The organism is uncultured Ligilactobacillus sp. (assembly GCF_948826705.1).
In the GTDB taxonomy this organism is placed as follows: domain Bacteria; phylum Bacillota; class Bacilli; order Lactobacillales; family Lactobacillaceae; genus Ligilactobacillus.
Map to the genome: position 1 here is coordinate 1 of NZ_CAQLEL010000072.1, position 57,211 is coordinate 57,211.

Below are 57,211 nucleotides of genomic sequence, written 5' to 3' on the forward strand. Positions count from 1 at the left end.
CAATGCATTACTTGTTTTGACTGAATCAGCTGCCATTTTAGCATCACTCAAACTTCCTAAAAGGCGCATCTTTGTCCGTGACAACTCATTTTTGGTCGCTAAGACTTCGCCTACATCAATTCTCATCTTCTAACACCCCCAGTAACATCTCTAACAAAATAGAATGTTTTTTCTTGAGCAACATGTTCAGCTTCGTTCCTTTGGCATATTTCTTTTCAAATTCGTTTGTATATCCCTTAGCAATAACATTTTTGATCAAATAATTGCTGATAAATATCGGTTGGACCAACGGCTGCATCCCGATCGGCCAGATGGTCGCTAAATAATCTACATAGTTATCACTATTTTCAATAGCCACTTTGCGTGCAACGATCTGTAAATAAAAACCGACTCCATCTTCTTGACTTTCAAAGATCTCTCTGAGTTCTGGAGTCGTTTTTTCTCCATCAACTTCGATCACAGAACCTATCGGAAGTACCTCAGAAAAAACAAGATCGATCTTTGCCAATAACTCGAACCAAGTAATCATCTCTAATGATGTACTTTGCTCTAATCGCTCAAGTACCACTTGTTTTTTATCCCAGTGATAGCTCACTTTTAAGCCTGTTCCAAATAACGGCGTGTATTCAAAGAAACTATCTTTTTGTAAGATCCCATCAATGATCTTATTTAGTTGTTCCATATCAGTCGCGATATCCAAACAGATCTTGTTTAACAAACTATCCTCAGCTAACTCAAGATCAGCTAATTTCCATAACTCTAACTCTGTCAAACTCTACTCACCTCACATATTCAATAAAGACGTTGCACTCGAAAATAGTGCTGTAGCTTCATTATTCAAAGCTAAGGCCTTGGCATGTAAATTTTGACTTTGGTCTTGAAGTTCTCTTAATTTCTTAGTCATTACTTCTTTATTTTCTTTATGTGCATCGATCCAATGGTCAAGCTCAGTTAACATCTGATCGACATTATGATCTGCCTTATCTCTACAACTCCCATGAAATCCGCTTGTTCCTTTAGTCTTTAGTTTAAGCAACTCATTTTTCAAAATATTAGAATGATCTAGATCTTTCCTTAAAGATCTTAGAGCTTTTTCGAGTCGTTCTATCTTATGCTCAACTGCGACCTGTTTACCATTTAATTCTCTAGCTGTACTTTGCTTTTGTAATGCCTGAGTTCTCATATTTTGTCCGCGTGCATGAGCTGCGATCTTTTCTTTATCCAAATTCTAGTCCACCTCACTAGCTAACTTAACTTTTGTAACTTCACGGCCGATAAAGAGATTGCTCTCATCTTGACCAACAAATGGTTCACGATATGAACTCGTAACTTTTATCAAAATCAGCTGAAAAGATCAGATAGATCCCAACTAGATAGCCTTTTTGTAATAAAACTTGCAGATCATCGACTGAAAGCATGATCTTTTGACCCAATTGTTCAGCCTCTGGAATATATATATAAATAGGTTGATGTTCTCCAGTAACTGCCCGTTTCTCGATCTCACTACCCAATTTTTTGACCATCATCCCAATATCATCGACCCCGATCACATTATCAAATATATCGGTCTGCTCTGTATATTTGCCAGATAGGTCAAACACGATCGTCTTTACCTTTCCTTTCAGGTAGCCAAAGTTTTCCAAGACAGTATTCTCAAAATACTCGTCCTGCTCTGGAGTATCGCTTAAAGCCATAAAATACTTTGTCTGCTTTGGAATGTAACCCACAACTTCAGCTGATTCCTTATCAAAGCCGATCGGAAATGCTGATTTTTCACGCATTGCTTGAACTTTCTTATTTTTGAACAAGAACTTAGTACTGATAACTTTTGGCAACATCGGCACTTTGGCTGGTAGATCACCAGTCCAAGTATCCGACATTACTTCAGCTAGTTTTCGCAACTCCTTGGTACTTGCTAGGACATCAGCTTGTTTAGTCGGTAAGTAAGCTTGAAAATCTAAGATTTCTTCTAACTCAATCTGCCCCCGACCTGGGATCGGTGACTGGATCGGTGCTTGATAACCTTGCATACTCTTATATTCATCTTTATCGACCATATATAAACTCAAACGTTTATTGATATTTGCTAGCATCGTTGTCCGTAGGCTGTTGATCCGATCCGCTGTGATCACGATATTGACTCCTAAAGCCTGACCTTCTCTGATCAAACGGTTCAATACTTGATCGATCTGTTCTCTAGCCTCGTCTTCAGTTATATTATCGTAGGCATCGACTGCTACTAAAATAACTGGTAATTTTTCGCCAGTCTCCATTTGATACTGAACCAGATTAGAAGCTGCTACTTCTTGGAACTTGGCTTTTCTTTGATCAAGCAAACGTTCTAGGATACGCAACATCTTAAATAGTTTTTCTCGGTCATCTAAACCTGCAATATCAGCAGTATGAGGTAGCTCACGCAAAGGCAACAACCCATTTGTGCCAAAATCTAGTAAGTAAAATTGGACCTGTGCAGGGGAATTTTGCTTGGCTAAATTGACGACCAGTGTTTGAAGTAACGTTGATTTACCATAACCAGAACTCCCGACTAACACAGCTGGAGCAAATTTAGCTAAGTCAAACATCAGTGGCTCTTGTTTTTGTTTACTTGGAATATCCAACATCCCTAATGGCACTTTTAGATCACGCTCAGTTTGCCAGTTTGCACGCCAATCGATCTCAGGAGCTACCATAACTTGTGCTAACGGTGGGAGCCAAGGCTTACTTGGCAATGGAACATGAAGTTTTTTAGCTTCGTTTTTGATCAGCTCGACTACAGCATTTAGTTCGGTCTCTTCAGTTTCACTTTGCTGTTCTTCATCAGCTAACGATAGATCGGTCGTCAATAATTCGGCCTGTCCCAAATGATTGATCAACCAAATGCGATCATCTGCTTTGGCAGTACTTTGGTCTTTATCAGGAACATATTTAGCACCACTATAAGCGGTTTGGAACAACTCATAGATCTCATTATTACCAACTTGGAGATAACCTCGACCAGGTAAAGTGATCGCAGCTGCATCTGGTGTTTTGATCACTTCTTTTGAATCGGCAGGTTCGGCCACTTTTAAAGCGATCTTAAAGCGTGAGTTCGACCAGATCTGTTCGTTGACGACCCCACTTGGCTTTTGCGTGGCTAAGATCAAATGTACCCCTAAAGAACGCCCGATCCGTGCTGTTGAAACTAACTCATTCATAAATTCAGGTTCGTTAGCTTTTAACTCCGCAAATTCATCACTGATCAAGAACAAATGCGGTAACGGCTCAGTTGGATACACCCTATCAGTCGCACCTGTTTTCCCCTTTTTATACAACTTGGTGTAACCGTTGATGTGGTTGACCCCAAATTCTCTAAATAAACGTTGGCGGCGCTCTAATTCAGCATGGATACTCTTTAAAGCCCGAGCTGTACTGGCTCCATCAAGGTTAGTGATCGAACCCAATAAATGTGGGAGATCAGCAAATAAGTTCGCCATCCCGCCACCTTTATAATCGATCGGTAAAAAGCCCACATCTTCGGGGGCAAAATTGACCGCTAACGACAAAATAAAGCTCTGTAAAACTTCAGATTTACCCGAACCCGTCGTCCCAGCTAATAAGCCGTGGGGACCATGTGCTCTTTCGTGTAGGTTCAAGTTGACCACATCATTTTTGCCCCGTACGCCTAAAGGTACAGCCAATGTCTTAGAGGTATCAGCTATCTGCCAGCGCTTTTTCACATTTAGCTCAGCGACACGCTTAACTTGGTACAGTTGCAAAAATGAGATACTTTCAGGGATCGAATTTTTTTCGACCTCAACATGGCGTAAATTAGCCAAACGCTTGATCGCTACTTCCTGCGTGATCTTTTTAGGATATGGATCAGGGACAAACTCTAGGTTCAAGTATGTTTGTTCTTCATTGATCAACGTCCCTAACTTTGAACTGTGATAATCAACTAAAGTCGTGACCGTTTCAGGCAACATCGCTTGCGTCTCTTTTGCCCAGATCACAGTCACTCCATAACGACTCATATCTTCCATCAAAAATTCATTTAAGTTATGTCCTGTCAGCCATGATTCATCTTGGATCACTAAAACGATCTGTGGTTTAAAAAACATCGCTTCTCGAGAATTGCGCTGTTTTGTATACTCTTGGCGCTGCTTGACTAGCATCTGATAAAGCGAATTTAAGACCATATCACGAGTTTGAGCGTTATAGACAAGTCCACGTAAGTTCAAACTTTCTAATTGAAAATGTGGTAACCACCGCCATTCGTGCCAATACTTTTGATATTCAGCTTCATTTAGCACGGCGACAAATTGGACATCATGATATGAATGAAATGCTGCCAATTGGAACAATATCGTCTGTAGCGCTTGGCGTAAAGCAGCACTATTTCCCGCTAACCCCAAGGTCGTTTGGCGCAATCCGATCGTCACGGGGACATCTTCGACTTTTTCGTAGGGTTTGATGATCTTTTGTTCAATGAATTTTTCTAATTTGCTTTTGACCTTAGCATCATTTTTGTCGTACTCGAACTGATAACTGATCGGCAAGGTCCCCTGACCTAAACTCAAGGTCAAAAAGTCATCATTACTGAGCATTCGTTCATACAAGCGCGGATCATAGTGATACATCATCGCTGCGATCTCTTCGGAACCAGGATGATCATATCGCATCACGGCTCGTTGCTCTTGATTTAATTTAGCCAGCTGACCTGTGATACTTAACAGATACTGTTCATAAGCTGCACTAGCCTGTTTATTTTGGGTTTGGATCATTTTTTTGTTGGTGAAATAACTTGAGACTGAAAAACCAGCTGTCAAGACGCTAGCACTCCCCATCCCCAACATCATCAAGCCATTACCCCCACTCAATAAGCTGACTAACCCACTAGCTACGACCATTCCCAGTGGTGGGACGATCATTTGCATCAAAGCACCTTGGGGAGGTGTTTGTGGTGTTGGTACATTTTCCAAACGCAATTTTTGTTTGGGTTCTTTGCGATAGATCCGTGGACTCCGCCGAAAATCAGGAAAATCAACGGGATATTCATGTCGCTGTTTAGTCGGTAATAATTTGTCGATATTTAACATGATATCTTGCCGTAACGGTATTATTTTGAGCTGTGATTCCCGTAATTCAAGTAATAACCCATCAACGTATAATCTTGTTCCAAGCTCCCATTTAGCTTCGAGATGTTCACAAAGTTCATCTCGCCAATAAAGCTTAGCCCCATTTCCAAAAGCTTTCACAAAATAACCATGCTTTGTGACCGTGATCTTCACGAGGGCTGGCGTATCAAAAACGATATCCCCTGCTTCTTTAGCTAAAACAAGCGTACACGTTGGAAGATCTGTCGTTAGTACCCGCAAGTGTTCATGTGCGATAACGAGCTGATCTGTCGTCTTTTTAACTGGCTTATCAGTTGCTGTCCAGTGTTTGAAAGTTTTCGTCAATTCAAAAACTTCAAATACCAGATCAGCTTGTTGATCGATGCGATCATCGACTCGGTTAGTCGGATCAGCATACAATTGCTCAATCGGCTTCAAATTCATTCTTCTCACCTCCTAGTTTTTTCAAGTATTCATTGATCTGTTTGCGGTATTTGCTCAATTCAGCTTGCTTTTTAGCCCCGTCCATCGTGGTGTTGTTCTTAGTCGCAGTGTAAAGTTTCGTGTAGGCATGTAAGATATATTCATCATCGCCAATATTTTTAGCTAAACTCAATGCCTCCGTGTACTTGCCACGCCCTAGCTGGATCCAGTAACTCAACTGATTAGGGTTGGAATTTTGCGAGATATTTTTCAAGATCGCCTTTTTTTGCTGACTTGAAAGTGTATCAAGCTCGATATAACTGACCGCTAATACATACCGCGCACTCTGAGGCAACGAATCAGGTGAATAACGCGCCAGTTCTTTAGTCGTGTCAGTATAATTATCATTTAAAAAACGTGCTTGTGCCGTCACGATATGCTCGGCTTTAGGCACCGTATAAAAGCCCCAAAAAAGAGTCACTCCAAGTAAGATCACGCTTATCACACTACCGATACTGGCTACCCATTTGAGCATTTGAAATTTAGTTTTTTTGACCGTTACCAGCGTCTTTTGCGCAACTTGTTCTTGGGTCATGACTTGTTGATCAACTAATTTCTCAAGCTCTGCGATCGTGGTCGCTTTGACTAATTCTTGGGCAAATTTATATCGCAAAGCGCCTGCACCGTTGACTAACTTAGCATAATCTTGCTTAGGTTCAAGTAAATATAAGACCAACGCCCGAAATTGCTTGACTCTAAGTTCAGCTGTCTCTTTAAAGGGTGCCACCGAAGACTTGAAACCACGGTGTAAGACGACGATCCTTTGACCGATAACAAAAAGGTTCTCGGGTGCAATAAAGGGTTGTAACAACCCCGCTTGTTCTTCAACGATCCAATAAAGTTGCGGTAATAAGCGTAAGACTGCCGCTCGGTCAAAGCATTTAACATATTCTGTCAGTGCTAAAGCTTTTTTGGGAAGCTGATAGCTCAAAGTCAGTTGGTCTTCGTTTGCTTTGAGTACCTTACCAGGTAAATAATGTTCATCGCCGGATAAAAAGAGTTCGTATTCAGCTAATTTCGCCAATCGATATTTATCTGCGCTTAAAACCACTTGGATCTCGGACTTATCTTGCTTGAATTCAAGATCAAGCTTGCCATCACTTATCATCGTCATTTTCTTTCCTCACGATCACTTCAAATTGGTCGCCATTTCCCAAAGGATAGGCCTGTAATGGTACGTTCTCATCTAACGTCAATGCTTTATTTAGTAGGTGCAACTCAAATTTTGCTGGTAGATCCACATTAACAACGGCTAAAGCCGATCCAAGTTGTTCAGCCAATAGCTTTAACGTCATTTTCTTAGAGACTTGCAGATCATAGACTGTACCAGCATATTTCAGTCCGATCCTGATCAGTTGTTCGTCCATCGACTACTATTTTCCTTTCGTTTGACACGTCTTTTAGTGAAATATATCCCTAACGCACTCCCTAAACCTGCCATTATTCCAAATAACACTGTGGACCACAGATATTTAAGGCCTGCGATCTCAGTAGTCCCCACATTTTTATCGCCAGATATAGCTTTAAGCTTAGAGCGCTTGGTAAATAGATACTTTCGTAAGACCTGCTGATTTTTTTGCTGGATCTGTTTTGAACTATGTTCACGGTGCATAAAGATCTTTTTTTTGGCTTGAACTACCGGAGCATTAGCTTGCTTTTTTTGCTTTGTATTTTGACTTTCCATCTCGGGAGAAAACAGCGTCTTAACTCCATAATTTTGCATGGCATCATCTTTGTGTCCATCATCATAGATCGCTTGTTCATTTAGCTCTAGGCTGCCATCATCGGCTGTCACTGTCACAGCCAAACCATCTAAAAATACTAGACAAGCCCCCAGACACACACAGATGGTCTTAATTTTTATCATCATTTTTTACCACTGTTTCATTTATCATCGGGCGCAAAAATAAGCTAGCCCCAAAGACTGCAATAGTCGCTAAGATCAGGCCTAACAAGGTCGCGAGTCCGACTGTGCCCCCACTTACCAATGCCGTATATCCAGCTTCGATATTTTGCAACGGTGAAAAGCGATATAACACTTGAACAAATGTCCCTGCTTTGACTAAGATCCCTAAAAATGGTGTCAATAAGATATATAGACCTAAAACTAACCCAAAGATAAAGAGCGTTACTTCACGTTGCATCCGGGCCCCCGCTGTGATCAAACTCGTTAAAAGCATCATGATCGTGATCGCATAGATAAACCAAGCTGTTCTAGAGCCGCTCTCTGACACATTGTACGTACTCAAAGCAAAGATCACACCTAAGCCCAAGCTGATCGCAAATGTCAAAATGACACTAGGTAGATTCAGCCATGCACGCGTATGTTCGATCAAAGCTTCTTGTTCTGAGATCGTCCGCTTAGGTAAATATTTAGCGATCCCAAAGCCAATAAAGACTGCACTCAAGGCCCCGATCACTGTCATAAAATACGGTACTAACGAATGCTTTGGCATCGCCGTATATGAACCAGTAGCTTTGATCGGATCAGTCAAGAAATTATAGACCTTACTGTTGTCGGCTTCGCCATTACGTGCATTCTGCATAACTGTATTGAATGCTTTAGCATAATCTCGATCATTATTAGCTTGTTTTTGACTATTCTTTAGATTTTGACTCAAGCTAGTCTTGATACCTTCCGTCGTCTGTTGCAACTTAGTGGTATTGTTCGTGAGATCTTTTATGATCGGGCGTAACCCTTTAGTATCTACCTTATCAGTTGTCGTCAATTCCTTTGTTCCAGTAGTCAAAGAAGCTTTCAAAGTTTGATACTGTTGTGTCAACTGCTCAGGTCTCACCTCAGCCGTAGCACTTGCCATTGTCAGTGGCACGGTCTTAGCATCTGACTGGTCGCTTTTAGCTGCATTGACCGCTAACTGAGCGTTGTTATACCACTCAATGATCCCAGCTACCTGTTTAAGATAACTTTGTAAGCCAGCTTCATTCAAGCTTTGGCTGATCTCGTTTAACGTCTTGATCGGATCTGGGGTTTTCTCATCGAGTGTAAGTTGGCCCGTTGCTTTTCCTAGACGATCGACTTGTTGGCTTAATTTAGTGTATTGCCCCACTAATTTAGTGGCATATCGTTCTAGCTCAGGACTAAGTTTTGCACTCTTAGTGACCAATGCTGCCAATGAATCAGGACTTGCAACGATCTTATCTTGTCCTTGTGTAGCTAAAAAGTTGCTCAGGTCTTCTTCTCTGCTATAAACAGCCATGATTTCATGTGCCAAAGCCAAAGTTTGCACTACATTTTGGTTCAGTTCAGTGCTATTTTTTTGCGCGACCACTACGAAACGACCCGTGTTTTGGACTTGACCATTGACGCTCCACTCATAATCAGTCGTTTCTTTGATCTGGTAGTCAACGGTCATTTCTACTGCACAGTTAGCTGGAAGTGGTGTAACACTTGGTGTCTGCACGGTCGTCTCTTCTTGGGGCGTTGAACTATTTTCAGTCAAACTAGAGTCTTTAGCTGACTCACTGTTTTTTGAAGTCTTTGCAGCTTCTGATTCGGTCTTAGCTACAGCAGTCGTTGTTTGTGGTCGAGCAAAACTAACTGTAAAACGCCCTTGGCTAACAGGAGTCATCTTGACATCTTGATAGCCCGCTTGTTGCAAAGTCGAAATAATATCATTTTGTGCTAAAGTTACAGCTGTCCCATTCCCCTTTAGCCAGATCACATTAGGTTTATCTGCCGTTAGATCTAAGGTCACTTTAGCTTGGTAATTTTCTTCTTTAGCATTTTCTTTGAGATAAGTCACTTGCTTACCCTGATCGATCCCAAGATTTTTAGCATATTTACTCAAGATCTGCGTGGCAACTTGATAATCTTTTTGATCTTGCTTAGACCAAAGATCTTTTAATTCACCATCAGTTTGAGTCAATTCAGTTGCTACCCCCAACTTGGATAACTTTTTCTTTAACTGTGCTTCAAAGGAGGTCAAGATCTGCGTATTATTGCCATTATCACCATTTAATTTAGCCTTTAGCGTGGCTAGATTCTCTTCTGCTGTCGTCTGGGTCAGACCGTACTCTTTTTCTAGCTGTTGTTGCAACGAATGCAAAGTTTGATACTGTTCATTTAACTGTTGCAACTGCTTGGTCAAAGCCACCTGATCACTAGAAACGACACTGACTAAAGCAGTTGAAGTATCATAAAGTGGTAAAACTGGTGCTGTATCTGTAAAATAATTGCTAACATTCAATTGATAAGCTGAACTTTTCTCGGTCAATGCTTCATAGAGCTTGAGCTGTTCTTCTAACTTATCATGTAAAGCTGTGCGGGCAGCTTGCTCAGCCTCATTATTGCTCGTCAAGTCTTGATCTAATCCCTGTAATAACGCTTGAACACTATGACTAAAAGCTTCATCGGCTTGAACACTTGCTTGTCGATCTTCATCTAAAACACTGGCTGTCTTAAAGATCGTAGCAAATTGATCATTTAAGCCTTGAAATGGTGCTTGGACTTGACTGGAAAGATCGCTAACTTGATTTTTTTGTCGATCAGCTCCTCTTTGCATCGCAACTTGAGCACTCCGCAAGTTACCAACTAAACTCGAAAAATACATCCGCACGACACGGTTATTGAAATAATTGATCAAATTGTCAACGTTTCGCCCCACAACTTGATTGGTCATCTCATTTTGCCCTTTGCGGACTCGGTAACTGATCCCAGCTTGCTTAGGATCAGTGCTTTGCAGAGCTAAGATCCGCGACGAAAAATTTTCTGGGATCACAACTTCAACATCATAAGTTCCATCATTCATCCCTGCCTCTGCCATATCAAATGGTGCTGTTTGCCAATCGTGTTCTTTATCACGTGAGACGAGCTTTAAAAAGTCGCCCCCCAAGTTATACTCTTTACCGTTGAATTTTGCTCCGTTATCCTGATTAACTAAGACATAGCGAACTTTATTATTAGCCTGCGCGTTTTCATCATGTCGCATAACACTTGGGTTTTTAAGGCCTAACCAGACTAAACTAAACACCAAACATCCCCCTAATAAACTGATCAACGCTAAACTGAAATGTCGCTTAGTTATGTTTTTTTTCATGCGTATCGTTCACCTCTTCTTTTTTCTTACCAAAAAAGGGCCCCAACTTACAAAATTGGGGTCCCTTTAAAACTTAGTGCAAACCAAAAGCGTTGCGATCTTCGTTATCCCGTTGTTCAACGGTATTAGCGTATTTTTCAAGCTGTTGATCGATCTGCTCTAAAAGCTGTGTCATTTGATTGACATTCCCCTTCAATTGTTCAAATTGTTGGAGATAAGCCTGAAAAGCTTGCCCTCGCCATTCATTTGCCATCGTGTTATTCTCATTTTGTACCCGTTGCATCTGTTGAGTTATCTCTTGTGATGCATGGATGTAAACTTTTGCTGAAGCACGTAATTGCTCAGGAGTTACGGAAATTGCGCCCATATGTGGAAGCCACCTTTCACTTATTTTTAACACACCCGATACTATCATTATTCTAATTTTAAGACAAGGTAATTTTAACCTAAAACCACCTCTTTTTCTCATAATACAGTTAAAAATATCTTGACAATCCAATTAATTATTTTTATGCAGTTTATTCGAATTTAACAATTTGACCTTATTGTGACAGGCCTTGGGAATAACTATATAAATTACTAAAATTTAAGATATTTAATTTTTATAAATGAATAAATAATATTTAAATTATGTATTCTTCCGCCTAATTTTTTTATTACATTTTTGTTACAAAAAAAGCCTCGTTGTTTTCACAACGAGGCTTTTCGACTTTAATTATGCTTTTTTACCTGGTTCAGAGGCGATCAACATCATCTTTCCTGCTAATGTCCAAGATTTGACGGCATAAGGTAAGATAAAATGCATCCCCTTCTTAAGTTCATAGGTGCGACCATCTACTTCTAATTGTCCATTTCCATCTAAGACAGAGACCAATGTATATGGTGCTTGTTGGCGTTCAAAAATTGCACTGCCATCGATCTGCCATTTATAGACCGCAAAGAAATCCGTATCGACAAAACGGGTAACTTTTTTATCACCTGTTACAGTCGTTTGAATATCCAATTTAGGATCGAGATGAGGAACGTTGGTCACATCGATCGATCGTTTTAAATGCAACTCCCGTTTTTTACCGGTCGTTTTATCGATGCGATCAAAGTCATACAAGCGATAAGTCGTATCTGAACTTTGTTGGGTCTCAAGGACCATGATCCCTCTACCGATCGCATGGATCGTGCCTGCTGGAACATATAAGAAGTCACCAGCTTTGACTGGTATCTTGCGTAACAACTTATCCCACTGTTTATTTTCGATCATCTCAGCTAACTTCTCACGCGTCTTTGCATGATGACCGTAATACATCTGAGCTCCTTTATCGGCAGCTAACACATACCAACATTCAGTCTTGCCCAATTCGCCTTCATGCTCTTTAGCATAGACATCATCTGGGTGCACTTGAACCGAAAGATCGGCTTTAGCATCTAAGATCTTCGTCAATAGCGGGAAAACATCGCCTTTAGCGTTACCAAAAACTTCACGGTGCTTATCCCAGACCTCAGTCAAAGTCAGCCCTTTGTATGGTCCATTTTCAATAAGTGCTGGTCCATGTTGGTGGGCCGAGATCGCCCAACATTCCCCCGTATGATCACTTGGGATCTGATAACCGTATTCAGTATGTAAACGATCGCCACCCCAAATTTTTTCTTGAAAATATGGTTTTAAAAATAATGGTTCACTACTCATATTCATCATCGCCTCACATAAAAGTCTATACATTTATTCTATCACACCCAAATAAATTGTAAACCTTTTCCACTTAGTCCTTTTCCGCAAGATATGTAGCGATGATCTTATCACGCCATTCTAAAAATGCTTCATTATCTGCACTTGGATGTACGCGATTTGATAAAACGATCAAGGCATTTTTACCTTTTTGATCAAGTAGCATAAAAGTTCCGGTAAATCCAGTATGATAAAGACAAGGCGTAGCGCTACGATCATAACGCAGATCCCAGCCCAGCGAGCGTCCAAGATCATGAGTCGGGGTATGGTCAGCATAGAGCATCGCGACCGTTTCTGGTGTTAACACCCCTGGGATCGTTTGGGGAGCAAGCATCCATTTGGCAAATTTGATCAGGTCGGCTAAGTTAGAAAATAATCCCGCCGATCCACAATGCTCACCTAAAATAAAAGCTTTGGGATCATGAACTTCCCCCTGGATCAAGCCTCTAGTCGCCGTTAGTTCAGTTGGAACACATTGCTTTTTTTGGGGGGCAAAGGTCGAAGCTTTCATACCCAACGGCCGTAAAACCTCAGTTGTGATCACTTCTTGCACAGGTCGATGGTAAAAAGCTTCAATGACCTGTCCCAATAAGATCAGTCCGATATCGGCGTAAACTACCTTTTTACCCAGCCAAGCAGCTGGTTTCAAGGTATACAAAGCTGCCATCAATTCAACTGGTGGTAGTTGATCGCGATTTTTTATGTAACCACTAAGAGCAGACGTGTGGGTCAATAAGTGGCGCAGAGTCACCCTTTGATCGGTGAACCGCGGTAAATATTTAGCGACTCGATCGTCCAATCGTAGCTTTTTAGCCTCCAACAGCTGTAAGATCACCGTTGTCGTCCCAATGACTTTAGTCAACGAAGCCAGATCATATAATGCCCCATCTTCTAGTGGCTTTATCACTGGAACCAGTTGCTTATTGCCAAAGACTTCAGTTTGGATATCATCTTGGCAGATCATGGCATAAGAGATCCCTGGAACGATCTTTTGCTCTACTAGCTGGTGTAATAAGGCAACTGTTTTTTCGTTCATGCCCAACTTTCCTCTTGTTTCAATTGATTGATATAGATGATCTTAAATTTACCATCATCATAGTCTACCCGACTTGCTCGAGAGTTGTCGACTAAAAATAGCGGTACATCACCGTTTAACGACTCTAAAAAATTAGACAAGATCAAGCCATGCGTTACGATCAAAATGTTGCAATCCTTACCTTCATATTCACATGCGATCGTCTTTAAAGCTCGGGTGAATCGCTGTTCGAGGTGAACCGACGTCTCGATCTCTTCTTCACCATCCATCGTGCGAAAAAGCTCGGTCAACTCAGAGACATGCTCTTCATTGGCAAAGGCCCGCAAGATCTTGCGCAAACCCAGGGTCCGCAAAGCTGTAGGGACCATCGTAAAATTATTAGCTTCTTCAAATTTGCCAAAGCTCAATTCACGCAGATCGGGATCACTATAAATGGGCGGATAACCCCGTTTATTTTCCGCGAGAATATAGCGCGCTGTTTCTTTTGTCCGCTGGAGATCACTCGTGTAAACAGCTTCAAAACGAATATTTTCCAATTCTTTGCCTAGCCGCTTTGCCATGCGGATCCCTTTTTTGGTCAACGGAGAATTCGTTGTTCCCTGCAATCGGCGCGATCGATTCAAACGTGTCTGTCCATGGCGGACTAAATAAAAATGTATCACTAGTTTCACCAACTCTCTTTTTCTAAAAACACCTATCTCTATTATAGGTTTACCACGTCAACATGCAAAACATTTTACCTAAAACTTCTCGCAGCCATAATTCAAATTATTGTGCTAAAATGTTGATAGACAATGGGGGTAATATTTTTGGCAAGTAATTCTGATTCGATCTTCAACATTTTATCATATTTGAGACGCCATCCTGAAAAGATCTTTGCCTTGAGATCACGTTATGACAATGTGATCCAGATTTTTTTCAAAGATGCAGTCAAAGTCGCTGATGCAAATATTTATTTTCCCGACAACAAATTAATGGTCAATTGTTTGACTGATGACTTTTTAGCTCAAAACGGTGATCTTTTAGACAGTTTTTGGCAACTAGCAGGTCATGACTACATCGATCACCACGAAGTTTGGGCCACAACATCGCATTTGACCGAAAAAAACATGTACTTATTGGAGCTCTCGTTTGAATAGTAGCTTAGTTGCTATTATAAACAAGGACCTCACCACGATGTAAAAAACGCATCATGGTGAGGTCCTTGTTACTTATATGTGTTACCACACTCTTTGATTATTTTTCGCTTTCAAGCGGACGATGGACTTTCCAGATCAAAAGTAAATTCAACGCCATCAAGGCTGCTGTTACCAAAAAGACCGCTTGATAGTTGAATAACCCCGAGACAAGCGACCCCATCATCGAGCCAAGCATCGCTCCAGCCGCTTGAAATGATTGATTATAACTAAAGATCCGCCCAAAAGCTTCCCGCGGGACACTGACCGTCAAGACCGTTTGAACTGCGGGTAATAGCGCTGCATTGGCGATCCCCAACAAGAACCGCCAAAAACCTAAACTCCACGGTGAAGTTACAAAATACATCGGTAAAAAGACTACCATAGCAGCAACTAAGCCAAAGATCAATACTTTTAAAGGCCCGACCTTATCCATCTTGACACCTAACCGGGAAGCGACTAACAAAGTCCCAAAACCAGGCATTGCCGCGACGACCCCACTGACAAAGGATACATTTCCCATACCGTGCATCAATGATTTGACTAACAAACTGACGATCGGTGCGATCGACATCAAGGCCGATTGGATAAACAACGTCGTGATAAACATTGCAACGATCAACTGTTTATTTTCTAAGTGGTCAAAGATCTCTTTCATCGGTTTCATCTTTTTAGCTGGGATCGGTGTAAAATGTTCCTTCGTATTAAATAAGGTCAGCAAAAAGACGATCCCCATCATCGCTCCACAAACAAAAAATGTTACTCGATAGCCAGCAAAACCAGCTAATAGGCCACCAACCAGTGGTCCAAGCAAATTTCCCGTCACATTAGCTGTCATCATATTTGCCATAACAGCACCGGAACGAGCATGTGGGGTCTCCCCTGCCATAAAAGCAGTCGCATTATTGATATAACCAGAAAAGGCCCCTTGAACGAAGCGCAGTAACACGATCGTCCAAGCATGGTGGACTAAGCCAACGGCAAAGATCGTAAAAGTCATCACTCCAGAGGCCCGTAAACACATGAGTTTTCGCCCTTTTTGATCGGCAAGATTGCCCCATAGTGGTGAAACGATCGCTTGGGCTAGATATGTAACGGCAAAGGCTAGGCCCGCATATAAGTTCAATTCGAATTTTCCATAGGGGTGCAATGTTTCAATATAGAGCGCCATAAATGGCATCGTCATCGAAAAATTCAACCCCGTCATAAAACACCCTAACCAGAGGGTCATAAAAGTTTTGCGCCATGAAGCAGGCAGCTCGGTGTCTGCTACCATATTCATCACTCCTGTCATTGTAATATTTACACTCTAGCAAAAATAACTTCAAATTACAAACCCAAGCAAAAAAGTGAACTACCTTGAGCAGTTCACCTTTCAATTACATTTCAAAGTCTTTTTCAGGATCCAAGCCATAGAGTTCACTGACTGGATCAGTCTTAGCAGTCGGTTTAACTACGAGGATCGCTGTAACTGCTTTAGCCGACTCATATCCAGCTAAAGATACCACATCTTCGATCAGATAAGTCAGACCGTCACTGTTATAAATATGCTCACCGATCACCGGTAACTTTTCAAAAGAAGTTTTGTTCATCCGGTAATAATCCCCGTTTTTTTCGTACATGACTAGAATCGCTTGCGTCACTTCGATCCCCCCTAAAAAATTTTTTGCTTTATCAAAGCTCTTTCATTATAGTATATATCAATATTTTTTTACATAGGTATTTACCAAAAAATATAAAAAGTTCTGCCAGTATCTCAGCAGAACTCTCTATATTTAGATATTGATAACTTTTTCCAAGAACGCTTTAGTCCGTTCATTTTGTGGATCTTCAAAGATCGCTTCAGGCCGTCCTTCTTCGACAACATAGCCATCAGCCATGAAGACGACACGATCAGCAACTTCTTTAGCAAAGCCCATTTCGTGGGTCACAACGACCATCGTCATCCCATCTTTAGCTAGATCTTTCATAACTTCCAAAACATCACCGACCATTTCTGGGTCAAGTGCTGAGGTCGGTTCGTCAAACAACATGATATCTGGATTCATCGCCAAAGCACGTGCGATCGCTACCCGTTGTTTTTGCCCGCCTGAAAGAGAAGCTGGCATGGCATCGAATTTATCAGCTAAACCGACCATTTCTAGTAATTTTTTGGCGGTCGTCATCGCTTCATCTTTATTGGCTTTGCCCAACTCAACTGGTGCTAGCATGATATTTTCACCAACACTCAAATTGTTGAACAAGTTAAAATGCTGGAATACCATCCCGATATTTTCACGAGCCTTATCGATATTTGTCTTAGGATCACTGATATCATGCCCATCGATCACGATCGACCCAGAAGTTGGTTCTTCAAGCTTATTCAAGCAACGCAATAAAGTACTCTTCCCTGAACCAGAAGGCCCGATCAAAACGACTACTTCATTATTTGCAACCTTAAAATCAATGCCCTTTAACACTTGATTTGAGCCGTAGTTTTTCTTTAAATTCGTAACATCTACTTTTAAATCTGTCATTAATTATTGATCCTCCGTTCGATCCACTTCGAAAGAAGCGTTAAAACTGTGATGATGACCAGATAGATCACCGCAACGATCGCCCACACTCTAAAGCCTTCTAGGTTTCGTGCGATAATGATCTTACCAGTCTGAGTAAGTTCAAGCAACCCGATAACAGATAAGATCGAGGTATCCTTTAAGGTAATGATGAACTGATTGATAAATGATGGGACCATGATCTTGATCCCTTGGGGTAAGATGACCCGACGCATTGCTTTACCAAACGGCATCCCTAAACTACGTGCTGCTTCCATCTGCCCTTTATCGACCGATTCGATCCCACCTTTAACAAAGGCAGCAGTATAGGCACCTTCATTTAACATCAAAGTGATCACACCAGCTAAGAAGGCTGGCACCTTGCTACCGATCAAACTTGGGACCCCATTATAGATGAACAGCGCTAACACGATCAATGGCAACCCACGGAAGATATAGATGATCGTTGTTGAAAGGCCACGGCAGAATTTGTTTGGTACGACACCTAACAAGCCGACAAAGATCCCAAAGATCGTGGCACAAAAGATACCCACAACGGTCAATTTCAGCGTCTCAATGATCCCTGAGATAAAGGCATCTTTATTTTCTTTTAAGATACCTAAAACTGTTCGATCTTCAGCAGTTGCTGTTTGTGACTTGACTTTAGTTTCAGAAGTTGCTTTACCTTCTGTATATTTTTTGATGATCTTATCATACTCACCGTTAGCTTTCAACTTAGCTAGACCTTCGTTGAACATCTTTAATAGCTCTTGGTTTTGCCCTTTTTTAACAGCAAAACCAGTTTCTGTCGTATTAGCTGGCTTAGTTACAACTTTTAGATCTAAGCCATTTTTGATTGCATAATACATTACAGCACTATCTTCAAAACAGGCGGCAGAGTTACCATTGATGACATCATTATACACACCATCAGAATCATCGAACGTTACGATCTCAAAACCGTATTTATCTTTGAGCGAATTAGCATAATCAGCCCCTGCTGTCCCGGTCTTAACAGCAACTTTCTTACCCTTTAACTCAGATAGATCTTTGATCCCACTACCATCTTTGACCGCCATTACGATCCCAGCAGAATAGTATGGATCCGAGAAATCAAATTTTTGCTTCCGTTCTTCTGTGATCGACATCCCAGCGATCATCCCATCGGCTTGACCAGCACTTACGGATTGAACAGCAGCGTTGAAGCCAACGGGGCGGATCTTAACTTTAAAACCCTCTTCTTTAGCAATTGCACGTAAAAGATCTAAATCGATCCCCACATACTTATTCTCTGTGTTGGCATACACAAACGGTGGGAAAGTCACATCCGTGTCGATCGTATATGTCTTTTCTGATGCAGCTTGGATCTGTGGCTGGGAGAAAACACCCAACATAAATAATCCAAACACTGCACTTAGCATTGCAATAAACTTCTTCATGGGAACTCCCCTTTACTAGAATTTAATATAAAATTATTATAGCACAACTTTTGTCAGAAGATAGTACATGAAAACTCAAACCATAATACAAAACTTAGATTTCATATCACAACACTATTAAAAAAGCCTGTAAAAACGGGTTTTTATCTTAATTCGAAAAAACAAAATTAAGTTTTAATTAACTTTTACAGCATGTGATTAATCAAAAAAACAAAAACTTCTGTAAAACCCTAAAATAATAGCATTCATAATTAAATTTCCCCTAGTCAAACCATAACCTGGCAATGTAATATAATATGACATATCATTTGCGCAACATTTCAAATTCACTTGCTTTTCCCTGTAAAATTTTTTCGATCGCTTGGACCAGTATTTTCCGCTTGACCGGTCGATACTTCTTTAGCCCAGGCAAAAATGTAATTACGTGTAAGATCTTTCCCAAATAATACGTACTCTTTTTAGTGCGATCATAGATCAAGCCGGGATACACAACATATGCGCGTTTTCCTAAAACTTGTCGCGCGTATTTTTCAACGGTCCGTTTAGCTTTTATATAAGCTGAAAAGCCTGCATTAGCGGAGATGAACAAAAATTTAGTTTTACTCTCTTTGATGGTCGTAATGATCTTTTTAGCTGGTTTAATACTGGCATTTTGATAATTCAACTGCTTTTTACGATCAGGCCATAAGATCCCTACACAATCAATGACCCAATCCGCCTCCTTGAGCAACACTTGCCAAGCTCCTGCTTGCTTTAGATCAACTCGTTGATAAGTAACACCAGCTATACTGTGCAAGCGCTTGCCACTACGCGATAAACTATATAGTTCAAGTGTCTTATCCTTAACCAGGACCTGCAAGATACCTTGCCCAACAAAACCAGTCCCACCAACAATGACAACTTTCATCAACTCACCCCCAGAACTTGATTTTTCCTGATTATAGCACTAAAAAAGTACGAATACGCAAACTTTTGCCTACGCATTCGTACTTTGACAACTATTTATTAAGTTTTCCTTTAGCTACTGCTTGATGATAAAAGATCCAAGCGATCACTCCAAAAAAGACTGGTCCAATGATCGTCCAAAAGGCGGTATCATACTCGTGTTGTAAAATAGGTTCAACACAAGTAAAAATTATCCCACCTGCAAGGACTAGCAAAACAATGATCGTTACGATCCATGTCCATTTACGACTCTTGAAAAATTCAAATGGCCGCTTAATATCCGTTCTTTGTTTAAAAAACGGAAACGCACCAACTAAAAAGAGATACGGACAACTCGTTGAGACATTAGCCATATCCGTCAAGATCGTATAGAACTTTTGGGCAGCCGAGCCCCCAAAAGCTACTAAAAAGATGAAGATACAAACGATCGTTGCTTGAAGCCACATTGAAAAGGCTGGCATGCCTGCTTTGTTTAAGCTTGTCATTTTTTTAGGCCAAAGCTTAGGATCAGAACCTAAAATAAATGACTTGATCGGTGAATAGACTAAGATAAAAAAGGCTCCGACATAACCGATAAACATCCCCAAACCAGCAAAGCGCGTCATCAAGACTCCAAGAAACTGGCTCGCTTGTGCTGATAAGCCTAACGCTTGTCCTAAAACAACACCTAGATTATTCATCAAAACATATGTAATATTTCCCAGGTTAGCTTCATTATTTCCAATGACTTCTTGCCAATTAGTACTGATCCCCCACATAAAGATCATCAATGAATAACTAAGAGCGATCAATAAAGTCGAGATCAAAACCGCCCGTGGAAAAGTCTTTTCTGGTTTTTCAATATCATCCATGACGCCCCCTAGCGATTCCATTCCAGCATATGCAAAGATCGCATAGACCACAAAGGATAACAAAGCGACCAGCGTACTGAAATCTGGATTAGGTGAAGTCGTAAAACTGCTCCAGCCTGTGATCGGTTGTTTTAAAGTACCATGATCAGCGATCCAGATCACAACACTAGCCACACAAAAGATCACATTCAAAGCGATCGTGAAGATCCCACCGATCGAACCGACCTTAACAACAAAATCTATCCCACGAGTACTAAAGAATGTGACTCCCAAGATCCAAATGATCGCTAATACCCCGATCGTCTGTGTTGCGCCTAAGCCTAAAAAATTCCAACTCTGTGTAGTATCTTTGCCAAAAATCAAAGCTGATAATGGGATCCAGACCTTATTTGACGTCGAGACTAACCAAATGACCCACGAGGCTAACCAGATAAACGTCCCGATAAAAGCGATCCTTTCTCCGACTGAACCTGCTAGCCAAGAATAGATCCCACCCTTTGCTTCTTTAAAAGCAGCACCATACTCGGCTAACATCAAAGCACTGGGAAGAAAGAAAAAGATCGCCGCTAAGATATACCACATGATACTACCATATCCCATCTGTTCATAAGCGACGGTCGAATTCGCAAATCCAAAGATCGTTGAAAAGATCATCATTATCAAACCAAAAAGTTTGATTTTCTTTTTATTCACATTAAACCCTTCTTCTTATACATAATTATTAATATTTATTCATTATACACTTTTTAGTAACGATATAAAAGTGTATATCAAAATATTTTTAACGATTATCTATGCAAAAAGAGTTATGATCTGGTATATTAGTGCAACAAAATAATTCTATTTATAAGTATTGACAAAGCTACGCGACAGGCATAAACTGTAATAGTTGAGTTTTTATTGGGCATTCGCCAAATCGGTAAGGCAGTGGACTCTGAATCCATAATTTACAGGTTCGAACCCTGTATGCCCAACTACTAAAAAAGATCACTCGAATTTTGCTAAATTTGAGTGATCTTTTTGTATACTCTAAACAATACCCACCTGAACTTTCTTTAGCTTGCCTTTTTTCCACAAAAAAAGCTTGGGATCTCACCCAAGCTCTCCGTCTTATATCCTCCTACCCACGCTTGACCGTATGCTTATTACGGTCTTTTTCCTTAACATAACGGTGGGCATGCTTTTTCAAGTACTGTAATAATTTAGCCTCGTTGGCAAATTCACGTGGATGTTGTTGGCCGTGCAACCGTAAAGTGATCTTATTGATCTTGTCACGTCCTGTCCAGGTATAGCTATGTTCAACGATAAAACGATTTAAAAACTTACCGTCTTTTTTGCCAAACTTCAGTACATATACTCTCTCAGGCACCATCAACGGATTAACGTGCTCTTTTTCATACTCGACACCGTGTGCACGTAGAAAATTTTTCGTTTTTCTAAGCATGTTTCTCCTCCTAACTTGATAGTAATCCTTTTACTTACTCCACCTATTATAGCACCTTTGACCTTATTTTTTGATAACAATTTGTTAACATTAACAAATTTAAAAGAATTATTCAATAACTTTATAAAAAAAGCTGCTGGCTAAACCAACAGCTCTGATCTATCACCCGTACGGGGATCGAACCCGTAACTCCGCCTTGAGAGGGCGACGTCTTAACCAATTTGACCAACGGGCAATGACTACTCTTATTAGTATACTCTCTTTTTTAATAACGTCAACTATTTATTCAAATTTTTTAACGCAAAAAAGCAATAACCTAAAAAAAGCAGCCCCGTCCAAATAACACAGAGGACAAAAACTAGATCTAACCATGCAAAAGCCAGGTAAAATCTAGTAGCAAATACTAATAATGTGATAACACACCAAATAACTAGTTTACGTTTGAGATATGCATCCTCATTTGCCATTGAATGTCACTTGCAATTCTGGGATCGCATTTAACTCACGGTCATAGTATCGGACCTCGATCTGCTTCCCATTTTCATCAGCCGAAGTCTTAATTAATGCAAATGTTCCACCGATCGCAGTGTATTTTCCACGTGGATAGCTGATACTCCCTGGATTCAAAAGTAATTTACCATTAACTACTTCGACTCCTAATTGATGAGTATGCCCAAAGAAAGCCATATTGGCACCTAATTCATCCATTTTAGCTTGCAAGCCACCCAAACCAAAACCCACACCGAGTAAATGTCCGTGAACTAACAAGATCTTGTCTTGTCCGCGATCAAAAAATTGTTCATCTGGTAGATCTAGATCATAGTCACAGTTACCACGAACGACTTTAAAATGTTTGAAAACTTCATCTGTTGCTGGCAACTCTGAATCACCACAATGTAACATCAGATCAACTTTACCTGCATAAGCTGTAAGCAATTTTTGCAAGATCGCCTTATCACCATGACTATCACTAACAACTAGATATTTCATTTTATCGCACCTCATTTAGCCATGCATCAAAACGCTCCATCAAAGCTTTGACTGCTCGCCCACGATGACTGATACTATTTTTTTCTTCCATTGACAATTGAGCAAATGAGCGCTCAAATGGTGGATAATAGAACAGTGGATCATAACCAAACCCACCTTGTCCGCGTTGTTCTTCTAAGATCACACCGTTGACTTCACCTTCAACCGTCAACTGTTCACCTGCTGGACTAGCAACGACGATCGCACAATGAAAATGAGCTGTTCGTTTATCAGAAGCGACCCCAGCTAATTCAGTCAACAATTTTTGTTTATTGGCTTCGTCATCATGATCGCCGGCATAACGCGCCGAATATATCCCTGGAGCTCCATCTAAATGATCGACCATAAGACCCGAGTCATCCGCTAAAGCGATCACTTGATACTTTTTAGCCAAGGCTGTTGCTTTGATGGCCGCATTCTGCGCAAACGTTTCACCATCTTCAACGATCTTTATCGGATCATTTAGATCATTTAACGTCACAACTTCAAAGCCTTTTGGTTCAAATAGTTTACGATACTCTTTAGCCTTACCTTCATTTTTAGTTGCAATTAAAATCTTATCCATGAACATCACCTCACTACAATTATGCACTAAATCACATCTTGATTTCAAACTAACTACTATCCACCGAGTTTAAAAATCATTAATAACACGGTATAATTAGAGTAATAACTATTATTAAGGATGTGTCTTTTTTAATGCAAGATAATTTTTATGAACTGGCAAGTTCGCAAAATCAACTCGGCGCGACTTTGATCCGCGATGCCTTGATCCCTGATATTCTGGGTAAGGATAACGATATACTCTATTGGGCTGGCAGACGTTTAGCCCGTCTCTTTCCTTTAGCTAAAGATGAAGAGTTACCGATCTTCTTTGAACAGGCAAATTGGGGGCAATTAAAGCGCGTTAAGGCCAAAAAAGAACAACAATATTTTGAATTGACCGGTCAGATCATTGAGACTCGGCAAAAATTGAACTCAGCTTGTGAATTTTTGATCGAGGCGGGCTTTTTGGCAGAAACGATCCAAAATCAACTCGGTTTCGTCACCGAAGCGATCATTGATAAAAAGACACATGATACTGTAACGATCTTAGTCCAAGTCGACACTAAAGACCCCCTTGATCTTGACTTCATCGAAGAACAAAAACCCCTTAACATCTTGACTGAACCAAAAGTAAAATAAGCAGGCTGTGACATAGGTCTAATAAATAACGCGGGAGCTACCACGATGCAAAAACATCGTGGTAGCTCCCGCGTTATTTATTAAAGATATTGTTCTAATTTTGCTTTGAGTGCGCCTTTATCATGGTAACCGATCAAAGTATCAACTACTTGACCATCTTTTTGGATCAATAAAGTCGGGATACTCATCACGCCATATTTAGCAGCTGTAGCTTGGTTCTTATCAACATCGACTTTACCGATCTTCACTTGACCTGCCATCTCTTCAGCAAGTTTTTCAACCACAGGTGCTTGCATCCGACAAGGGCCACACCATGTTGCCCAAAAATCAGTTAAAGTTACACCATTTGCAGTTTCTTGTGCAAAATCTTCATCTGTCCATTCTTTTACCATAAGCAGTTTTTTCACCCTTCATTTCGTATTTATTCAGTAAGAATATATCATATCTAACCAAAAAAGCAACTTATTTGTTTTAACGGAAATAAACGACCGTAGCCCCATTACCACCATTATTCGGAGCTGCAAAATTAAAGCTTTTGACAGCACGATTAGATCGCAGATACTGCGTGATCCCCTGGCGTAAGGCACCGGTCCCTTTACCATGCACGATCGTCACTGATGGATATCCTGCTAAGATCGCTGCATCAATATAGCGATCCACCTCAGTCATTGCTTCTTCATAACGTTTACCCCGAAGATCAAGTTGGGGTGAAACATGGCTCGTTGAGGCTGAGCGCAAGACGGTCCCAGCACGTTTGACTTTCTTTGGTTCAACATTGACCTTTTCCAAATCAGCTTCATCGATCTTCATCTTCAAGATCCCTAACTGCACTTCCCAAACATGCTCTCCGACTTTTTGCACCAAGACCCCGCGTTGACCATAAGAGGTCACCATCACATCATCATTTGGCTTGAAAGCCTGTTTGCGTTTAGCACGTTTCAAGACTTTATTTTTCTTCAAAGCCCGTTTTTGCTCAAGCGCATTTAATTGAGCTTTGGCATCGATCAGTTCATTTTCCTTGATCTCAGCAGCTGCATTTTGTTTTAAGGCTCGTAATTCACTGATGATCTCATCAGCTTTTTGTTTGGCTTGTTCGACGATCTCATTTGCCTTTTGCTTAGCTTGATCTTGCATTTGCTCACGCTCATTGACAAAACGCTCATAGGCCATTGCCAAATCGTGGTGCAATTTTTGAGCTTCATCAAGGTTTGCCTGCAAACTGATCGCTTCTTCTTCTGCTTGCCGCCGTTTTGCGACCAGATCAGCGATCATATTATTGAGATCTTGGCTATCTTTAGCAACTAAATTCCGTGCAGCTGTAACGATCGTTTGGGATAGCCCCAAGCGCTCAGAAATATTGAAAGCATTACTTTGCCCCGGGATCCCGATAAGTAATCGATATGTCGGCCGTAATGTTTCTTCGTTGAACTCCATCGAAGCGTTGATCGTTTGAGTCCGTTCAAAGCCATATGTCTTGAGCTCTGGATAGTGTGTCGTTGCCAAAACATAAGCACCACTGGCACCGATAGCGTCTAAGATCGCGATCGCAAGCGCAGCCCCTTCTTGTGGGTCAGTTCCAGCCCCCAACTCATCGAATAAAACAAGGGAGTCTTGATCGACTTGGTCTAAAATATTGACGATATTTGTCATATGGGAGGAAAATGTACTCAAACTTTGCTCGATCGATTGTTCATCCCCAATATCCGCAAATATATCCTTAAAGACTCCGATCCGACTATTTTCAAAAGCCGGGATAAATAGTCCTGATTGTCCCATCATTTGAACTAACCCTAAAGTCTTTAACGTGATCGTCTTACCACCTGTATTAGGTCCGGTGATCACCATTGCTTGATAATCTTTTCCTAGGATAATATCATTTTTGACCGCTTTATCCATCTCTAAAAGCGGATGCCAAACTTGACGCAAGTAAATATCTTTTTGTTCTGACAATAAAGGTTGCGTCGCTTTTAGCTCTTTAGCGTATTTTGCTTTAGCATTGATAAAATCAAATTCACCTAAGATCTTAGCATCGCGTGCTAACTCAGCTGTATAAGGCATCGTTTCTTTAGATAATTCGCGTAAGATCCGCAAGATCTCTTCTTTTTCAGCGACCTGCTCTTGCTTTAAGCGATTATTTAGCTCCACGATCTCACGTGGTTCGATAAAGTAGGTCTGTCCCGAAGAACTTTGGTCGTGAACGATCCCACCAAATTTCCCCTTATGCTCGGCTCGCACAGGGATAACATAGCGATCATTTCTGATCGTCACATTGGCCCCACTCAGATATTTGGCATTATTACCACGGGTCAATGCCACTAAACGGTTCCTGATCGTGGCTTCAGTCGTTGAGATCTGACGACGTAATGAGCGCAAAAGACTGGAGGCGTCATCGGTCACATAGCCATCAGCTTCTAACGATACTTGCAGGCGCTTAGTTAATTGCGGTAAAGTTTCGAGTTGTTCTTCAAGTTCATACAGATAATTCAAATCAACTTTTTCATCTGCTAGAGCCATAAAAAAGCGATGCACTTCGTTAGCTGAGCGCAATACTTGACTGATCTCAGCTAATTCTTTACCATTTAACGTTGCTCCGATCTCCAAACGCTTGAGATGATCGGTGATCAACGTTAACTGTGGGACTGGTACCCCACCTTTTAAGCGCAAAATATCTGCGCCATCTTTTGTTTGTAAGAGCTTCACCTGAATCTCAGCAAGATCAGTACTAGGGCTTAAGCGCTTGACTTGACGCTTACCCATTTCAGTTGTCGCATGATAGAACAACTTTTGTTTGATCTTGTCGTATTCGAGGATCGCTAAACTTTTACGATTCATTTTCATCCCCCTGTGGTTCAAGTAACCAGTTATCTAATACTTGTTGTGAGATGACTGGTGTCTTTTTTAGCATAAACTGTGCTACGCTAGATTCGCTGATAAATGGTTTTGGTTGTACACCAGGCCAAGTATCCACTAGTAGCAACAAAAAGAAGATCACACCATACATCATTGCCAACGAAAAAAGCCCACCTAATAGACGGTCAGCTTGGGAAATGATCGGTATCTTCTTAGCTGTTTGGCGTACTGCATTTGTAATGAGCCGTAGTCCTAAGCCACCGATGATCGCGATCAGCCAAAAAGCCAGCATCTGGTAGAAGATCCGATTCACTTCTGTCGTTGCAAATATACTACTTAACTTTTGTCCCAAACTAGGTGCAAAGTAAAGCCCCAGACCTGCGACTACTACAAAGCCAACTAGCTTGATAAAGATCGCTACTAGACCTTTGCGTGTTCCATGTCGAAAAGCTGCTACTAGTACGATCAAAATACCTATTGTTAAAATCATTTTTTCTCTATTCTTTTGGTTCTGTTTGCTTTAATTTCAGCAATTCTTCTTGTTTATATAACTGATCTGAAACTGCATTGATCGCTAATAGGATCGCTGCTTTTTCATTACTTAATGACGGCATCAATTCTTTGATCTCCGCCAATTGTTCTTCTACGATCTTGACAACAGCTGCCATATGATCTGGTTCAGCCTTACCAATGATCGTATAAACTTCATTTGCAATCTTAACTTTAAAACGTCGCTTATTTTCAGGCATTCTCAAAAAAGCCCCCTAATCAAAAATTAACATACTATATTTTAGCATAATATCTAAGTGTGGAGAAATGCGGGTCACACCGTACGGATAGCCTAGGCTAGATAATGATGCGTTTCTTGCATCATTTTTTAGCCGTAGCTATACGTTAGATGTGGCATTTCGCAACACGTCAATATCTATGTGTGGAGAAATGCGAGTCACGCTACACATCACTTACAGAAAAAGGCCCTCAATATCCAAAAGATATCCAGGGCCTGTAAGCGAAAAGAATTATTGGAGATTTTTGTCATTCAAGAAAGTATCTAAGACACCTTCGACCATATCCCACTCTTCATCACTTTCGATATCGTAGAGTTCAGCATTCTTAGCTTGACCATCTTCGTCAGGGTCAAAGGAGAAGGCTAAAACATCAACTTGTTCTTCAGGTTCTGAACCGGCTGGGATCAACAAGATATAAGCCTTGCCGTAATCTTCTGATTCAAATGTGAATAAAATTTCGTATAAAGTTTCGTTGCCATCTGCGTCAACTAATGTGATCATCTTTTCTTCTTGTTCACTCATTATCAATACCTGCTCTTTCCTATAATTCTGAGAGTAACTTGCCTTTGCTATCAAGATAGTTTTGCAAGATCAAGCCCGCAGCTAGTTTATCGATCACTTGCTTGCGCTTCTTGCGTGAAGTATCAGCTTGTTCAACTAGCATACGTTCTGCTTCGACCGTTGTCAATCGTTCATCACAAAAATCAACGGGTAAAGCAAATCTTTCTTCTAAAAGTTTACCATAATTTTTAGAAGCTTCTGCTCGAGGTCCTAAAGTATTATTCATATTCTTAGGTAATCCGAGAACAAAACCCTTAACATCATATTTTAAGACTAATTCAGCGATCCGTTCGATCCCAAACTGTTCTTCATCTTCATTGATCCTAACGATCTCAACACCTTGAGCTGTCCAGCCCAATTCGTCACTAACTGCTACTCCGACGGTTCTTGAACCTACGTCTAGCCCCATCAATCGCGCCATTAATTTTCTTCCTCCTTGTTGAGATATGAACGAACCAACTCTTCGATTATCTCATCACGTTCATGTCTTCTGATCAGGTTGCGCGCATCGTTTAAACGCGGAATATAGGCTGGATCACCTGATAATAGATAGCCCACTATTTGGTTGATCGGGTTATAGCCTTTTTCTTCCAAAGCCGCATAAACAGTCTCTAGCGTCTCACGCACATCCTTTTTATCGCCGTCATCAAAGTTAAAATACATTGTTTTATCCAACGAACTCATCTCAAAACACCTCCGTGATCTTGTCTACTAGTTCTATTCTACTAAACAAATGCTTATGCTACAATGAATATCTCTCAATTTGTATATTACAAAAAGATTATATTTGTAAACTAAACGTCATGCTAACGAATAAAAGACCTTAGAAATCACCTTCTAAGATCTTTTAGTGCTAAATTATTTATCAGCTAACCAAGTCTTGGCTTTAGCTAAAGCTTCACCGATACCAGCTGGGTCCTTACCACCGGCTTGGGCTAAGTTAGGGCGACCCCCACCGCCACCACCAACAAGTGGAGCGATGTCTTTGATCAAGTCCCCTGCTTTGATACCTGCTTTGATACCTGCATCAGAAACACCCACGATCAAGTTGACCTTATCCTTAGCTGGTGCTGTCGCTAAGACTAACACTTCGGATAGATCTTTTTCTTTCCATTGATCGGCTAATTGGCGCAATTGATCCATCCCAGAGACATTGACTTTAGCCGCGATCAAAGTATGACCATTGACTTTAGCAACATCTTTAAAGATATCTTGTGCCTGTTGACTCGCAAACTTAGCCTCAAGTGCTTGTTTTTGTTGTTCTAATTCTTTGATCTGTGCTTGTAAAGCTTCGACCTTACGTGGCACTTCCTTTAATTGAACGACTTTCATTTCAGCAGCTGTTTCTTGCAATAAATTATTGCGTTGTTCTAAGAATTCAAAAGCTTCCTTAGAGGTTACAGCTTCGATCCGCCGAACCCCAGCACCGACACCAGATTCAGAAACGATCTTGAAAAGACCAAGTTCGTTAGTGTTATCAACGTGATTACCACCACAGAATTCCATGGAGTAGTCACCGGCTTTAACAACACGTACGGTATCACCATATTTATCACCAAACAATGCGATCGCACCCATCTTTTGAGCTGATTCAAGGTCAGTGACCACTGTTTTGACTGGTAAATTAGCCCAGATCTTAGCATTAACGATATCTTCAACTTGTTGCAATTGCTCAGCTGTGACTGCTCCAAGATTCGTAAAGTCAAAGCGCAAGTAAGTTGGTTCCACTAATGAACCAGCTTGATGTGTGTGTTCGCCTAAAACATCACGCAAAGCTTGGTCTAACAAGTGCGTTGCCGTATGGTTCTTTTTGACTTTATTATGGAATTCACGGTTTACTTCTAAGCGGTAAGTCATGCCCTTAGCCAATTTTTGGCGTAATTTCAAGGTATGCATGTTTTGGCCATTTGGTGCATGTTGCACGTCCACCACTTCAGCGACCACATTGCCATCTTCATCTTTGACTAGACCTTTATCGGCTACTTGGCCCCCCATTTCGGCATAAAATGGTGTCTTATCAAAGATAACTTGTACCGTCGTATCAGCTTGTGCTTCATTTACCAAAGCATCATCTAAAATGATATCTTCGACGGTCCCTAAAGCATTTAATTGACTATAACCGACATATTCACTTGGGGTCGTGATATCAGTCAATAAACCATTTTGAACACCCATGGATTTAGCCCCAGAACGAGCATTGCGCGCACGTTCACGTTGTTTTTCCATTTCAGTATCAAAACCTGCTTTGTCCACACCCAAACCATTATCACTTGCATATTCAAGCGTCAATTCATATGGAAAACCATAAGTATCGTAAAGTTTGAAGACGCCCGCTCCAGAAAGTTCAGTTTGACCAGCAGCTTTAGTTTGGTCGATCAAGTCATCCAATAAAGCGACCCCGTCTTTTAGGGTCTCATTGAAACGATCTTCTTCCATGCGAATGACTTTTTGAATGTAGTCAGCTTGTTCTAAGATCTCTGGATAGGCTGCTTCCATGATCTGACCTACGATCGGCACTAATTTATACAAGAATGCTTGGTCGATCCCAAGCTTTTGACCATGCATAACAGCCCGCCGGATCAGACGTCGGATAACATAACCACGCCCTTCATTTGAAGGTAAAGCACCGTCGCCGATCGCAAAAGTCACAGCCCGCGCATGATCTGCGATGACCTTAAATGAGATATCTTTTTCAGGGTCTTGACCATAATGATACTTACCACTTAACTTTTCAGTTTCCTTGATAAGTGGCATGAAAAGATCGGTCTCAAAGTTTGTCTTAGCGTTTTGGAAAACAGAAACGACACGTTCTAAGCCCATGCCCGTATCAATGTTTTTATGTGGTAGTTCTGCGTAAGTTCCGTCTGGCTTGTGGTTGAATTGGGAGAACACGATATTCCAGATCTCAAGGTAACGTTCATTTTCGCCCCCTGGATAGTTTTGTGGGTCATCTTCAGCCACATTGTTCATCGCTTGACCACGATCATAGAAGATCTCAGAGTCAGGACCAGATGGACCTTCCCCGATATCCCAGAAGTTATCTTCATCTTCATAGATATGATCTTCTTTGACACCAGCTTCAAGCCAGATCTTCTTAGCATCAGTATCTTTTGGATAAACCGTGATGTAAAGTTTTTCGGGATCTAAAGCGAACCAATCTTTACTCGTCAATAATTCCCAGGCCCAATTGATCGCTTCTTTTTTGAAGTAATCACCGATCGAGAAGTTACCTAACATTTCAAATAACGTATGGTGGCGCGCAGTCCGACCAACATTTTCGATATCGTTAGTTCTGATCGATTTTTGGGAACTCGTCATGCGATGGTTCTTAGGTACAACAGAACCATCAAAATATTTTTTCATCGTAGCGACCCCAGAGTTGATCCAAAGTAACGTTGGGTCATCTTGAGGAACTAAAGGTGCACTTTTCATGATGTCGTGACCTTTTTGTGCAAAGAAATCTAAATACATTTGCCGAATTTGGGCGCTTGATAATTCTTTCATCTTTGATCCTTTCTGGGCTGAAGGCAAAAAAACACCGCTGCTAGCAAGGACGCCTTAGCGCGGTACCACCTTGCTTGCAACGATGTTAGTCGTGACCTCTCAGCTGCTCAAATACGTGAGCACGTTATTTTCATGTAATAATATTAGTTTCAGGGAGCACCGATCAGTTTTTGCAAGTCCTTTCACCCACCGGACCCTCGCTTTAGCAAAATAGCTGACTGACATATCCTGAGTCAATGCAAAGTATAGGCAAAAATCACCCTTTTGTCAAGCTTATGAACGTTGATTTTTACGTTCTTGCCGACGCGCGATCTTGCGTTTTTGTTGTGCATCACGTTTTAACGCACGCTTGATCTTATTCTTATAGCCTGGTTTGCGCTTCTTCTTAGCCTTTTTGACCATCCCGATCATCTTAGGATCAAGACTTTCTTGTCTAGTCCGACGTTTTTGGCGCCGATTGCGGTCATAAGAGTCCACGATCTCACCATTTTTGAGCGCTTTAGGGACAAAAGTAACACCCATTTTTTCTAATTCTTCGATCTGAGCTTCCTCGCTTGGGACATACAATGTGATCGCTATGCCCTTAAGGTTGTTACGCCCAGTCCGACCGACGCGGTGTACGAAAAATTCAAGGTCTTCTGGTAGATCGTCATTGATCACATGCGAGACCCCCTCGATATCGATCCCACGGGCTGCCAGATCAGTCGCAACCACATATTGATATTCGAGATTTTGGATCTCACGCATCAAACGTTTGCGTTCCCGTGGCTGGATACCACCATGGATCTTAGCTACTTTTAGACCTTGATGACGCAAATAAGTCGTCAATTCGTCAGCCCGTTCTTTGGTGTTAGCAAAAACTAACGCCAAATATGGCTCACCCATCGTCAACAATTGATAGATCAATTGCTTTTTATCGCGTCCCTTAGTCGAAAGTAACCAATTATCGATCGTAGGACTGATAACTGTTTTATTTTCCACCACTTCAACCACGGGATCATTCATATATTTTTGTAAGAATGGTTTTAATTTTTGGGGGATCGTTGCTGAAAAGACCAACATTTGGAGATCTTTTGGCAAAGCTGACGCGATCGCATCGGTCTCTTTTAAGAAACCTAAGTCTAATGTCATATCAGCTTCATCAACAACTAAATAATGCGCATTATGCACATCTAAGGCATTTGAACGCATCAGATCCAAGATCCGCCCTGGAGTCCCGATCACGATCTGTGGTTGATGATGCTTTAATTTTTCGATCTGCCGTAATTTATCAGTCCCACCGACATAGTTTTGGACTAAGATCTCAGTTTCAGAATGCTTAGCTAATTGCTTAGCTGCACCATAGATCTGATAGGCCAATTCCCGACTTGGGGTCGTAATAACAGCTTGTACTTCATGGACAGCTGGATCGATCGCATTAAAGATCGGAAGCAAGAAAGTATGGGTCTTACCACTCCCTGTTTGCGATTGTCCGACAACACTTTTGCCCTTTTTGATCACAGGGATCAAGCGCTGTTGCACTTCAGTCGGTGTTTGAAAACCGATCTCAGTTAACGCTTCATTTAAGAAGGGTTTTAAGTTAAAATCTTTAAATGTCTTATTCATAATATCCTCAATTTCTATTTTTCTGCAGTTGCAGCGATCTTATCTAACTTAGCAAGATAAGTTGGGAGCTCATCTAAGCTTTTTAAGATCGCGCCGCTAGCTAGGGGATGTCCGCCACCTTCATATTCCTTAGCCAGTTCATTGATCACAGGCCCCTTAGAGCGGATCCGTAAACGATAGGTCTCGTCTTTTTGCTGCACGATCACGGTCCAACAAACGACAGAAGAGATCTTACCCACCAATGGTACGATTGGAGCTGTTCCAGCATCCTCTAATGTGAATTGTGCCAGCGTCTCATTATCTAAGACCACATAAGCTGCATTATGCTCTGTGTACTTGATATTTTCTAAAACATAAGCTGATAAACGTGCAACTTCTGGCGTCACTTCGTCTAAAGTCCGATTTACTTGACTAGCATCAAAATCATATTCCATCAACTTAGCCGCTGCCCTCATAGTAGCTGGTGTCGTTGCATTATACATGAAACGTCCCGTATCGCCAACGATCCCGGCATACAATAAGCGCGCCGCTTTTGCATTTAGCTTTAATTTACCATCTAATTCTTCCACCAAATGCGTGATGATCTCAGAACAGCTGGAAGCTGAACTATCGACCCAACAAATATCACCATAAGGATCATCGTTTGGATGGTGGTCGATCTTGATCAAAAACTTACCTTTAGTATAGCGGTCATCATCGACACGCGGTTGATTAGCCGTATCAGTGACGATCACTAAGGCATCTTGATAGCATTCATCGCTGATCTCTTGGGGCGTATCGAGCCAACTTAGACCTTTGACATTTTTACCGACTTGATAGACAGTCTTGGTCGGAAATGTCTCGCGAATAATTTCAGCCAACCCGCATTGTGAGCCATAGGCATCTGGATCGGGACGCTGGTGACGATGGATAATGATCGTATCATACTGTTTGATCTGTGCTAAGATTTCTTCTTCAACCTTCATTTTTCGTTTCCTTATCTTTTTTGTAGTTAAATACCTATAACAATGTAGTATACCACGTTATTTCCCTATTGTTCAAACAATGGTAGACTCAAGTTTTCAAATTCCAGTGGAGCTAATCCCGTCATCGTCAGGCCTAACAGGCGCAATTCTAACTCAACCGGGGCTACTTCTTCAAATAACTGCATGGCATAATAGACGATGGTCGCCACGTCATTTAAGAAATAGTCTTGCTTAGTCAAGCGCTTCGTGACCGTTTCAAATGAAGCCGTCCGCAATTTCAAAACCAAGGTCTTACCATGCTTTTGCTTTTTATTTAATTCCTTCACCAAGCGTGTAGCTAGTTGCATAAATTCATCGTTGACTTGAGACTCACTCACTAACGGGCGAATAAACGTCCGCTCCGTTCCGATCGATTTGCGTTCCCGAACTTCGACAAGACGTTCATCGATCCCCCGCACACGTTGGTATAGGATCGTGCCGATCTTACCAAAATGTTCATTTAGATACCGCTCTGATTTGGCATAGAGATCTTCACCAGTCTTGATCCCTAAAGCATGCATCTTAGGTGCCGTCTTTTTACCCACTCCCCGAAATTTTTCGATCGGTAGTGGGAATAAGAAGGCTTTAACTTCCTCTGGTCTGACCACGGTCGTTCCCACCGGTTTGCAAAAATCTGAAGCTAATTTAGCTAAAAATTTATTGTATGAAACACCGATCGAACACGTCAGCTGCGTTTCATCATAGATCCTTTGCTGTAAACGATGCGCCGTTAAGACCGCTGAGCTAAGCCCTTGTTTATCAGCCGTAATATCTAAGTAAGCCTCATCAAAAGCGACTGGTTCAACTAGATCGGAAAACTCAGCAAAGATCGCATGGATCTGTTGCGATACTTTACGATATTTTTCAAAATCAGGGGGCACAAAAACCGCTTTAGGGCAAAGTTTTACAGCCTGTTGTGCATTCATCGCTGAATGGATCCCAAAAGCACGTGCTTGATAATTGGCCGTTGCCACGACTCCATGCCCCCCTGTTTTACGCGGGTCACGGGCGATCACAACTGGCTTATCACGTAACTTGGGCTCATCGCGCATTTCGATCGAAGCATAAAAACAATCCATATCCACATGGATGATATCACGTTGTTTCATCAGTTTCCTCACATCACAAATAGGACCCTAGCCAAAACATCCTAGGGCCCCAAATATTTAATCATTCAACTTGCTTAAAAGATCCAATGGTGACCTGCTTTAGCCAATAATTCATCTGATGCTTGTGGTCCCATCGTCCCGCATGCATAATTTGGGAAATAGTCGACTGGCAGGTCTTCTTGATCCCAAGCATTTCTGATCGCATCAACGAATCTCCAAGAATATTCCAATTCATCCCAATGCGTAAAGTTCACTGAATTACCTTGTAACGCATTTAAGATCAAGCGTTCATAAGCTTCAGGAACTTTAGCAACTTGTTCTTTGGTCAAGCGATAGCCGATATTAGTTTGACGTGTTGCAAATTCTTGGCCGATCTTTTTGGTGTTCAAAGTAAAGTCGATCCCAGTATCAGGTTCAACATTGATCGTCAAAGTATTGTCCGCCAAATCTTGTCCGCCAAATAAGGAATCATCGTCTTTTTTGAAGACGACATCGATCCGAGTAGCTTTCGTAGCTAATCTCTTACCTGTCCGGATATAGATCGGCACACCTGCCATATCACAGTTATCCACTTCAAGTTTCCCCGCTACAAAAGTCTCAGTCATCGAATCTGGGGCGATCATACTTTCTTCACGATAAGCCACCATATCTTTGCCCTCGCCATATTGACCACGAACAAAATTTTGTGCGACTTCTTCAGGCGAATAGATCTTCAAAGATTCAAAAGTTTCAACTTTTCGCTTCCGAACATCTTTAGAACAGTAAGAATCTGGCTGATCCATTACGAGTAACGCAACGATCTGTAAAATATGATTTTGGACCATATCCCGCAAAGCGCCGGCTGTATCATAATAGCCCCCACGTTCTTCGATACCCAATGATTCACTGAGCGTAACTTGGATATTACTGATCATCTTGTTATTCCAAATCGCATTTAAAATGCTGTTGCCAAAGCGAAGTGCCATAATATTTTGGATCATTTCCTTACCTAGATAGTGGTCGATCCTAAAGGTCGCTTCTTCTGGGAAATATTTACTGATCTCATCGTTTAATTCTTTAGCACTAGCATAGTCATGTCCAAATGGTTTTTCGATGATCACACGATTATAACCTACTGTTTTAGTTAAACCTTGTGATTTTAAATGTTCACAGATCGTTCCAAAGAAACTAGGTGACATCGCTAAATAATACAAGCGGTTGCCTTCTAAGCCGTAGTCTTGGTCTAACTTATCAGCCAAAACACGTAAAGTCTCGTAATGATCAACATCATTGACATTATGTGATTGATAGTAGAAATGGCTAGCAAATTCATCGATCTGGGTTTGGGAGTTGACCATCCCATCGATCGATGATCTAACTACATCACGGTAATAGCCGTTTGACCAAGGACGTCTTGCTGTACCGATAACTGCAAAGTGTTTTTTTAAATAACCACGCTTATACAGATCAAACAAGGCAGGATACAATTTACGTTGCGCAAGATCGCCAGTCCCACCAAAAATAACAAACAATGCTTTTTGTTCCTTCTTAGCCAAGTTAAGCACCACTTTCATGATTAATTATAGTTATGTTTATTTTACTAATTTAGCTAACATTTAACAAGTGATTCAGTGCGGAATGTTGCGAAAAGATAGTAGTATCTTACTGATCTTTTGCACAAAAAAACGCCCCGAATCACTCGTGAGCGTATTACTGTGTTTTCATTAGATCAAGTGGACACCTTTGTCTACATAAATGACATCGCCAACTACACCAGTCGCCAAGTCACTCATCAAAAAGGCACAGGTCCCACCGACTTCTCTGATCGTCACAGCTTCTTGATCGACCGTCCGTTGCTTAGAGATCTCTAAGAGATCAGAGTGCCCCTTGATCCCTGTCACAGCTAACGTTTTGATCGCACCAGCTGAGATCGCGTTTACGCGGATCCCAAATTTACCCAGATCACGTGCTAAATAACGCACGCTGGATTCTAAGGCTGCTTTGGCGATCCCCATCGTATTATAGCTCGGGATCGCCCGAGTCGAACCCATATAGGTCAAAGTTACCAAACTAGCTGGATCATTTAAAAGCTCTAACTCCATCGCCACCTTACTAACAGCGATCAAAGAATAAGCAGAAACATCAAGTGCAGTTTGAAACCCTGCACGGGTCGCATTCGTAACTTCCCCTTCGAGTTCTTCTTTTGGAGCATAAGCGATCGCATGAACGATCCCATCGATCTTACCATACCGTGCTTTGATCTCACTAAAAGCTTGGACGATACTGTTGTCATCTGCAACGTCGCACTCAAGTAAGGAAGCTTCATCGCCCGTCAACTTGAGTAAACCTTTTTTTAAGCACTCATTTTGATAAGTATAGATCAAATCAGCGCCTTGCTCTTGCATTATTTGGGCACAACCCCAAGCAATCGAGCGTCGATTAGCGACACCCATTACCAAAATCGTTTTATTTGCTAATAAATCTCCCATGATAATAATTTCCTTACTTTAAAATTTCCGAAAACGCTCATACCGCTCGGCTAACAATTCGGTTGGATCTTTTTTGGTCAAAAGTTCCAGATCGCGTTTTAACACAGCCTTGATCGCTTCTAGCGTCGACAAATGGTCTTTTTCATCTTCTGCGATCACACCTTCGATCGCACCGTGCTCTAAAAGTGCATTTGGGGTCAGCTGCATCACTTTAGCTGCCTCATCTGCTCGCTGACTATCCTTCCACAAAATAGACGCGAACCCTTCAGGTGATAAAACAGAGTACATGCTGTCTTCTAACATATAAACTCGATCACCACAGGCCATGGCAAGGGCGCCTCCACTACCACCCTCACCAAAGATAAACGTGATCATCGGTACTTTTAATTGTCCCAGTTCCAACAAACAGCGCGCGATCGCTTCACCTTGACCCTGCTCTTCAGCACTCCGCCCAGGATAAGCACCGGCTGTATTGACAAATGTTACTAATGGTCTCCCAAATTTTTGGGCCTGTTTGGCTAACCGTAATAATTTTCGATAGCCCGCTGGTTCAGGTGAACCAAAATGCTTAGCTACCCGTTGTTTAGGTGTTTTCCCCTTATCAGTAGCTACCACCGTGATCGGTCGGCCACAAAAACGGGCTAAACCACCTACGATCGCAGGATCATCTGCTCCTTGACGATCACCATGTAATTCAAAAAAATCATCAAATAAATGCTCAATAAGTTCAAAAGTGGTGATCTTAGCTTGTGATCTAGCTGCAGCTACTATTTGAGCTGGCGTCTTAGTATTTGCCATTAGCTTCACCTTCCTTTTGATGGAATCTCAATAACTGTGCCAAAGTTTGTTTTTGATCTTGCCGCTTAACGATCGCATCGATAAAACCGTTTTTCAACGCTGTTTCTGCACTTTGCAGCTCGGCTGGGATCTTTTGATGCATCGTCTGTTCGATCACCCGCTTACCGGCAAAACCTACTAAAGCATGGGGCTCAGCCAAGATCAGATCGCCTTGCATCCCAAAACTAGCTGTAACTCCACCAGTTGTCGGATCGGTCAAGACTGAGATATACAATAGACCGGCCTCTGAGTGCTTAGCGACCGCATTTGAGACTTTAGCCATCTGCATCAATGCATGGATACCTTCTTGCATCCGCGCTCCCCCCGACGCCGTAAAGACGACAACTGGTAGTTTTTCTTTAGTGGCACGCTCAAATAAACGCGTCAATTTTTCGCCCGTGACCTTGCCTAATGATCCCATGATGAAATATGGATCCATGATTCCTAAGGCAAACTTTTGATCTTTTATCTGAGCTAGACCCGTCAAAACAGAATCATTTAGCTCTGTGCTCTTTTGCGCTTTAGCCAATTTTTCAGCATACTCAGGAAATTCCAACGGATCATCAGTCACTAAGTCTTCATCCCAGGAAATAAACTCATCGACCAACCACGATAGCCGCTTTTTAGCTTTTATTCTAAAACCATAAAAACATTGGGGGCATTCTTGCAACGGCCCTAGATCTTGATGAAAGATCTCATGACCACATTTAGGACAAGCGACCCACAAGCCAGCCGGAACTTTTTTTTCAGCGGCTTTATTGGCTTTTACTTGTTTATTTTGGACTGTATTGGCCTCATCAAACAGTTTCATCGGCATTTCCTCGTTTCCACTTTGGTAATAAAACACGTTCCAAGTAATCAGTGTTAAACGTTCCATCCAAGAAACCTTGGTCTTCTAAAATAGTTAAATAGAAATTCTGGTTAGTCTTGATACCAGAGATCACCATCTCACTTAATAAACGTTTTAGCTTTTCGATCGCTTCATGACGATTTTCACCCAAGACGATGACTTTAGCGATCATCGAATCATAATACGGTGAGATCTTGGCTCCAGCATATAAATCTGAATCGATCCGCATCCCTAAGTTTCCCACGGGAAAGTACAAGTAGTCGACCTTGCCAACAGAAGGTGTAAAATTTTTTGCGGGATCTTCAGCATTGATCCGACATTCGATCGCTGTTCCCAATAATTTGATATCAGCTTGTTCAAATGGTAGGTCTTGACCAAAAGCGACTTTGACTTGGGCCTTGACCAGATCAACACCTGTCACCATTTCTGTGACAGTATGTTCCACTTGGATCCGAGTATTCATTTCCATAAAATAAAATTTATGATCTTGATCCATCAAAAATTCGATCGTCCCAGTATTACGGTAATCGATCGCTTCAGCTGCTTTGACGGCCAATTCACCTAAGTATTTGCGCTCAGCTTCGGTGATCAAAGCACAGGGACTTTCTTCGATCATCTTTTGTTTATTTCTTTGCAATGAACAATCTCGTTCTGGGAAATAGACCGTATTTCCGGCATCATCTCGAAAGATCTGGACTTCGATATGCTTAACATTTTCCATGATCTTTTCCAAATACATCCGAGCATCACCAAATGCCATCTGCGCTTCACGTTTTGCTTCATTAAAGGAGTTAGCGAGTTCTTTTTCTGTATCAACACGCCGAATCCCTTTACCACCACCACCAGCTGCCGCCTTTAGTAAGATCGGATAACCGACCTCTTTAGCGACCCGCTTAGCCTCAGCAACATCTTCTAAAAAGCCAGTGCTGCCTGGGATCACCGGAATATCATGTTTTTGCATCTGGATCCTAGCATTAGCCTTATTTCCCATTAATTCGATCGTCTCAAAGCGTGGACCGATAAAAACTAAGCCACAAGCTTCACACAGTTCTACAAAGCGACTGTTTTCCGATAAGAAGCCAAACCCGGGATGGATCGCTTCAGCACCCGTCAAAACAGCAGCTGCCAAGATATTTTTCATATTCAAATATGAATCTTTTGGTTTAGCAGATCCAACACAGACCGCTTGATCTGCCAGTTGGACGTGCAAACTTTCACGATCTTCAGTCGAGTAGATCGCAACTGATTTGATACCAAGCTCTTTTAAAGAGCGAATAATGCGGACCGCGATCTCACCACGGTTAGCCACCAATACTTTAGAAAACATGTAACTACCTCTTTTATCCGATCATAAAAGTCAATTCAGCTAGGCAAACTACTTGACCAGCCACTTTGGCGGTCGCTTTACCACTGCCGATACTGCTCTTGATCTTTTCAAGTTTTACCTCAAGTTCTAACACATCCCCTGGGTACACAGGACACATAAATTCTGCTGACTTGATCCCGCCAAAATAAGCAGTCTTACCAACAAACTCTGGCAACGTCAGCAACGCACAGGCCCCTGTTTGCGCTAAAGATTCAATGATCAAAGTTTCTGGCAAAACAGACGATCTCTGCCCTCCAAACAAAGCTTCATGTTCTGTCACACAGCGAAGCGCCCGCGCTGACTGTCCTGGTTCTAATGCTTCGATTCTATCGATCAACAACAATGGGTAACGATGGGGCAAGATCTTTTTGATCTCTGCACTACTTAACTTCATCATCTAACCTCGCACTACTTTGAACATTGGTTGATCAAATTCAACTAGATCTTCATTTTCGACCAAGACTTCAGTCACGATACCATCTTGATCACTTTTGATCTCAGTCATCATCTTCATCGCTTCAATGATGCAGACCACATCACCTTTATGAACACGTGAACCCACCGTTACATAGGGATCTTGGTCTGGTTTAGGTTGTAAATAAACACTACCGACCATCGGCGATTTGATGAATTCCCCTTTAGCCTTAGTATCTTTTGTTACCGGTGGCACATTTTCTTCAACGGCTGTGATCGCTGGTCGTTCATCTTTTTCACGCACTGGTAAAAATGGTGTCTCATTTTTACTCAAATGGATATGAAAGCCATCCGTCGTGATCTCTAACTCACGCATTTCTGACTTTTTAAAATCATCCATTAATTTTTCAATATCATTAAAGTCCAAGTCTCTCAACTCCATTTTCTAAAAGCTAAAACTGCATTATGGCCCCCAAAACCTAATGAATTGCTCAAGGCATATTCAAGTTTTTCAGGGTGGGCTTTAGCCTGTGTTACTACATTAACTTTACACTCTTTATCTTGTTCTGTCATACCTATATTAACAGGTAAGTGCCCCTTTTGTAAGCTAGCAACTACCGCAATGGCTTCGATCGCCCCAGCAGCGCCTAATAAATGGCCTGTCATCGCTTTGGTACTTCCGACTAAAACTCTACTATCTTCACCAAAAACTAAATTGATCGCTTTTGCTTCAGCTGCATCATTGGCTTTAGTTGCCGTCCCATGCGCGTTGATATAATCAACTTGAGCTGGCTTGATCTTTGCTTCATCAAGTGCTAGTTGCATTGCCGTCGCAGCCCCTTTTCCTGTTGGATCAGGCGCTGTCATATGGAAGGCATCACAGTTGCTACCATAACCAACGATCTCACCTAAGATCTTAGCACCCCGTGTTTTAGCATGCTCTAAACTTTCCAAAACTAAAGCACCACTGCCTTCGCCCATAACAAAGCCCGAGCGTTCTTTATCAAATGGGATAGAGGCTTTTTTGGGGTCAGTTTGCGTTGATAAAGCAGTCAAAGCTGCAAAACCAGCGATCCCGATCTCATTGACTGAAGCTTCTGCCCCACCAGCGACCATCACCTTGGCCCGCCCTTCTTTGATCTGACGATAAGCTTCACCGATCGCATTGGTCCCTGAAGCACATGCCGTTACGATCGAAGTACAGATATTTTTAGCTCCGATCCGTAAAGCGATATTACCGGCTGCCATATTAACGATCGAGGTCGGAACAAACATCGGTGAGACCCTTTTAGGACCTTTTTCATGCATCTTGATCACTTGTTCTTGGATCGTCGTCAAGCCCCCGATCCCCGAACTAAAAATAACGCCAAGATCTTTAGACGCGGTATTTTCAGAGGTGATTTGAGCTTGTTTCACTGCTTGAAGGGCACTATCGACGGCATATTGTGAAAAAAGATCCATGCGCTTTGCCGCTTTTTTACCGACCCGTAAATTTGCATCAAAGTCTTTGACTTCACCTGCATTGGTGACCCCAGTTTCAGTGGCATCAAATTTAGTGATCGGAGCGATCCCCAATTTGCCCTGAAATAAATTGTCACTATATTCAGTCACATCATTACCGATCGGGGTGATCGCCCCCATTCCTGTAATTACTACTCTTGTCATCTAAAACACCTCTCGTTTTATTCTGCTTTAAAAGGCTAATCCACCATCGACCGTGAGCACTTGGCCTGTCAAATAATCATTTTCAGCTAAAAAGATCGCTGCATGCGCCACTTCATCCGGTGTTCCAAAGCGTTTTAGCAAAATTTGATCTTTGACTTGGTCTTTGACTTTATCGCTTAAGATATCTGTCATGTCACTGGCGATCATTCCCGGTGCGATCGCATTACATCTAATGTTGCGCAAAGCACCTTCTTTAGCCGTCGTTTTGGTCAAGCCAATGATCCCCGCCTTACTGGCAGCATAATTGGCCTGCCCTACATTGCCATAAAGTCCGACCACAGAAGCGACATTGATGATCACCCCTTGACGTTTTTTACACATTTGCTTCAAAAAAGCTTGCGTCATGCGAAATGTTCCAGTCAAGTTAACATCGATCACGTTAGTAAAATCTGCTTCTTTCATACCGATCAATAACTTATCAGCGGTGATCCCCGCATTGTTGACTAAAATATCGATTTGACCAAATTTGGCTTTAGCTTCTTTGACCATTCGCTTAACATCAGTGACATGGGAAATATCACCCAAAATAACTTCAACTTGAACACCGGTCTGCTTTAATTCATCAAGTAATTCGCTTGGAACACTTTTGCGAGCGTTAAGGGCAACATTGGCTCCTTTTTTAGCAAATGAGATCGCCATGCTAGCTCCGATCCCGCGCGAAGAACCCGAGATAAAAACATTTTTTCCCGTTAATTCCATTTTTAATTCCTCAATTCTGCCAATGTGGCTTGATAATTCTTCCATGTATCCAAGCGATAACGTGGAATTTTTTTAGCGATCTGACGCGCAAATTTGCTTAATGTGTCCCCTGGCCCGATCTCAAGTAAGACATCTGGCTTTTCTTTAGCAACGATCTGAGATAGACAGGTCGCAAAGTGGGTCGAAGCAGCAACTTGTCTTGGTAAGATCTGGGCTAAGTTAGCCTTGGTAAATGGGGCTTTGATCGTATTGCTAAAGACCGTAAATTTAGGTTCTTGCCATTTTATTTGTGCGACAGCTCGCTTTAATTGCTGTTCAGATGTTGAAAAAAGTGGTGTATGAAATGCCCCAGCCACATTTAAAGCGATCACTTTTTTATTCTCGGCAACTAAAACTTGAGCTAACCTGTCAACTGCTGGCTTATGTCCCCCGACAACAACTTGTTTGGGCGCATTATAATTTGCGATCCAAACACCTTCTTTTGGGGTGCTACATTCGATACATAAGCGCTCTAGCTCATCAAGCTCAGGCTTTAAAACAGCTAACATCGCTCCTGGCTTTTGAGATACTTCTGCTTCCATGTATTGAGCTCGCTTTTTCACTAGCTCTAGACCAGCTTGTTCACTTAGCGCTCGACTAGCTATCAAAGCGGGATATTCACCCAATGACAAGCCCAAAGCACCGACGACTTCAAATTTTAGATCACGAACTAAGAGTCGATAGACATTGTATGCAAAAGCAGTCAAGGCTGGCTGTAATTCTAAAGTACTTGCTTGTTGGCTGTTTTGAAAGATCTTTAATAGTGGCAACCCCGTCAGCTGTGTAGCTTGGACGATCCCAGTTTGAAAATCAGGATCTGCTTGATAAAAATCAAGTCCCATCCCATCAAATTGGGCACCTTGACCGCTAAATAAGATGACCGCCTTTTTCATTTTGCTCACCTGAACTTAGTCATTAGCTTCGAGTTGTTTGGCAACATAGTCAACAACATCTTGGATCGTTTTGATACTTTCATCTGCTTCAAGTTGGATATCCAATTCATCTTCAAGCTCGTTCATGATCTCAAACACATCTAAACTATCAGCTTCAAGATCTTCTTTGATGTCGGCTGTCAAAACGATATCAGCTACATCAACATCTAATTGTTCACTTACGATCTCTTGTACTTTGTTTAAAATTTCTTCTTTTGTCATTTTTCATTCCTCCAAAAATCATTAATACTTGATGATAACTGTCCCCAAAGTCAAGCCTCCACCAAAACCACTAAATGCAATGATCTGTCCGCGCCAAAGCTTCCCCTGCTCACTTAGCTCAGCTAGTAAAAGCGGAATGCTTGCAGCTGATGTATTTCCATATTTAGCAATATTGGTCGGAAACTTTTCCGATGGTAACTTCATCTTCTTAGCTACACTTTGAATAATACGTGCATTTGCTTGATGTAATAAAAATAGATCGACTTGATCTGGTGTCAGACCCGCTTTTTCACAGGCTTGGACTAATGACTTAGGGACTTGTCGGGTCGCGAAGTTATAGACCTCGCGTCCATCCATACCAAAAGCTGTCGGTCTTCTTGCTCCAGCAGGCGGAAAGCTGTGCAATACTTGGTCACATCCAGCCGTCAATTTATCATGAGAAGCTCCAAAAGTTTTGATATCAGAGCTCAATAAATAACTCTGTTGTGTACTATCTCTAGTCAGTAAAATCCCCGCAGCTCCATCTCCGAATAAAACGGCTGTCTTTCGGTCAGTCCAATCAACTAACTTGGATAAGACCTCGCCTCCGATCAACAAAACATTTTTGATCTGTTCATCTTTTAAGAAATTAGCTGCCACTTTTATCCCATAGACAAAGCCTGAGCAAGCAGCCGATATATCGAAGGCAAATGCATTTTTAGCTTCAATTTCTCCCTGCACGATCGCAGCAGTTGCTGGTGTATTACTATCAGGTGACATGGTAGCCACAATGATCAGATCGACCTCTTCTGCCTTGATCTTACTTTTTTTTAATAACTCTTTAGCAACTTGAACGCACAGACCTGACGTATTTTCCTTCAAACTCACACGCCGCTCCCTTATACCCGTTCGCGTCTTGATCCATTCGTCTGAAGTGTCCATTATTTGTGCTAATTGGTCATTTGTGATGACTGTTGATGGTACATAACTCGCACTTGCAACAATTTTCAACTCGTCCATTACGCCACTTCCGTCTTTTGATTTAAGAATGCTCGGCTAAGAACAACTCCAAATTTCGGATCGCTTTTTCGACCACTTGTAACTCAGCCGGCGTCGTATCCTTGAGAAACCCTTCGACCATTTTATGGTGAAAAGCATCATGTGCGCGAAACATCACGCGTCCCTTTTTAGTCAAACCTAAGCGAATGACCCGACGATCATCACTACTTCTGATCCGCTCAACATAACCCTTTTTAACGAGGCGATCGACAGTTGCAGTTAACGAACCCGGTGTTAAATGGAGTTCTTTAGCAACTTCAGAAGCTGTTTTATGGTTATACATTGAAATAGCACTGATCGCATGCATCTCCTTGATCGTTAGATCATTGAAACGGCTCTTTTTAAGTTCTTTTTCCTCGATCCAAAGAATATCACTATAGATCTTGACCAAAGCATCATTGATGTACCTACTTCTTTTATCCATAACTATCCTACCCTTGAATATTTTGATTACCATATTGTTTGGTTATCAAAATAATACCAGAAAAAAGTACCTAATACCATCAAATTTTATCCTTAGACTGACCAACGATAAACATCAACTCAGCCGTACAGACCTTTTTTCCTTCAACGAGAGCTTTAGCTTTGACGATCCCCATATTTTCTTTTTGTTTGTCCATCGTTACTTCCAGTTGTAAGACATCCCCCGGACGAACTACTTGACGAAAACGTGCATTATGGATCGCGCCTAAATAGGCGGTCTTACCTAAAAAATTAGGATCTTTTAAGATCATGATCGAGGCAGCCTGCGCTAAGGTCTCAATGATCAAGACGCCTGGCATGACTGGATTTTTAGGAAAGTGCCCTTGGAAAAATGACTCATTGATCGTCACATTTTTCACAGCGGTGATCTTCTCACCTAAAACCAAATCTTCAACATAATCAATATAACAGATCGGATAGCGGTTAGGGATCAACTCCATTACTTCTTGAGCGTCCATTAACTTTTTCAAACACGCCACCTCTTTCAATTTATTTCGAATACCAAAATATTCGATAGTCGAATGTTATTATATTTAGCTTTGGGTGTCAAACTGCTAAAAAAAACCTTTTATATCGAACGATATTTAAAATAATTTATATTTATCTAAAAAATCGAAAAATAGTTAATAATTTCAAAATAACTGACTTGTGACCACATTTTTTGTCCAATTACTTACCATTTATTCACGTTTTAAACTTAACAAAAAAATTATTTATCTATAAATAATAAAAAATACTTTCTAGTAACTCATTCTCTTGACATTTATTTTGCTGTTCAAAATTCTAATTAAAATATAATAAAAAGAGATATCAGCCACTCTTTTTTGACAAATATCTCTTTATAAACTATTTTTTCCAAATAAAATTAATAATTGCCCGATCAACTTGACGATTTTCATGCAACTTGCTGTGTTGGCCACCTTCACCCTTGATCTCAAGCTCTTGATAACTGCGGTAGACATCTTGCAAAAGATACTTTTCTGATCGTGAAGAATTATTGCTTACTCGTCCATCAGAATCAGAACCATCATCTAGATCACCATAGATATTTAATACCGAGACCTGCTTTTTAGGATAACTGTCATCCAATTTCAATAGCTCTTGGTAGGTTTTATTCATCTGTTTGGGAGCACCATCTTCTTCTAACTGCATTTGACCAGCTTGATCATCCAGACCAATGATCCCATTATAATGCCCTGCAATGTTTACTTGCTTTTGCAATTGGGGCAATTTTTTATTCTGACCATTATCCAACATGTAGTAGGCTAAAGTTAGATTCCCCATCGAATGAGCAACAGCATTAAATTTCTTAAAGCCATACGTTTTTTGGAGCTTGACCAAAACATTTTTGAGCCAGATACCATTTTGACGATAATCAGCATTTTTGTTATCTTCAAACTCCACTTCGACCAGCGGATTATATGCACTTTGAGGCAGCGCTCCTTGTAATTTGACTGTCCCATCCTTAGAAACCCTAGCGCGGATCACATTTTGTGTAACTCCCGCTTTAACGATCGCTTGAGTCATATGCTCTTCTGCCCGATGACTACTACCATAACCGTGCAAAAATAAAGTTGGCACTTTAGTCTTTTCATACTGCTGACTTGCATTATCACGTAAACTTTGCGAAACGATCAGCCAGCCTCCAAAAATAAGGACTACCAAGAGTAATATTGGCCACCAAAACTTTCTTTTCATTCACGACCTTCCTTTCTTATGCCCGTTTATCGGATAAGATACCATATACTAAGGTTATTCTTCAAGCTAAAAAGGCAAACCCCACCATGTGAGTTTGCCTTTAAAAGAGGTATTATTAGTCTGTTACGGCTTTAAAGTGGTACATATCTGCCGTGAAATCATGGCGTTTAACAGGATCATAGAACCCTAATTCCATCAATTCTTCCCCACTAAAGATCGTCTTAGTCTTTTGATCTTGATAATTTTTGGCTGGATCTAACCCAGCTAACTTGGTCAAGGTCAATGTTGGTTGCGCAGAAGCTAAGCGGTCAAATACAAAGACTAAAGCTTCATTTTTATCTCTGGAAACAAACATCCAAGCACATTGGTTTCCCTTAGCTGGATCTTTCAAGCGAATAAAATCACCAAATTGAACTAATGGTCGGATCGCTTTATAGGTCTTGACCTGCTCTTTGACTGCTTTTTTTTCATCGGCTGTCAATTGAGTCAGATCAAGCTCATAGCCAAAGACTGCGCTCATCGCTACTGCACCACGAGTTTCAAATGGTGTGATCCGTCCTGTTTGATGGTTAGGCACTGCCGAAACATGCGCGGTGAAGACGGATGGTGGATAAACTAATGAGGTACCATATTGGATCGTTTGACGTGCGATCGCATCGGTATTATCACTTGTCCATGACTGTGGCATGTAATAAGCATAACCAGTGTCAAAACGACCACCGCCACCTGAGCAACCTTCCCATAAGATATCTGGATATTTAGTCGTCAATGTTTCTAAGATCTCGTAAAGTCCTAGCATATAACGGTGGTAGACTTCGCCTTGGCGTTGTTTTGGCAAGGACACTGAATAAACATCCGAGATATGACGGTTCATATCCCACTTGATGTAGTCGATGAAACCACCATCTAATAAAGCACTCAATTGAGCTACTACATTTTCACGTACCTCCTTTTGCGTTAGATCCAAGATAAATTGATTTCGCGAAGGACTTGGCTTTCTTCCCGGAACTTGCATCAAATATTCGGGATGATTTTGATAAAGTTTTGAATCGATAGAGATCATTTCTGGTTCGAACCAAAGACCAAACTTCAAGCCTTGTTCATGAACATAATCAGCAAAATGCTTGATACCTTGAGGGAATTTACGTTCATAAACCGTCCAATCACCTAACGAAGTATTATCATCATCCCGATGACCAAACCAACCATCATCTAAGACAAACATTTCGATCCCTAGTTCCTTAGCATCATCAACGATCGTCTTTAACTTATCTTCGTTGAATTCAAAATACGTTGCTTCCCAGTTGTTCACGAGGATCTCACGTTCTTGATGCTTGAATTTACCACGCACGATATGTTCTCTGATCAATTCATGATAATTTTGACTCATCTCATTCAAGCCGTTAGCTGAGAAAGCCAGTAAAACTTCTGGTGCTTGGAAGCTTTCCCCGGCTTCTAAGTGCCAGCTAAAATTATAATCGTTGATCCCAGCGACCACACGTGTTTGTTCAAATTGATCTTTTTCGATCTCAAAACTATGGTTACCTGAATACACTAGATCAAAGCCATAAACTTCACCTGAAAATTCGTCCGTGTTATGCTCTAATACCGCAATAAAACTGTTCATTTGGTGACTTGAAGCACCGCGACGGCTTTCAAAGACTTTTCTACCTTGTCCGATCGCCTCACGCTGGATATGGCGTTCATTGGCATGCGCACCAGGTAAAGAGATAACATCCATATCTTGTTTGATAAAATCAAGTTGCATAGAAGCGACTTTTTTTAGTTCTACTGGTTCAGAGCCAGCATTAGTTACCTTAGCTGAACGCGCTATGACCGCTAACTCTTTAAAGATCGTGTATAACAAGGTCACTTCAACACCACTGATCTCATCTTTAAGAAAGATCGCTAGGGTCTGAGCTTCATCAGCGTTAGCGTAGGCAGCTGGTAATCCCTCAAGTTTAGGTTTGCCCGCTGTGATCTCATAGCCTTGGTAGACTAAACGTGCTGCAAATGAACCATCCGCATTTTGTAGATCCAAAGCAGGCGTGCGATAATCACAATTACCAACGCCACTGTACTCTTGTAGTAACGAATCAAGTGAATATGTCCGATCTAGACTATCAGGTAAATTCCCTGAAAAGCCCCGATCTACCCTTGGATAACGCAACTGCCCATGATATCCATTCACTTTTTTCCCAAAGTATAAGTGACTTAAATAGCCACCTTCTTCTACTGATAAAATGTATGAGATCTTATCATTATGCAAATGAAAGACTTTATTTTTTTCATCAAATCCAATCAACTTATTCATCGATACACTCTCTACTTTCTAAATTAAATTACCCCTCTAAGCCTACAAATTCAGCAAATCTCACAAATGCTTCTTGACCTTTTTGATCGCGTTTAAAGACTCCTGCATCCTCTAAAACGCGCGCAAAGACTTTACCCACTTCGGCTTTGACCAGATCATCAACATTTTGTTCACTTACATCTGGATGATCAGCCTGGATCTTTTCAGCCCACTTGGCATGATAATCGGCCATTTGGTTTGGCTTTCCCAGTAAGTATTTTTCAACTTCAGTCAACTCTTCTTTTAAACGTGGCGGTAAGATCGCTAAGCCCATCACTTCGATCAGACCAATGTTTTCTTTTTTGATATGTTGTACATCTTGATGGGGATGGAAAATACCATCTGGATATTTAGCTGAAGTTTGATTATCTCGTAATACTAGATCTAGTTCAAATTTTGCTCCTGATTTACGTGCGATCGGAGTGATCGTGTGGTGTGATTCGCCATTAGAGCTAGCTAAAACATCCACACTTTCATCCGAATAAGTTCGCCACTTATCCAAGATCTTACTTGCTAGCTCGACTAAGCGAGCTTGATCTTTAGCCCGCAGTCTGATAACAGACATTGGCCATTTAACGACCCCAGCTTCAACATCGGAAAAATCAGCAAAATGTAAGGTTTTTTCGATCGGTGCTTTTTGCATCGCAAATTCATGGTTACCACCTTGGTAGTGTTCATGCGTCAAGATCGAACCACCAACGATCGGCAGATCAGCATTACTCCCAGCAAAATAGCCTGGGAATCGATCCACGATCGCTAATAATTGGCTAAATGTCTTGGCTGTGATCGCCATTGGTTCATGTTTGCCATCTAAAAAGATACAATGTTCATTAAAATATGCATAAGGTGAGTATTGAAAGCCCCATGTCTTGTTACCTAGATCAAATCGAATGATCCGGTGGTTAGCACGTGCTGGATAATCGAGTCGCCCTTGATAACCTTCATTTTCAATACATAATTGGCACTTAGGATAACCTGTTTGCTTCATCTTTTTAGCAGCTGCGATCGCCTTAGGATCTTTTTCGGGCTTAGATAAATTGATCGTGATCTCGATATCACCATATTGTGTTGGCACACTATAGGCAATATTTTTGGCGATCGCTTTAGTTTTAATATAATCATTTTGTTTACTTAAAGCGTAGAAATCTGAGATCGCCTTGTTTTTGTCCGTTTTATATGTTTGCCAGAAACGTTGGTTCAAAACACTTGGTGCTGGCATGATGAAATTCATCAACTCGGCACCTAAATTATCACGTTCATTTTGTGTTTCGCCCACTTTACCATTTTTGGCCGCGATCGTTAACAATTCATCTTTTAATGCGATCAAGTCAGTCGTTTCAACTTCTTGTTTTAGCTCATCTTCGCCGACTAGCGCCAAAACTCGATTATACAGGTACGGTTTATCCATTTGTGTATAGTCACTATTTGCAATGACGCCATCCACAAAGCGTGCCACAACATCTGCTTTCATCTCTTAGGCCCCCATTTTTTACAATTTCTTTGTTCCGTCAGCGATCTCAGCAATATAGAATGCTGGTGCATAGCCAATCTTTTCTTCGTAAACTTTACCAACATTTTCCTTAAAGGCTTCAACATCGGCTTTATTTACGATCGCGATCCCACAACCGCCAAAACCAGCCCCTGTCATCCGTGCACCTAAAACGCCAGGTTGTTGCCAAGCTGTATGAGCTAGAGTATCCAATTCCTTACCTGTTACTTCATAATCATGTTCCAATGAAACATGTGAAGCATTTACTAAACGCCCGAATTTTTCAAGATCTTCTGCTTGTAAAGCTTCACGTGCTTGTAAAGTTCTTTGATTTTCCCAAACTGCATGCCGTGCCCGTTTCAAACGAGCTTCATCAGCGATCAAATAACTATATTCATCGAACGTTTGCTCATCTAAAGCACCCAAACTCTTAGTAGCTAATTTAGTGTTCAACTCTTCTAAAGCAGTCTCACATTCACTTCGCCGTTCATTGTACTTGGAATCAGCTAATTCGCGCCGTTTATTTGTATTCATGATCACGATCACGTTGTCTTTTAGATCCAATGGTACAAGATCATACTTCAAAGTGTTGGTATCTAACAAGATCGCCTTGTTTTCTTGCCCCATCCCTACAGCAAATTGATCCATGATCCCTGAATTTACACCGATAAAGTCATTTTCAGTCTTCATCCCTATCTTTACTAGGTCAAGGCGTTCAAGGTCGAGGTCAAATAAATGTTGTGCAATGACACCCATCAATAATTCCAATGAAGCTGATGATGATAATCCAGAACCATTAGGAATATTTCCATTGACATAGACATCCATCCCCGTGTCGATCTTATGTCCAGCTTCTTTTAAGAAATGGATCATGCCCTTAGGATAATTCGTCCATTTATCAGCTTTGTCAAAATGTAGATCAGCTAATGAAACTTCAATGACCCCTTCATCAGCAAAGTTTTCTGAGTAAAAACGCAATGTTTGATCATCACGTTTAGCAGCAGCACCATAAGTCCCTAAAGTGATCGCACATGGAAAAACGTGGCCTCCATTGTAATCAGTATGTTCACCGATCAAATTGATCCGACCAGGCGAGAAGAATTCTGCCTCTGAGGGCCGACCAAAAATCGCTTCAAAGCGTTGTTTTAATTCTGTTTTTTCCATTTTTATTACCTCTCTTCATTTATGCAAACGTTTTATTTACAGTTATAATTATAGAGACAATTTCGAAATTTAGCAACTGTTTTTACTTAAATTTTAGTAAAATAAATGTGTTTCTTTTCCCATTATTAAAAAAGCCCATTCTGACCTTTACTAAAATATATACAACTTGTAGGCGTTTTTTTACTAAGCTTATGCTATACTAGATTACATATACTTATACGTAACGATCATGAATGGAGGAAAATATGGCTACGATCAAAGATATCGCAACAAAAGCAGGTGTTTCTGCTGCTACAGTCTCACGCGTTTTAAATTACGACGAAACAATGTCTGTCAGTCCTGATACTCGAAACAGGATATTTAAGATCGCTGAAGAACTAAATTACGTCAAGCACACTCAAAATAAAAAGCAGATAAAAGACCGACCTTTAGAGAAACGTTTAGCGATCATTCAATGGTACACCGAACAAGAAGAAGTCCACGATCTTTATTACTACGCGATCCGCTTAGGGATCGAAAAACAAGCACATAAGCTCGGCTATGAGATCACACGGATCTTCCATAATGACCCTTTGGAAAAAGCGACCCAAGCTAATGGTGTGATCGCGATCGGTAAATACAGTCACCAAGAAAGCCACGACATTGCTGCTTTAAACTCAAATTTGGTATTTGTCGATAGTAATACTTTGAATTTGGGCTATAATTGTGTCATTTCTGATTTTGATGGTGCCGTTAAAATGGCTTTAGACCACTTTTTGAACCAAGACCAAACCAAGATCGGACTTTTAGCTGGAGAAGAAAAGACCGCCGATCAAACCGATTCCTTGATCGACCCACGTTTCAGGTCATTTAAAAACTATTTGAGCGATTTAAAACTTTACGATCCGCGCTATGTTTACATCGGAAAATTTTCACCTGAATCAGGTTATCAGATGATGAATCAAGCGATCAAAGAGTTAGGCGAAGACTTACCACAAGCCTTCTTCATCGCTAACGATGCGATCGCCGTTGGTGCTTTGCGCGCACTACAAGAAAATGATATTCCAGTACCTGAACGTGTCAGTTTGATCTCATTTAATGACACGTCTTTAGCAAAATTTGCTTTTCCAGCTCTTAGCAGTATCAAAGTCTTCACTGAACAAATGGGACGTTCAGCGGTAACTCTACTCAGCACCTTAGCTGAACAAGACCAAGAAACACCCGAAATGGTGACCTTAGGAACTAAACTGATCCAGCGTGACAGTAGCTTAAATTGATTCACATCAAAAAGACCGTAAAAACGTCGCAACGTTTTTACGGTCTTTTTAACATTACTTTCTATTCATAGATCGGATGAGCTATTGTCAACTGAGCTACTTTATCTTTAACATCAGCTAAAACTTCAGCTTTACCCTTCGATTCAAGTACCACCAAGATCAATTCAGCAACTTGCTTAGCATCAGCTTCATCAAAGCCACGACTTGTGATCGCTGGAGTACCTAAACGAATACCGCTTGTTTTAAAGGGACTGAGCGTTTCAAACGGGATCGAGTTCTTGTTGACAGTCAAAGAAACACTGTCGAGCAATTGCTCAGCTTCTTTTCCGTTCAACCCAAAACCTAAAACATCAACTAATAATAAATGATTATCCGTCCCCCCAGAGATCAGCCGAGCTTTATCATTTTGTGCAAACACTTCTGCCATAGCTTGGGCATTCTTGATGACTTGAGTAGCGTAATCATTAAATCCTGGGCGCAACGCCTCACCAAAAGCAACTGCTTTACCAGCAATAACATGTTCTAATGGGCCACCTTGCAAACCAGGGAAAACAGCACTATTGATCTTCTTAGCTAATCGTTCATCATTAGTCAAGATCAAGCCTCCCCGTGGTCCTCGTAAAGTCTTGTGTGTCGTAGTCGTCACGATATCAGCATATGGTACTGGATTTTGGTGCTTGCCCGCTGCAACTAAACCTGCGATATGCGCCATATCGACCATCAAGTAAGCACCGACTTCTTTAGCGATCTGACCAAAACGTTCAAAATCGATCTCACGTGGATATGCACTGGCACCTGCTACGATCAACTTGGGCTTGACCTCTTTGGCTAAAGCTAAGATCGCATCATAGTCTAAACGTTCTGTTTTTCTATCAACACCGTAGCTGACAAAATTATATGTTTGACCACTAAAGTTGACCGGCGATCCATGCGTTAAATGACCACCACTAGCAAGATCCATTCCTAAGACCGTATCACCTGGTGCGATCAAGGAACGGTATGCAGCAGCATTAGCTTGGGAACCAGAGTGTGGCTGAACATTGGCATATTTAGCTCCAAACAGTTCTTTTGCACGCTCGATCGCCAGGTCTTCTACAACGTCGATGTATTCACAACCACCATAATAACGTTTTCCAGGATAACCTTCAGCATATTTGTTGGTCAAAACACTTCCTTGCGCTGCCAAGACCCCTTCAGAAACGATATTTTCCGAAGCGATCAACTCGATATTTCCTTGTTGGCGTTTTTTTTCCGCTGCAATGGCTGCCCATAATTGTGGATCTTGTTCTTGATAGTTCATCTAAGCGCCCTCTTTTCATTGGTATAATTTCCTGTATTGTAGCCGAAAATTAAATTTTTTTCAACTAAAATAATTTACCGCTCGACCGTAAAAACCTCGCTGGCAGTTACCAGCGAGGTTTTTTAGTAAAACTATTTTTCGATCTCGACTGCGACATCTGTATGACTTACTTCTGCCCCAGGCTTGACTTCAACTTCAAATTTTTCAAAGAGATCTGAGTTTGCAAACGTAAACATCACAGTGTCATCTAAACCAGCTTTCTTGATCGCTGGATCCCAGAATTCCATGATCTGTTCACCCTTTGTCACATGTTGACCTTCATTGACATATGTGACAAAACCAGTACCTTTCATCTTAACAGTACCGATACCAACATGGATCAAAGCTGGGATCCCATTGTCGGAAACTAAACCGATCGCATGGCGTGTGACAAAGACCGTCTTTACGACCCCATCAAACGGAGCATAAACTTTACCATCACTAGGGACGATCGCAACACCAGACCCCATCTTACCTGAAGCAAAGGTTGGATCAGAGACATCATTTAAAGCCACCACTTTACCTGCAACAGGTACCATGGCTGTCAATTCATCGTCTTTGATCAAGACACCGGCCTCACTACTTTCACTGCTAAATTGATCACCCCAAGTTTTTTCCAACTCAGCCACGATCTGTGCGTGACGTTCTTCAGTCAAAGTGATCTTCTTAGCAAAGATAAACATCCCGATCAACATCATGACTGCTGGGATCGCAAACATCATGATCTTGAAGGTGAATTGATCACTTGCTGTGATAGAAGAAGCTGTCGCTCCTGTAGTCATCCCAGCTAAAACAGCGATCTGACCCACGACCCCGTTGGAGATAGCACCACCGAATTTATCAACTAACGGACGAACGGATAATGCTAATGATTCATCACGATGACCTAATTTCCATTGACCATATTCGACCGAGTCAGTGATGATCATCAAAACGATCAAGAAAACAACTGGTTGTGGGATAAAGAACAATTCAGCTGCAAATAAAACTAAAGCTAAATTGCTTCCCGCAACAGAAAAGACAGCCAGACCGATCAGCATCATCGTCAAACATCCGATAAATAATGGCTTACGGTTGAACTTCTTAGCTAAGAATGGGAAGAAAGATACCGAGAATAGCCCAACGATCATATTGATAAATGAAAGGATCGAGAAACCTTTAGAAAAGCCCATGATATACGTGAAGTAATACAATTCAAGTGCATTTACCAAGTTGATCCCGATACCATAGAAAAGATAAGCGATCGCTACCCATAATAATTGGTCATTTTTGACCAACATCTTTAAAACAGCGCCGATACCAGCCGTATCCTCTTCGTTTTTCCGAAGATCATTTTCAACTTCGCGAGTCCCAAAACCAACGGCTAACGCACTAAGAAAGGCAGTAGCACAGACGATGAAGGCAAACCAAAACCAACCACGATCATC

54 protein-coding genes and 2 tRNA genes are annotated in these 57,211 nt (G+C 41.3%); 4 read left to right on the forward strand and 52 right to left on the reverse strand.

All coding sequences use genetic code 11. The features are described 5' to 3' along the window. Positions 1-115 precede the first annotated feature (115 nt). From Q9Q35_RS04330 to Q9Q35_RS04380, 11 genes are all read right to left on the reverse strand, one after another. The gene (locus tag Q9Q35_RS04330; RefSeq protein ID WP_304652293.1) at positions 116-772 is read right to left on the reverse strand and encodes a DUF4176 domain-containing protein; all 657 of its coding nucleotides are present in this window, start codon (positions 770-772) and stop codon (positions 116-118) included. A 12-nt stretch (positions 773-784) separates the two neighbouring features. Beyond that, positions 785-1,225 (reverse strand): hypothetical protein, encoded by a 441-nt coding sequence (locus tag Q9Q35_RS04335; RefSeq protein ID WP_304652294.1) that lies wholly within the window; start codon positions 1,223-1,225, stop codon positions 785-787. 85 nt (positions 1,226-1,310) lie between these two features. Further along, positions 1,311-5,537: a type VII secretion protein EssC gene (gene essC / locus Q9Q35_RS04340; protein ID WP_304652295.1), complete on the reverse strand. Its 4,227-nt coding sequence runs from the start codon at positions 5,535-5,537 to the stop codon at positions 1,311-1,313. Continuing rightward, positions 5,518-6,690, reverse strand: a complete 1,173-nt coding sequence (gene essB, locus Q9Q35_RS04345; protein ID WP_304652296.1) for a type VII secretion protein EssB — start codon at positions 6,688-6,690, stop codon at positions 5,518-5,520. The genes essC and essB overlap by 20 nt, the downstream gene beginning before the upstream one ends. After that, on the reverse strand, positions 6,674-6,943 hold the full coding sequence (locus tag Q9Q35_RS04350) for a type VII secretion protein, YukD family (RefSeq protein WP_304652297.1): 270 nt from the start codon (positions 6,941-6,943) through the stop codon (positions 6,674-6,676). The genes essB and Q9Q35_RS04350 overlap by 17 nt, the downstream gene beginning before the upstream one ends. Then, positions 6,928-7,446 (reverse strand): hypothetical protein, encoded by a 519-nt coding sequence (locus Q9Q35_RS04355; protein WP_304652298.1) that lies wholly within the window; start codon positions 7,444-7,446, stop codon positions 6,928-6,930. The genes Q9Q35_RS04350 and Q9Q35_RS04355 overlap by 16 nt, the downstream gene beginning before the upstream one ends. After that, positions 7,430-10,633, reverse strand: coding sequence for a type VII secretion protein EsaA (esaA, locus tag Q9Q35_RS04360; RefSeq protein ID WP_304652299.1), 3,204 nt, complete (start codon positions 10,631-10,633; stop codon positions 7,430-7,432). The genes Q9Q35_RS04355 and esaA overlap by 17 nt, the downstream gene beginning before the upstream one ends. 73 nt (positions 10,634-10,706) lie before the next feature. Continuing rightward, on the reverse strand, positions 10,707-11,000 hold the full coding sequence (locus tag Q9Q35_RS04365; RefSeq protein WP_304652300.1) for a WXG100 family type VII secretion target: 294 nt from the start codon (positions 10,998-11,000) through the stop codon (positions 10,707-10,709). 348 nt (positions 11,001-11,348) lie between these two features. Next, positions 11,349-12,314 carry a mannose-6-phosphate isomerase, class I gene (gene manA, locus Q9Q35_RS04370; protein ID WP_370648884.1) on the reverse strand — a complete coding sequence of 322 codons (966 nt, stop codon included), beginning with the start codon at positions 12,312-12,314 and terminating at the stop codon, positions 11,349-11,351. Positions 12,315-12,387: 73 nt separating this feature from the next. Then, the gene (locus Q9Q35_RS04375; RefSeq protein WP_304652302.1) at positions 12,388-13,389 is read right to left on the reverse strand and encodes a serine hydrolase; all 1,002 of its coding nucleotides are present in this window, start codon (positions 13,387-13,389) and stop codon (positions 12,388-12,390) included. Next, positions 13,386-14,060 carry a histidine phosphatase family protein gene (locus Q9Q35_RS04380; RefSeq protein ID WP_370648885.1) on the reverse strand — a complete coding sequence of 225 codons (675 nt, stop codon included), beginning with the start codon at positions 14,058-14,060 and terminating at the stop codon, positions 13,386-13,388. Before Q9Q35_RS04380 ends, Q9Q35_RS04375 begins: the two co-directional genes overlap by 4 nt. A 138-nt stretch (positions 14,061-14,198) precedes the next feature. Between Q9Q35_RS04380 and Q9Q35_RS04385 the strand changes: the two genes are divergently transcribed. Continuing rightward, positions 14,199-14,528, forward strand: a complete 330-nt coding sequence (locus tag Q9Q35_RS04385) for a hypothetical protein (RefSeq protein ID WP_304652304.1) — start codon at positions 14,199-14,201, stop codon at positions 14,526-14,528. A 97-nt stretch (positions 14,529-14,625) separates the two neighbouring features. Here the strand turns inward: Q9Q35_RS04385 and Q9Q35_RS04390 are convergent, their stop codons facing one another. From Q9Q35_RS04390 to yjeM, 6 genes are all read right to left on the reverse strand, one after another. After that, positions 14,626-15,840 (reverse strand): MFS transporter, encoded by a 1,215-nt coding sequence (locus Q9Q35_RS04390; protein ID WP_304652305.1) that lies wholly within the window; start codon positions 15,838-15,840, stop codon positions 14,626-14,628. Between the two features lie 103 nt (positions 15,841-15,943). Continuing rightward, complete coding sequence (locus Q9Q35_RS04395; protein WP_304652306.1) at positions 15,944-16,207, reverse strand: LysR family transcriptional regulator; 264 nt, start codon at positions 16,205-16,207, stop codon at positions 15,944-15,946. Between the two features lie 132 nt (positions 16,208-16,339). Then, positions 16,340-17,080, reverse strand: a complete 741-nt coding sequence (locus Q9Q35_RS04400) for an amino acid ABC transporter ATP-binding protein (RefSeq protein ID WP_304652307.1) — start codon at positions 17,078-17,080, stop codon at positions 16,340-16,342. Next, positions 17,080-18,537, reverse strand: coding sequence for an amino acid ABC transporter substrate-binding protein/permease (locus Q9Q35_RS04405; RefSeq protein ID WP_304652308.1), 1,458 nt, complete (start codon positions 18,535-18,537; stop codon positions 17,080-17,082). Before Q9Q35_RS04405 ends, Q9Q35_RS04400 begins: the two co-directional genes overlap by 1 nt. 304 nt (positions 18,538-18,841) lie before the next feature. Beyond that, positions 18,842-19,444, reverse strand: coding sequence for an NAD-dependent epimerase/dehydratase family protein (locus Q9Q35_RS04410; RefSeq protein ID WP_304652309.1), 603 nt, complete (start codon positions 19,442-19,444; stop codon positions 18,842-18,844). 91 nt (positions 19,445-19,535) lie between these two features. Next, on the reverse strand, positions 19,536-21,026 hold the full coding sequence (yjeM, locus tag Q9Q35_RS04415; protein WP_304652310.1) for a glutamate/gamma-aminobutyrate family transporter YjeM: 1,491 nt from the start codon (positions 21,024-21,026) through the stop codon (positions 19,536-19,538). Between the two features lie 208 nt (positions 21,027-21,234). On the opposite strand from yjeM, the gene Q9Q35_RS04420 reads away from it, so the two are divergent. Continuing rightward, a tRNA-Gln gene (locus tag Q9Q35_RS04420) sits at positions 21,235-21,307 on the forward strand. A 146-nt stretch (positions 21,308-21,453) separates the two neighbouring features. Here Q9Q35_RS04420 and Q9Q35_RS04425 read toward each other — a convergent pair. The 4 genes from Q9Q35_RS04425 to Q9Q35_RS04440 form a co-directional block, all read right to left on the reverse strand. Next, entirely contained in the window at positions 21,454-21,777 is a 324-nt protein-coding gene (locus tag Q9Q35_RS04425) for a hypothetical protein (RefSeq protein WP_076149310.1), read from the reverse strand. A gap of 162 nt (positions 21,778-21,939) precedes the next feature. After that, positions 21,940-22,012, reverse strand: a tRNA-Glu gene (locus Q9Q35_RS04430). Between the two features lie 221 nt (positions 22,013-22,233). Next, complete coding sequence (locus Q9Q35_RS04435; protein WP_304652311.1) at positions 22,234-22,767, reverse strand: metallophosphoesterase; 534 nt, start codon at positions 22,765-22,767, stop codon at positions 22,234-22,236. 1 nt (position 22,768) lies between these two features. Further along, positions 22,769-23,371 carry an XTP/dITP diphosphatase gene (locus Q9Q35_RS04440; RefSeq protein ID WP_304652312.1) on the reverse strand — a complete coding sequence of 201 codons (603 nt, stop codon included), beginning with the start codon at positions 23,369-23,371 and terminating at the stop codon, positions 22,769-22,771. A 134-nt stretch (positions 23,372-23,505) separates the two neighbouring features. Between Q9Q35_RS04440 and Q9Q35_RS04445 the strand changes: the two genes are divergently transcribed. After that, positions 23,506-23,991, forward strand: coding sequence for a YslB family protein (locus Q9Q35_RS04445; RefSeq protein ID WP_304652313.1), 486 nt, complete (start codon positions 23,506-23,508; stop codon positions 23,989-23,991). A gap of 80 nt (positions 23,992-24,071) precedes the next feature. Here the strand turns inward: Q9Q35_RS04445 and trxA are convergent, their stop codons facing one another. The 29 genes from trxA to Q9Q35_RS04590 form a co-directional block, all read right to left on the reverse strand. Then, complete coding sequence (trxA, locus tag Q9Q35_RS04450; protein ID WP_010688614.1) at positions 24,072-24,383, reverse strand: thioredoxin; 312 nt, start codon at positions 24,381-24,383, stop codon at positions 24,072-24,074. Positions 24,384-24,462: 79 nt separating this feature from the next. Next, on the reverse strand, positions 24,463-26,823 hold the full coding sequence (locus Q9Q35_RS04455) for an endonuclease MutS2 (protein WP_304652314.1): 2,361 nt from the start codon (positions 26,821-26,823) through the stop codon (positions 24,463-24,465). Then, positions 26,813-27,331, reverse strand: a complete 519-nt coding sequence (locus Q9Q35_RS04460) for a CvpA family protein (RefSeq protein ID WP_304652315.1) — start codon at positions 27,329-27,331, stop codon at positions 26,813-26,815. The genes Q9Q35_RS04455 and Q9Q35_RS04460 overlap by 11 nt, the downstream gene beginning before the upstream one ends. Positions 27,332-27,338: 7 nt before the next feature. Beyond that, positions 27,339-27,590 (reverse strand): cell division protein ZapA, encoded by a 252-nt coding sequence (gene zapA / locus Q9Q35_RS04465; RefSeq protein ID WP_304652316.1) that lies wholly within the window; start codon positions 27,588-27,590, stop codon positions 27,339-27,341. Between the two features lie 270 nt (positions 27,591-27,860). Further along, complete coding sequence (locus tag Q9Q35_RS04470; protein WP_304652317.1) at positions 27,861-28,151, reverse strand: DUF1292 domain-containing protein; 291 nt, start codon at positions 28,149-28,151, stop codon at positions 27,861-27,863. Positions 28,152-28,170: 19 nt separating this feature from the next. Further along, the gene (gene ruvX, locus Q9Q35_RS04475; RefSeq protein ID WP_304652318.1) at positions 28,171-28,611 is read right to left on the reverse strand and encodes a Holliday junction resolvase RuvX; all 441 of its coding nucleotides are present in this window, start codon (positions 28,609-28,611) and stop codon (positions 28,171-28,173) included. Then, positions 28,611-28,874 carry an IreB family regulatory phosphoprotein gene (locus Q9Q35_RS04480; protein WP_010688607.1) on the reverse strand — a complete coding sequence of 88 codons (264 nt, stop codon included), beginning with the start codon at positions 28,872-28,874 and terminating at the stop codon, positions 28,611-28,613. The genes ruvX and Q9Q35_RS04480 overlap by 1 nt, the downstream gene beginning before the upstream one ends. Before the next feature lie 174 nt (positions 28,875-29,048). After that, positions 29,049-31,694 carry an alanine--tRNA ligase gene (alaS, locus tag Q9Q35_RS04485; RefSeq protein WP_304652319.1) on the reverse strand — a complete coding sequence of 882 codons (2,646 nt, stop codon included), beginning with the start codon at positions 31,692-31,694 and terminating at the stop codon, positions 29,049-29,051. A gap of 273 nt (positions 31,695-31,967) precedes the next feature. Next, on the reverse strand, positions 31,968-33,299 hold the full coding sequence (locus tag Q9Q35_RS04490; protein ID WP_304652320.1) for a DEAD/DEAH box helicase: 1,332 nt from the start codon (positions 33,297-33,299) through the stop codon (positions 31,968-31,970). A 14-nt stretch (positions 33,300-33,313) separates the two neighbouring features. Continuing rightward, positions 33,314-34,264 (reverse strand): bifunctional oligoribonuclease/PAP phosphatase NrnA, encoded by a 951-nt coding sequence (locus Q9Q35_RS04495; RefSeq protein ID WP_304652321.1) that lies wholly within the window; start codon positions 34,262-34,264, stop codon positions 33,314-33,316. 65 nt (positions 34,265-34,329) lie between these two features. Next, positions 34,330-35,412, reverse strand: coding sequence for a DNA polymerase IV (dinB, locus tag Q9Q35_RS04500; RefSeq protein WP_304652322.1), 1,083 nt, complete (start codon positions 35,410-35,412; stop codon positions 34,330-34,332). Positions 35,413-35,486: 74 nt separating this feature from the next. Continuing rightward, on the reverse strand, positions 35,487-36,965 hold the full coding sequence (gene zwf, locus Q9Q35_RS04505; protein WP_304652323.1) for a glucose-6-phosphate dehydrogenase: 1,479 nt from the start codon (positions 36,963-36,965) through the stop codon (positions 35,487-35,489). A gap of 150 nt (positions 36,966-37,115) precedes the next feature. After that, positions 37,116-37,880: an enoyl-ACP reductase FabI gene (gene fabI / locus Q9Q35_RS04510; protein ID WP_304652324.1), complete on the reverse strand. Its 765-nt coding sequence runs from the start codon at positions 37,878-37,880 to the stop codon at positions 37,116-37,118. An 18-nt stretch (positions 37,881-37,898) separates the two neighbouring features. Next, positions 37,899-38,678, reverse strand: coding sequence for a carboxyltransferase subunit alpha (gene accA, locus Q9Q35_RS04515; RefSeq protein ID WP_304652325.1), 780 nt, complete (start codon positions 38,676-38,678; stop codon positions 37,899-37,901). Continuing rightward, a complete protein-coding gene (gene accD / locus Q9Q35_RS04520) occupies positions 38,665-39,528 on the reverse strand; it encodes an acetyl-CoA carboxylase, carboxyltransferase subunit beta (protein ID WP_304652326.1) in 864 nt (287 codons plus the stop codon). The genes accA and accD overlap by 14 nt, the downstream gene beginning before the upstream one ends. Next, complete coding sequence (gene accC / locus Q9Q35_RS04525; RefSeq protein WP_304652327.1) at positions 39,515-40,894, reverse strand: acetyl-CoA carboxylase biotin carboxylase subunit; 1,380 nt, start codon at positions 40,892-40,894, stop codon at positions 39,515-39,517. Before accC ends, accD begins: the two co-directional genes overlap by 14 nt. Before the next feature lie 13 nt (positions 40,895-40,907). Beyond that, complete coding sequence (gene fabZ / locus Q9Q35_RS04530) at positions 40,908-41,330, reverse strand: 3-hydroxyacyl-ACP dehydratase FabZ (RefSeq protein WP_304652328.1); 423 nt, start codon at positions 41,328-41,330, stop codon at positions 40,908-40,910. Beyond that, positions 41,331-41,774: an acetyl-CoA carboxylase biotin carboxyl carrier protein gene (accB, locus tag Q9Q35_RS04535; RefSeq protein WP_304652329.1), complete on the reverse strand. Its 444-nt coding sequence runs from the start codon at positions 41,772-41,774 to the stop codon at positions 41,331-41,333. A 5-nt stretch (positions 41,775-41,779) separates the two neighbouring features. Continuing rightward, positions 41,780-43,012, reverse strand: coding sequence for a beta-ketoacyl-ACP synthase II (gene fabF / locus Q9Q35_RS04540; protein ID WP_304652330.1), 1,233 nt, complete (start codon positions 43,010-43,012; stop codon positions 41,780-41,782). A 27-nt stretch (positions 43,013-43,039) separates the two neighbouring features. Continuing rightward, positions 43,040-43,771, reverse strand: a complete 732-nt coding sequence (gene fabG / locus Q9Q35_RS04545) for a 3-oxoacyl-[acyl-carrier-protein] reductase (RefSeq protein ID WP_304652331.1) — start codon at positions 43,769-43,771, stop codon at positions 43,040-43,042. 2 nt (positions 43,772-43,773) lie between these two features. Then, positions 43,774-44,703, reverse strand: coding sequence for an ACP S-malonyltransferase (locus Q9Q35_RS04550; RefSeq protein ID WP_304652332.1), 930 nt, complete (start codon positions 44,701-44,703; stop codon positions 43,774-43,776). A 15-nt stretch (positions 44,704-44,718) separates the two neighbouring features. Next, positions 44,719-44,964 carry an acyl carrier protein gene (locus Q9Q35_RS04555; protein ID WP_304652333.1) on the reverse strand — a complete coding sequence of 82 codons (246 nt, stop codon included), beginning with the start codon at positions 44,962-44,964 and terminating at the stop codon, positions 44,719-44,721. 21 nt (positions 44,965-44,985) lie between these two features. Then, complete coding sequence (locus tag Q9Q35_RS04560; protein WP_304652334.1) at positions 44,986-45,963, reverse strand: beta-ketoacyl-ACP synthase III; 978 nt, start codon at positions 45,961-45,963, stop codon at positions 44,986-44,988. A 22-nt stretch (positions 45,964-45,985) separates the two neighbouring features. Then, positions 45,986-46,426 carry a MarR family winged helix-turn-helix transcriptional regulator gene (locus Q9Q35_RS04565; protein ID WP_304652335.1) on the reverse strand — a complete coding sequence of 147 codons (441 nt, stop codon included), beginning with the start codon at positions 46,424-46,426 and terminating at the stop codon, positions 45,986-45,988. A 79-nt stretch (positions 46,427-46,505) separates the two neighbouring features. Further along, positions 46,506-46,943: a 3-hydroxyacyl-ACP dehydratase FabZ gene (gene fabZ / locus Q9Q35_RS04570; RefSeq protein ID WP_076149517.1), complete on the reverse strand. Its 438-nt coding sequence runs from the start codon at positions 46,941-46,943 to the stop codon at positions 46,506-46,508. 388 nt (positions 46,944-47,331) lie between these two features. Further along, positions 47,332-48,183: an alpha/beta hydrolase gene (locus tag Q9Q35_RS04575; RefSeq protein WP_304652336.1), complete on the reverse strand. Its 852-nt coding sequence runs from the start codon at positions 48,181-48,183 to the stop codon at positions 47,332-47,334. 115 nt (positions 48,184-48,298) lie between these two features. Then, the gene (locus Q9Q35_RS04580; RefSeq protein ID WP_304652337.1) at positions 48,299-50,497 is read right to left on the reverse strand and encodes an alpha-galactosidase; all 2,199 of its coding nucleotides are present in this window, start codon (positions 50,495-50,497) and stop codon (positions 48,299-48,301) included. 28 nt (positions 50,498-50,525) lie between these two features. After that, positions 50,526-52,007, reverse strand: a complete 1,482-nt coding sequence (gene galT, locus Q9Q35_RS04585) for a UDP-glucose--hexose-1-phosphate uridylyltransferase (protein ID WP_304652338.1) — start codon at positions 52,005-52,007, stop codon at positions 50,526-50,528. 18 nt (positions 52,008-52,025) lie between these two features. Then, positions 52,026-53,189: a galactokinase gene (locus tag Q9Q35_RS04590; protein ID WP_304652339.1), complete on the reverse strand. Its 1,164-nt coding sequence runs from the start codon at positions 53,187-53,189 to the stop codon at positions 52,026-52,028. Positions 53,190-53,434: 245 nt separating this feature from the next. Between Q9Q35_RS04590 and Q9Q35_RS04595 the strand changes: the two genes are divergently transcribed. Further along, positions 53,435-54,445 (forward strand): LacI family DNA-binding transcriptional regulator, encoded by a 1,011-nt coding sequence (locus tag Q9Q35_RS04595; protein WP_304652340.1) that lies wholly within the window; start codon positions 53,435-53,437, stop codon positions 54,443-54,445. Positions 54,446-54,506: 61 nt separating this feature from the next. Here Q9Q35_RS04595 and glyA read toward each other — a convergent pair whose 3' ends face one another. Further along, positions 54,507-55,745 carry a serine hydroxymethyltransferase gene (gene glyA, locus Q9Q35_RS04600; protein WP_304652341.1) on the reverse strand — a complete coding sequence of 413 codons (1,239 nt, stop codon included), beginning with the start codon at positions 55,743-55,745 and terminating at the stop codon, positions 54,507-54,509. 131 nt (positions 55,746-55,876) lie between these two features. After that, the coding region (locus tag Q9Q35_RS04605) for a glycoside-pentoside-hexuronide (GPH):cation symporter (protein ID WP_304652342.1) at positions 55,877-57,211 on the reverse strand (1,335 nt) is incomplete at its 5' end.

Bases quoted from the DNA above. Each gene is read 5' to 3' on its own strand.
- essC (WP_304652295.1), bottom strand. From the start codon at position 5,537: ATGAATTTGAAGCCGATTGAGCAATTGTATGCTGATCCGACTAACCGA.
- essB (WP_304652296.1), bottom strand. From the start codon at position 6,690: ATGACGATGATAAGTGATGGCAAGCTTGATCTTGAATTCAAGCAAGAT.
- Q9Q35_RS04350 (WP_304652297.1), bottom strand. From the start codon at position 6,943: ATGGACGAACAACTGATCAGGATCGGACTGAAATATGCTGGTACAGTC.
- Q9Q35_RS04355 (WP_304652298.1), bottom strand. From the start codon at position 7,446: ATGATGATAAAAATTAAGACCATCTGTGTGTGTCTGGGGGCTTGTCTA.
- esaA (WP_304652299.1), bottom strand. From the start codon at position 10,633: ATGAAAAAAAACATAACTAAGCGACATTTCAGTTTAGCGTTGATCAGT.
- Q9Q35_RS04365 (WP_304652300.1), bottom strand. From the start codon at position 11,000: ATGGGCGCAATTTCCGTAACTCCTGAGCAATTACGTGCTTCAGCAAAA.
- manA (WP_370648884.1), bottom strand. From the start codon at position 12,314: ATGAGTAGTGAACCATTATTTTTAAAACCATATTTTCAAGAAAAAATT.
- Q9Q35_RS04375 (WP_304652302.1), bottom strand. From the start codon at position 13,389: ATGAACGAAAAAACAGTTGCCTTATTACACCAGCTAGTAGAGCAAAAG.
- Q9Q35_RS04390 (WP_304652305.1), bottom strand. From the start codon at position 15,840: ATGGTAGCAGACACCGAGCTGCCTGCTTCATGGCGCAAAACTTTTATG.
- Q9Q35_RS04400 (WP_304652307.1), bottom strand. From the start codon at position 17,080: ATGACAGATTTAAAAGTAGATGTTACGAATTTAAAGAAAAACTACGGC.
- Q9Q35_RS04405 (WP_304652308.1), bottom strand. From the start codon at position 18,537: ATGAAGAAGTTTATTGCAATGCTAAGTGCAGTGTTTGGATTATTTATG.
- Q9Q35_RS04410 (WP_304652309.1), bottom strand. From the start codon at position 19,444: ATGAAAGTTGTCATTGTTGGTGGGACTGGTTTTGTTGGGCAAGGTATC.
- Q9Q35_RS04425 (WP_076149310.1), bottom strand. From the start codon at position 21,777: ATGCTTAGAAAAACGAAAAATTTTCTACGTGCACACGGTGTCGAGTAT.
- Q9Q35_RS04435 (WP_304652311.1), bottom strand. From the start codon at position 22,767: ATGAAATATCTAGTTGTTAGTGATAGTCATGGTGATAAGGCGATCTTG.
- Q9Q35_RS04440 (WP_304652312.1), bottom strand. From the start codon at position 23,371: ATGGATAAGATTTTAATTGCAACTAAAAATGAAGGTAAGGCTAAAGAG.
- Q9Q35_RS04445 (WP_304652313.1), top strand. From the start codon at position 23,506: ATGCAAGATAATTTTTATGAACTGGCAAGTTCGCAAAATCAACTCGGC.
- trxA (WP_010688614.1), bottom strand. From the start codon at position 24,383: ATGGTAAAAGAATGGACAGATGAAGATTTTGCACAAGAAACTGCAAAT.
- Q9Q35_RS04455 (WP_304652314.1), bottom strand. From the start codon at position 26,823: ATGAATCGTAAAAGTTTAGCGATCCTCGAATACGACAAGATCAAACAA.
- Q9Q35_RS04460 (WP_304652315.1), bottom strand. From the start codon at position 27,331: ATGATTTTAACAATAGGTATTTTGATCGTACTAGTAGCAGCTTTTCGA.
- zapA (WP_304652316.1), bottom strand. From the start codon at position 27,590: ATGCCTGAAAATAAGCGACGTTTTAAAGTTAAGATTGCAAATGAAGTT.
- Q9Q35_RS04470 (WP_304652317.1), bottom strand. From the start codon at position 28,151: ATGAGTGAACAAGAAGAAAAGATGATCACATTAGTTGACGCAGATGGC.
- ruvX (WP_304652318.1), bottom strand. From the start codon at position 28,611: ATGGCGCGATTGATGGGGCTAGACGTAGGTTCAAGAACCGTCGGAGTA.
- Q9Q35_RS04480 (WP_010688607.1), bottom strand. From the start codon at position 28,874: ATGAGTTCGTTGGATAAAACAATGTATTTTAACTTTGATGACGGCGAT.
- alaS (WP_304652319.1), bottom strand. From the start codon at position 31,694: ATGAAAGAATTATCAAGCGCCCAAATTCGGCAAATGTATTTAGATTTC.
- Q9Q35_RS04490 (WP_304652320.1), bottom strand. From the start codon at position 33,299: ATGAATAAGACATTTAAAGATTTTAACTTAAAACCCTTCTTAAATGAA.
- Q9Q35_RS04495 (WP_304652321.1), bottom strand. From the start codon at position 34,264: ATGAAGGTTGAAGAAGAAATCTTAGCACAGATCAAACAGTATGATACG.
- dinB (WP_304652322.1), bottom strand. From the start codon at position 35,412: ATGAAACAACGTGATATCATCCATGTGGATATGGATTGTTTTTATGCT.
- zwf (WP_304652323.1), bottom strand. From the start codon at position 36,965: ATGAAAGTGGTGCTTAACTTGGCTAAGAAGGAACAAAAAGCATTGTTT.
- fabI (WP_304652324.1), bottom strand. From the start codon at position 37,880: ATGGGAGATTTATTAGCAAATAAAACGATTTTGGTAATGGGTGTCGCT.
- accA (WP_304652325.1), bottom strand. From the start codon at position 38,678: ATGGCAAATACTAAGACGCCAGCTCAAATAGTAGCTGCAGCTAGATCA.
- accD (WP_304652326.1), bottom strand. From the start codon at position 39,528: ATGAAACTGTTTGATGAGGCCAATACAGTCCAAAATAAACAAGTAAAA.
- accC (WP_304652327.1), bottom strand. From the start codon at position 40,894: ATGTTTTCTAAAGTATTGGTGGCTAACCGTGGTGAGATCGCGGTCCGC.
- fabZ (WP_304652328.1), bottom strand. From the start codon at position 41,330: ATGATGAAGTTAAGTAGTGCAGAGATCAAAAAGATCTTGCCCCATCGT.
- fabF (WP_304652330.1), bottom strand. From the start codon at position 43,012: ATGACAAGAGTAGTAATTACAGGAATGGGGGCGATCACCCCGATCGGT.
- fabG (WP_304652331.1), bottom strand. From the start codon at position 43,771: ATGGAATTAACGGGAAAAAATGTTTTTATCTCGGGTTCTTCGCGCGGG.
- Q9Q35_RS04550 (WP_304652332.1), bottom strand. From the start codon at position 44,703: ATGAAAAAGGCGGTCATCTTATTTAGCGGTCAAGGTGCCCAATTTGAT.
- Q9Q35_RS04555 (WP_304652333.1), bottom strand. From the start codon at position 44,964: ATGACAAAAGAAGAAATTTTAAACAAAGTACAAGAGATCGTAAGTGAA.
- Q9Q35_RS04560 (WP_304652334.1), bottom strand. From the start codon at position 45,963: ATGGACGAGTTGAAAATTGTTGCAAGTGCGAGTTATGTACCATCAACA.
- Q9Q35_RS04565 (WP_304652335.1), bottom strand. From the start codon at position 46,426: ATGGATAAAAGAAGTAGGTACATCAATGATGCTTTGGTCAAGATCTAT.
- fabZ (WP_076149517.1), bottom strand. From the start codon at position 46,943: ATGGACGCTCAAGAAGTAATGGAGTTGATCCCTAACCGCTATCCGATC.
- Q9Q35_RS04575 (WP_304652336.1), bottom strand. From the start codon at position 48,183: ATGAAAAGAAAGTTTTGGTGGCCAATATTACTCTTGGTAGTCCTTATT.
- Q9Q35_RS04580 (WP_304652337.1), bottom strand. From the start codon at position 50,497: ATGAATAAGTTGATTGGATTTGATGAAAAAAATAAAGTCTTTCATTTG.
- galT (WP_304652338.1), bottom strand. From the start codon at position 52,007: ATGAAAGCAGATGTTGTGGCACGCTTTGTGGATGGCGTCATTGCAAAT.
- Q9Q35_RS04590 (WP_304652339.1), bottom strand. From the start codon at position 53,189: ATGGAAAAAACAGAATTAAAACAACGCTTTGAAGCGATTTTTGGTCGG.
- Q9Q35_RS04595 (WP_304652340.1), top strand. From the start codon at position 53,435: ATGGCTACGATCAAAGATATCGCAACAAAAGCAGGTGTTTCTGCTGCT.
- glyA (WP_304652341.1), bottom strand. From the start codon at position 55,745: ATGAACTATCAAGAACAAGATCCACAATTATGGGCAGCCATTGCAGCG.